Annotated in this window: 48 protein-coding genes, 1 tRNA gene, 1 other RNA gene and 1 pseudogene (1 of these 51 running past the window's edge); 35 read left to right on the top strand and 16 right to left on the bottom strand. The window is 70.9% G+C overall.

Annotation, left to right across the window (positions count from 1 at the left end):
• Nucleotides 1-553 carry the 3' portion of an ABC transporter permease gene (locus AB0I04_RS45070; protein WP_360899387.1) on the top strand. The gene continues 260 nt to the left of window position 1, outside the view, so only the last 553 of its 813 coding nucleotides appear in the window; its start codon lies off the left edge, out of view; its stop codon occupies nt 551-553.
• Nucleotides 554-686: 133 nt separating this feature from the next.
• Entirely contained in the window at nt 687-1,640 is a 954-nt protein-coding gene (locus AB0I04_RS45065) for an Lrp/AsnC family transcriptional regulator (RefSeq protein WP_360899384.1), read from the top strand.
• On the opposite strand, the gene AB0I04_RS45060 is transcribed toward AB0I04_RS45065, so the two are convergent.
• Together AB0I04_RS45060 and AB0I04_RS45055 are read right to left on the bottom strand one after the other, a co-directional pair.
• Nucleotides 1,609-4,842 (bottom strand): BTAD domain-containing putative transcriptional regulator, encoded by a 3,234-nt coding sequence (locus tag AB0I04_RS45060; protein WP_360899381.1) that lies wholly within the window; start codon nt 4,840-4,842, stop codon nt 1,609-1,611. The two genes, AB0I04_RS45065 and AB0I04_RS45060, sit on opposite strands and share 32 nt — an antisense overlap.
• Nucleotides 4,843-4,966: 124 nt before the next feature.
• Nucleotides 4,967-6,301, bottom strand: coding sequence for an NAD(P)/FAD-dependent oxidoreductase (locus AB0I04_RS45055; RefSeq protein WP_360899378.1), 1,335 nt, complete (start codon nt 6,299-6,301; stop codon nt 4,967-4,969).
• A gap of 342 nt (nt 6,302-6,643) precedes the next feature.
• Between AB0I04_RS45055 and AB0I04_RS45050 the strand changes: the two genes are divergently transcribed.
• From AB0I04_RS45050 to AB0I04_RS44995, 12 genes are all read left to right on the top strand, one after another.
• Nucleotides 6,644-7,216: a YbhB/YbcL family Raf kinase inhibitor-like protein gene (locus tag AB0I04_RS45050; protein ID WP_360899374.1), complete on the top strand. Its 573-nt coding sequence runs from the start codon at nt 6,644-6,646 to the stop codon at nt 7,214-7,216.
• 249 nt (nt 7,217-7,465) lie between these two features.
• Nucleotides 7,466-9,457, top strand: coding sequence for a hypothetical protein (locus AB0I04_RS45045; RefSeq protein ID WP_360899371.1), 1,992 nt, complete (start codon nt 7,466-7,468; stop codon nt 9,455-9,457).
• A gap of 468 nt (nt 9,458-9,925) precedes the next feature.
• Nucleotides 9,926-10,441, top strand: a complete 516-nt coding sequence (locus tag AB0I04_RS45040) for a DUF6879 family protein (protein ID WP_360899368.1) — start codon at nt 9,926-9,928, stop codon at nt 10,439-10,441.
• Nucleotides 10,422-11,324: a DUF5753 domain-containing protein gene (locus AB0I04_RS45035; protein WP_360899365.1), complete on the top strand. Its 903-nt coding sequence runs from the start codon at nt 10,422-10,424 to the stop codon at nt 11,322-11,324. Before AB0I04_RS45040 ends, AB0I04_RS45035 begins: the two co-directional genes overlap by 20 nt.
• A 101-nt stretch (nt 11,325-11,425) precedes the next feature.
• Nucleotides 11,426-11,716, top strand: coding sequence for a hypothetical protein (locus AB0I04_RS45030; RefSeq protein ID WP_360899362.1), 291 nt, complete (start codon nt 11,426-11,428; stop codon nt 11,714-11,716).
• Nucleotides 11,717-11,746: 30 nt separating this feature from the next.
• Complete coding sequence (locus AB0I04_RS45025) at nt 11,747-11,923, top strand: hypothetical protein (protein ID WP_360899359.1); 177 nt, start codon at nt 11,747-11,749, stop codon at nt 11,921-11,923.
• Nucleotides 11,924-12,129: 206 nt separating this feature from the next.
• Complete coding sequence (locus AB0I04_RS45020) at nt 12,130-12,789, top strand: lytic polysaccharide monooxygenase (RefSeq protein WP_360899356.1); 660 nt, start codon at nt 12,130-12,132, stop codon at nt 12,787-12,789.
• Nucleotides 12,790-12,914: 125 nt separating this feature from the next.
• Complete coding sequence (locus AB0I04_RS45015; protein ID WP_360899353.1) at nt 12,915-13,763, top strand: metallophosphoesterase; 849 nt, start codon at nt 12,915-12,917, stop codon at nt 13,761-13,763.
• On the top strand, nt 13,760-14,416 hold the full coding sequence (locus AB0I04_RS45010) for a 4'-phosphopantetheinyl transferase superfamily protein (RefSeq protein ID WP_360899350.1): 657 nt from the start codon (nt 13,760-13,762) through the stop codon (nt 14,414-14,416). Before AB0I04_RS45015 ends, AB0I04_RS45010 begins: the two co-directional genes overlap by 4 nt.
• Nucleotides 14,417-14,765: 349 nt before the next feature.
• Nucleotides 14,766-15,521: a hypothetical protein gene (locus AB0I04_RS45005; RefSeq protein ID WP_360899347.1), complete on the top strand. Its 756-nt coding sequence runs from the start codon at nt 14,766-14,768 to the stop codon at nt 15,519-15,521.
• Nucleotides 15,522-15,595: 74 nt separating this feature from the next.
• On the top strand, nt 15,596-16,459 hold the full coding sequence (locus AB0I04_RS45000; protein WP_360899344.1) for a hypothetical protein: 864 nt from the start codon (nt 15,596-15,598) through the stop codon (nt 16,457-16,459).
• Between the two features lie 122 nt (nt 16,460-16,581).
• Entirely contained in the window at nt 16,582-17,592 is a 1,011-nt protein-coding gene (locus AB0I04_RS44995; RefSeq protein WP_360899341.1) for a pentapeptide repeat-containing protein, read from the top strand.
• A gap of 77 nt (nt 17,593-17,669) precedes the next feature.
• Here the strand turns inward: AB0I04_RS44995 and rnpB are convergent.
• From rnpB to AB0I04_RS44975, 4 genes are all read right to left on the bottom strand, one after another.
• Nucleotides 17,670-18,057: RNase P RNA component class A (gene rnpB / locus AB0I04_RS44990), an RNA gene on the bottom strand.
• 16 nt (nt 18,058-18,073) lie between these two features.
• The gene (locus tag AB0I04_RS44985) at nt 18,074-19,204 is read right to left on the bottom strand and encodes a bifunctional RNase H/acid phosphatase (protein ID WP_360899418.1); all 1,131 of its coding nucleotides are present in this window, start codon (nt 19,202-19,204) and stop codon (nt 18,074-18,076) included.
• A complete protein-coding gene (locus tag AB0I04_RS44980; RefSeq protein ID WP_360899338.1) occupies nt 19,192-19,935 on the bottom strand; it encodes a C4-type zinc ribbon domain-containing protein in 744 nt (247 codons plus the stop codon). The genes AB0I04_RS44985 and AB0I04_RS44980 overlap by 13 nt, the downstream gene beginning before the upstream one ends.
• Nucleotides 19,932-20,747, bottom strand: a complete 816-nt coding sequence (locus tag AB0I04_RS44975; RefSeq protein WP_360899335.1) for a Nif3-like dinuclear metal center hexameric protein — start codon at nt 20,745-20,747, stop codon at nt 19,932-19,934. The genes AB0I04_RS44980 and AB0I04_RS44975 overlap by 4 nt, the downstream gene beginning before the upstream one ends.
• 119 nt (nt 20,748-20,866) lie before the next feature.
• Here AB0I04_RS44975 and AB0I04_RS44970 point away from each other — a divergent pair, with 119 nt between their 5' ends.
• Both AB0I04_RS44970 and AB0I04_RS44965 read left to right on the top strand, forming a co-directional pair.
• On the top strand, nt 20,867-21,217 hold the full coding sequence (locus AB0I04_RS44970; RefSeq protein ID WP_360899332.1) for a DUF6191 domain-containing protein: 351 nt from the start codon (nt 20,867-20,869) through the stop codon (nt 21,215-21,217).
• A 66-nt stretch (nt 21,218-21,283) separates the two neighbouring features.
• The gene (locus tag AB0I04_RS44965; RefSeq protein ID WP_360899329.1) at nt 21,284-21,652 is read left to right on the top strand and encodes a hypothetical protein; all 369 of its coding nucleotides are present in this window, start codon (nt 21,284-21,286) and stop codon (nt 21,650-21,652) included.
• A 92-nt stretch (nt 21,653-21,744) separates the two neighbouring features.
• On the opposite strand, the gene AB0I04_RS44960 is transcribed toward AB0I04_RS44965, so the two are convergent.
• Nucleotides 21,745-24,594: an AAA family ATPase gene (locus AB0I04_RS44960; protein ID WP_360899326.1), complete on the bottom strand. Its 2,850-nt coding sequence runs from the start codon at nt 24,592-24,594 to the stop codon at nt 21,745-21,747.
• Nucleotides 24,595-24,713: 119 nt separating this feature from the next.
• Between AB0I04_RS44960 and AB0I04_RS44955 the strand changes: the two genes are divergently transcribed.
• The 5 genes from AB0I04_RS44955 to AB0I04_RS44935 all read left to right on the top strand — a co-directional run bounded on the left by AB0I04_RS44955 (nt 24,714) and on the right by AB0I04_RS44935 (nt 30,623).
• Entirely contained in the window at nt 24,714-25,481 is a 768-nt protein-coding gene (locus AB0I04_RS44955) for a class I SAM-dependent methyltransferase (protein ID WP_360899323.1), read from the top strand.
• 70 nt (nt 25,482-25,551) lie between these two features.
• Nucleotides 25,552-27,363, top strand: coding sequence for a serine/threonine-protein kinase (locus AB0I04_RS44950; protein WP_360899320.1), 1,812 nt, complete (start codon nt 25,552-25,554; stop codon nt 27,361-27,363).
• A gap of 142 nt (nt 27,364-27,505) precedes the next feature.
• Nucleotides 27,506-29,083, top strand: a complete 1,578-nt coding sequence (locus AB0I04_RS44945) for an alkaline phosphatase D family protein (RefSeq protein WP_360899317.1) — start codon at nt 27,506-27,508, stop codon at nt 29,081-29,083.
• A gap of 194 nt (nt 29,084-29,277) precedes the next feature.
• A complete protein-coding gene (locus AB0I04_RS44940) occupies nt 29,278-29,886 on the top strand; it encodes an RNA polymerase sigma factor (protein WP_360899314.1) in 609 nt (202 codons plus the stop codon).
• Entirely contained in the window at nt 29,883-30,623 is a 741-nt protein-coding gene (locus AB0I04_RS44935) for a hypothetical protein (protein WP_360899311.1), read from the top strand. Before AB0I04_RS44940 ends, AB0I04_RS44935 begins: the two co-directional genes overlap by 4 nt.
• A gap of 100 nt (nt 30,624-30,723) precedes the next feature.
• Here AB0I04_RS44935 and AB0I04_RS44930 read toward each other — a convergent pair whose 3' ends face one another.
• The 3 genes from AB0I04_RS44930 to AB0I04_RS44920 all read right to left on the bottom strand — a co-directional run bounded on the left by AB0I04_RS44930 (nt 30,724) and on the right by AB0I04_RS44920 (nt 34,564).
• Nucleotides 30,724-32,106, bottom strand: coding sequence for an FG-GAP and VCBS repeat-containing protein (locus AB0I04_RS44930; protein ID WP_360899308.1), 1,383 nt, complete (start codon nt 32,104-32,106; stop codon nt 30,724-30,726).
• A 278-nt stretch (nt 32,107-32,384) separates the two neighbouring features.
• Nucleotides 32,385-33,590 carry an Ig-like domain-containing protein gene (locus AB0I04_RS44925; protein ID WP_360899305.1) on the bottom strand — a complete coding sequence of 402 codons (1,206 nt, stop codon included), beginning with the start codon at nt 33,588-33,590 and terminating at the stop codon, nt 32,385-32,387.
• A gap of 188 nt (nt 33,591-33,778) precedes the next feature.
• Complete coding sequence (locus AB0I04_RS44920) at nt 33,779-34,564, bottom strand: iron-containing redox enzyme family protein (RefSeq protein WP_360899302.1); 786 nt, start codon at nt 34,562-34,564, stop codon at nt 33,779-33,781.
• A 124-nt stretch (nt 34,565-34,688) separates the two neighbouring features.
• On the opposite strand from AB0I04_RS44920, the gene AB0I04_RS44915 reads away from it, so the two are divergent.
• Nucleotides 34,689-36,089 carry a hypothetical protein gene (locus AB0I04_RS44915; protein ID WP_360899299.1) on the top strand — a complete coding sequence of 467 codons (1,401 nt, stop codon included), beginning with the start codon at nt 34,689-34,691 and terminating at the stop codon, nt 36,087-36,089.
• A gap of 39 nt (nt 36,090-36,128) precedes the next feature.
• Here the strand turns inward: AB0I04_RS44915 and AB0I04_RS44910 are convergent, their stop codons facing one another.
• Nucleotides 36,129-38,744 carry a hypothetical protein gene (locus tag AB0I04_RS44910; RefSeq protein WP_360899296.1) on the bottom strand — a complete coding sequence of 872 codons (2,616 nt, stop codon included), beginning with the start codon at nt 38,742-38,744 and terminating at the stop codon, nt 36,129-36,131.
• Nucleotides 38,745-39,710: 966 nt separating this feature from the next.
• On the opposite strand from AB0I04_RS44910, the gene AB0I04_RS44905 reads away from it, so the two are divergent.
• Nucleotides 39,711-40,313: an RNA polymerase sigma factor gene (locus AB0I04_RS44905; protein ID WP_360899293.1), complete on the top strand. Its 603-nt coding sequence runs from the start codon at nt 39,711-39,713 to the stop codon at nt 40,311-40,313.
• Between the two features lies 1 nt (nt 40,314).
• Entirely contained in the window at nt 40,315-41,331 is a 1,017-nt protein-coding gene (locus tag AB0I04_RS44900; RefSeq protein WP_360899290.1) for a CU044_5270 family protein, read from the top strand.
• Between the two features lie 288 nt (nt 41,332-41,619).
• On the opposite strand, the gene aceE is transcribed toward AB0I04_RS44900, so the two are convergent.
• Entirely contained in the window at nt 41,620-44,406 is a 2,787-nt protein-coding gene (gene aceE, locus AB0I04_RS44895; RefSeq protein ID WP_360899287.1) for a pyruvate dehydrogenase (acetyl-transferring), homodimeric type, read from the bottom strand.
• A gap of 200 nt (nt 44,407-44,606) precedes the next feature.
• Between aceE and AB0I04_RS44890 the strand changes: the two genes are divergently transcribed.
• The 7 genes from AB0I04_RS44890 (at nt 44,607) to AB0I04_RS44860 (ending at nt 49,148) form a co-directional block, all read left to right on the top strand.
• The gene (locus AB0I04_RS44890; RefSeq protein WP_360899284.1) at nt 44,607-44,792 is read left to right on the top strand and encodes a DUF1918 domain-containing protein; all 186 of its coding nucleotides are present in this window, start codon (nt 44,607-44,609) and stop codon (nt 44,790-44,792) included.
• 10 nt (nt 44,793-44,802) lie between these two features.
• Nucleotides 44,803-45,216: a secondary thiamine-phosphate synthase enzyme YjbQ gene (locus tag AB0I04_RS44885; protein ID WP_360899281.1), complete on the top strand. Its 414-nt coding sequence runs from the start codon at nt 44,803-44,805 to the stop codon at nt 45,214-45,216.
• A gap of 158 nt (nt 45,217-45,374) precedes the next feature.
• A complete protein-coding gene (locus tag AB0I04_RS44880; RefSeq protein ID WP_360899278.1) occupies nt 45,375-45,797 on the top strand; it encodes a DUF3052 domain-containing protein in 423 nt (140 codons plus the stop codon).
• A gap of 145 nt (nt 45,798-45,942) precedes the next feature.
• The gene (locus AB0I04_RS44875; RefSeq protein WP_360899275.1) at nt 45,943-46,404 is read left to right on the top strand and encodes a peroxiredoxin; all 462 of its coding nucleotides are present in this window, start codon (nt 45,943-45,945) and stop codon (nt 46,402-46,404) included.
• A 53-nt stretch (nt 46,405-46,457) separates the two neighbouring features.
• Nucleotides 46,458-46,796 carry a hypothetical protein gene (locus AB0I04_RS44870; protein WP_360899272.1) on the top strand — a complete coding sequence of 113 codons (339 nt, stop codon included), beginning with the start codon at nt 46,458-46,460 and terminating at the stop codon, nt 46,794-46,796.
• Nucleotides 46,797-46,883: 87 nt separating this feature from the next.
• A complete protein-coding gene (locus tag AB0I04_RS44865) occupies nt 46,884-49,010 on the top strand; it encodes a PIG-L family deacetylase (RefSeq protein WP_360899269.1) in 2,127 nt (708 codons plus the stop codon).
• Nucleotides 49,011-49,075: 65 nt separating this feature from the next.
• Nucleotides 49,076-49,148, top strand: a tRNA-Val gene (locus AB0I04_RS44860).
• Nucleotides 49,149-49,298: 150 nt separating this feature from the next.
• On the opposite strand, the pseudogene AB0I04_RS44855 reads toward AB0I04_RS44860, so the two are convergent.
• A pseudogene (locus tag AB0I04_RS44855) lies at nt 49,299-49,661 on the bottom strand (integrase); the annotation flags it as partial.
• A gap of 254 nt (nt 49,662-49,915) precedes the next feature.
• On the opposite strand from AB0I04_RS44855, the gene AB0I04_RS44850 reads away from it, so the two are divergent.
• The 3 genes from AB0I04_RS44850 to AB0I04_RS44840 all read left to right on the top strand — a co-directional run bounded on the left by AB0I04_RS44850 (nt 49,916) and on the right by AB0I04_RS44840 (nt 52,724).
• The gene (locus tag AB0I04_RS44850) at nt 49,916-50,389 is read left to right on the top strand and encodes a hypothetical protein (RefSeq protein WP_360899266.1); all 474 of its coding nucleotides are present in this window, start codon (nt 49,916-49,918) and stop codon (nt 50,387-50,389) included.
• A 235-nt stretch (nt 50,390-50,624) separates the two neighbouring features.
• Nucleotides 50,625-51,521: a tetratricopeptide repeat-containing protein gene (locus tag AB0I04_RS44845; protein ID WP_360899264.1), complete on the top strand. Its 897-nt coding sequence runs from the start codon at nt 50,625-50,627 to the stop codon at nt 51,519-51,521.
• 1,065 nt (nt 51,522-52,586) lie between these two features.
• Nucleotides 52,587-52,724, top strand: coding sequence for a hypothetical protein (locus AB0I04_RS44840; protein ID WP_360899261.1), 138 nt, complete (start codon nt 52,587-52,589; stop codon nt 52,722-52,724).
• A gap of 299 nt (nt 52,725-53,023) precedes the next feature.
• Here AB0I04_RS44840 and ltrA read toward each other — a convergent pair whose 3' ends face one another.
• From ltrA to AB0I04_RS44825, 3 genes are all read right to left on the bottom strand, one after another.
• Nucleotides 53,024-54,286 (bottom strand): group II intron reverse transcriptase/maturase, encoded by a 1,263-nt coding sequence (ltrA, locus tag AB0I04_RS44835; protein ID WP_360899258.1) that lies wholly within the window; start codon nt 54,284-54,286, stop codon nt 53,024-53,026.
• A 626-nt stretch (nt 54,287-54,912) separates the two neighbouring features.
• Complete coding sequence (locus tag AB0I04_RS44830; protein ID WP_360899255.1) at nt 54,913-55,548, bottom strand: recombinase family protein; 636 nt, start codon at nt 55,546-55,548, stop codon at nt 54,913-54,915.
• 262 nt (nt 55,549-55,810) lie between these two features.
• Nucleotides 55,811-57,217 carry a PQQ-binding-like beta-propeller repeat protein gene (locus AB0I04_RS44825; protein WP_360899252.1) on the bottom strand — a complete coding sequence of 469 codons (1,407 nt, stop codon included), beginning with the start codon at nt 57,215-57,217 and terminating at the stop codon, nt 55,811-55,813.
• Between the two features lie 110 nt (nt 57,218-57,327).
• Here AB0I04_RS44825 and AB0I04_RS44820 point away from each other — a divergent pair.
• Nucleotides 57,328-57,671: AAA family ATPase (locus AB0I04_RS44820; RefSeq protein ID WP_360899249.1), on the top strand; the 344-nt coding region annotated here is incomplete at its 3' end.

Raw genomic sequence — 57,671 nt, 5'->3', positions numbered from 1 at the left:
GTTCGCCACCATGAACACCGGCTTCCTGCTGAACACCGACATCACGAAGGGCGTCTTCGACCGGCTGCGAAGCCTGCCGATCGGGCGGATGGCGCCGCTGGCCGGCCGGATCGTCGCCGACACGGTCAAGCAAGCGTGGTCCATGGCGATCCTGCTCGCCGTGGGCATGCTCATCGGCTTCCGCGTCAAGACGAACGTCGGCGGCCTGCTCTTGGCGTTCCTGCTGGTGCTGGCGTTCGCCCTGGCCTTCTCCTGGATCGCGGTGCTGATCGGCGTCCTGGTCAGCGAGCCCGACAAGGTGATGATCTTCGGCTTCACGACGGTGTTCCCGCTCAGCTTCACGAGCACCGCGTTCGCGCGGGTCGACACGATGCCGGGCTGGCTGCAGGCCTGGGTCAAGATCAATCCGGTCACCCATCTCGCCGACGCGACCCGCGGTCTCATCAGCGGCGGCGCCGTCGCCTCCCCCGTGCTGAAGGCCGTGGTGTGGGGCGTGGGGATCGCCGTGGTGTTCGCGCCCTTGGCGGTGCGTGCCCTGCGCCGCCGTGTCTGAGACGGAACCCGAGCGCGGGCCTCGCACCGGCGGAGGCCCGCGCCCGTGTCCGCGCGTCCGATCGAAGACTCACCGAGCAGGGGCGGACGCCGCCGCCTCGTGATGGATACCGGCAGGCCGTTAGCGTGGCGCGGTGGATTCCGTCGACCGAGGTCTCATTCACGCACTGCACCTGGATGGCCGGGCGCCGTTCCGGACCATCGCCGAGGTGCTCGGCGTGTCGGAGAACACCGTGGCGCGCCGCTACCGGCGGATGCGCGGCGACGGCCTGCTGCGGGTGGTGGGCATGGTCAACGGCACCCGCCTCGGATACGTCCCCTGGACGATCAGGCTGCGCTGCACGCCGGACGCGGCCGGCAGGGTCGCCGAGGCGCTGGCCGCGCGGGAGGACACCTCGTGGGTGTACCTCCTGTCGGGCGGCACGGAGGTCTCCTGCAACGTGCAGGCGCGCAGCGCCGACGAGCAGGACGCTCTGCTGCTGCACAAGCTGCCGCGTACGAGCCGGGTCCTCGCCGTGTCGGCCCATCTGCTGCTGCGCGGGTTCGCGCTGCCGACCGGCTGGGCAGGCGTGGCCTGCCTCTCGCCGGAGCAGGTCGAGCGGCTCCGGCCACCGCCCGAGGATGTCGCCGACGGGCCGATCACGCTCGACGACGGCGACCGGGCACTGCTGGCCGCGCTGGCCCGTGACGGCAGGGCGTCGTACGCGGAGCTGACCTCGGTGACCGGCTGGTCGGAGACCACGGTGAAGCGGCGGATGACCGCACTGCGCCGCGCCGGGGTCCTCCTCTATCAGCTCGACGTCCCGCCCGCGGTGGTCGGCTTCCCCGCCGAGGCGCGGCTGTGGATGAGCGTCCGGCCGGCCAAGGCCGTCGAGACCGCCGAGGCGCTGGCGCTGCATCCGGAGGTCTCGTTCGCCGCGCTCACGACCGGCCCGACCAACCTCCTGGCGGCGGTCAACTGCCGCGACGCCGGGGATCTGGCGCGTTACCTCACCGAGCGGGTCGCCGCCCTCGACGAGATCCAATCGATGGAGACCGCGCCGATCATCCGCACCGTCAAGCGGGCGGGGGCGCTGCTCCTCGGGTGAGTCCGCCGGTGGTGATCGGCTCGATCGCCAGGTAGGCGGCGGCGTCCTCGAGCCCCATCGCGCGGCCGCGCGCGTACGCCGTGTCGAAGCGTTCGTCACCGAGGGCCTCTCGCGCCGCCTCCGCGATCCGGGGCGGGTCGGCCAGGGACCGGTCCTCCACGCCGCGTACGCCGATGGCGGCGCCGAGGAGCGTCGCAGCCCGCTCGTGGTCGCCGCCGCGGCCGGCGTGGTCGGCCAGGCCGACGATGGCCTGTCCGGCGACCGGCGCGTCGCCGGCGAACCACGCGGTCCGGAACGCCTCGACGTGTCGCTCGAGCGCCGTGTCGAGGTCGCCCTCCAGCCCGTGGATGAGGCCCAGCTGGGTGTTGATCATCGAGACGAACTGCGGCGGACCGCCGCTCCACGCGAGCATGGAGGCGTCCTCCAGCAGAGCCCGCGCTCCGGCCAGGTCGCCGCGGCGCCGGGCCGCCTCGGCAGTCGTGTACCGGACCATCGCGATGTCCCGATGGTCCCCGCGGCGTTCGGCTCCGCGCCGGGCGGCCTCCAGTTCCGCCTGGGCGGCGGTCTCGTCGCCGAGCGCCCGGTACGCGTCGGCCAGGCGCAGGCGCAGGTGGCTGGAGTCGTCGGGGCTGCCGAGCTCCAGCGAGCAGCGGAGGGCCTCTTCGATGTGGGCCTTGGCCGACATCGGGTCGCCCCGCCACAGCGCGATCTCGGCGAGCCCCGTCAGGGTCAGGGATGCCCCCCAGCGCTCCCCGAGCGCCCGGAACGCGTCGATCGCGCCGGTGAAGTGCTGGTCGATCCCCTCCACCCGGCCGAGGTTGATCAGTATGTGCCCGCGGAACATGTCGAAGGCCGCCCGGAGCCACGGGTCACGTACGTCACCGAGGCGGTCCAGGCCCGCGAGCGCCTCGTCGGTCCGCCCGTCGACCATCAGGAGACCCAGCGGAGCGATGCGGACGATGGGATGCATGTCCTCGGGGGGAAGGCCCGCGCAGCCCGCCAGGGCGGCCGAGATCCGCCGCCCGAGGTCCTCCTTTTCCCGCAGCAGGGGATCGTCGTCGACCGACCCGATCACCCAGAAGAGGGTGGCCAGGGCGAAGGCGTGGGCGGAAGCCTTCCCGGGCAGCGCGAGCGCGTCCCGGGCCAGCTGATGGCCCTCGACGCGCTGTCCGCGCAGGAACCAGAACCAGCCGAGGGCGGCGACGTAGCGGACGGCGAGTGCGGTGTCCTGGACCTCGATGGCCCAGCGCAGGGCGGAATGCAGGTTGTCGTACTCGGCGGTGAGGTGTTCGAGCCATCGCAACTGCTCCCGGGTGCGCAGCAACGGCTCGGCGGTCTCGGCCAACTGGAGGAAGTGGCGGGCGTGCGCGCGCCGCACTCTCGTGGCCTCGCCGGACTCGCCGAGCCGCTCGGCGCCGTACGCCCGGATCGTCTCGAGGACGCGGTACCGGCCCGTCCGGTCGACGCTGACGAGCGACTTCTCGACCAGCCCGGTGAGCGCGTCGAGCACGTCGAGCACGCCGCCGCCGCACACCTCCTCGACGCTGTCGAGGGTCGCGCCGCCCGCGAAGACCGAGATGCGCCGCAGCAGCGTCCGCTCGCCGTCGTCGAGCAGATCCCAGCTCCAGTCGACGACGGCCCGCAGGGTCTGGTGGCGCGGCAGCGCCGTACGGCTGCCGCCCGTGAGCAGGCGGAACCGGTCGTCGAGACGGTCCGCGACCTGGGTGGCGGTCATCGTACGGAGCCGGGCGGCGGCCAACTCGATGGCGAGCGGCATGCCGTCGAGACGGCGGCAGATGGCGAGCACCGCGGGCAGGTCCGTCTCGGCCGTGAAGCCGGGACGGACCGCCGTGCCCCGCTCGACGAACAGGCGGACGGCGGGATAGTCGAACGCCTCCCCGAGCGAGGTGACGCACCCGGGCCCGTAGGCGTCGGACGGGTCCTCCGGGGGGAAGGCGAGCGGCGGCACCGGCCAGAGGCTCTCGCCGGTGATGCCGAGGGCCTCACGGCTGGTCGCCAGGACGCGAACGCCGGGGCAGTCGGCGAGCACCCGGTCCACGAGGCGGGCGCAGGAGTCGATCAGGTGCTCGCAGTTGTCCAGCACGATCAGCAGTCGCTCGTCGGCGAGCGCGGCGACGAGCCGCTCGACGGGTTCGACGCTGGTGGGCGGCGCGCCGCGTACGCCGACGGTCAGCGCGGCCTCACGCAGGCCCAGCGTGCTCAGCAGCGCCTGCGGCACCTCGCCCGGGTCACCGACGGGGGCGAGCTCGATCAGCCGGACGCCGCCGGGCATGCGGTCGGTCAGGCGCGCGGCCGCCTCGATCGACAGCCGAGTCTTCCCGGCGCCGCCGGGGCCGGTGAGGGTGACGAGGCGGTTCTCCGCCAGCAGCTTCCCGACGCGTTCGATCTCCTCCTCACGGCCGATGAAGCTCGTGAGCCGGGCCGGCAGGTTGCTGCGGCCCCGCGACCGGGCGGGGGTCTGCTCGCCCCGGAGGATGGCGAGGTGGACCGCCTGCAGCTCGGGTGACGGATCCACGCCGAGCTCCTCGGCGAGCGTGCGGCGGGCGTCCTCGAACGTGGCCAGCGCGTCGGCCTGGCGGCCGGCGGCGGACAGCGCTCGCATGTACTGCGCGCGCAGGCGTTCGCGGAGAGGGTGCGCGGCGACCAGCACCTCCAGCTCGGCGGTGTCGGCGCGGCCGAGGAGCAGCAGCGTCTCGGAGTGGTCCTCGATGGCGCCGAGACGCTGCTCGGTGAGGCGGGACACCTGTCCTTGGGCGAAGTCGGCGTCGGCGACGTCGGCCAGCGCCGTCCCGCGCCACAGGCCGAGGGCCTCGGCGAGGGAGTCCGCCGCGCGCGCCGGGTCGTCGGCGAGGAGACGACGTCCGTGGGCGACGAGCCGGTCGAAGCGCCGCAGGTCGACCGCCTCGTCGTCGAGGACGAGCCGGTAGCCGGAGGGGTGGGACTCGATCACGGCGTCGGGCAGCGCGCGGCGCAGCCGGGAGATCAGGGACTGCAGCGCGTTCGGGGCGCCGGCCGGGGGATCGCCGCCCCACACGCCGCCGACCAGACGATCGGTCGTCACGACGCGGGGGGCGTCGAGCGCGAGCAGGATCAGCAGCGTGCGCAGGCGGGCACCACCGACCTCCACCGGCCGGTCGGCGTCATCGGTCACCTCGAGAGGGCCGAGCAACGAGATCCGCACGGGTCGATTCTCCCTTGTCCGTCCGGGGAGGCATCTACGTGAAGCGCGATATATCTCGATGAGTCTCCCACAAAAACGGCGGGCCGGCCTCTCGGCCGGCCCGCCGTCGACGGTGGAGCGAAGGTCAGGCGGCGCGATCCTGCCCGCTGGCCAGCCGGAACTCCGCGCGCGGCTGCTCGATGCCGCCGAGGGAGACGGTCTCGCGCCGGAAGAACAGCGCGAGCGTCCAGTCGGCCACCACCCGTACCTTGCGGTTGACGGTCGGCACCCGCGACAGGTGGTACGTCCGGTGCATGAACCAGGCGGCGAACCCGCGCAGCCGCACACCGTACACGTGGGCGACGCCCCGGTAGAGCCCCAGGCTGGCCACCGACCCGGCGTAGGAGTGCCGGTACGGCTTGCGCTCCTTGCCCCGGAGCGTGGCCACGATGTTGTCCGCGAGCCGCCTGGCCTGGCGTACGGCGTGCTGGGCGTTGGGCGCGCAGAACTCCCCGGGCCGGGTGAGGTCCGGGACGGCGCCGCAGTCGCCGGCCACGAAGGCGTCGTCGGCGCCCTCGACGGTGAGGTACTCGGTCGCGACGACGCGGCCCTGCCGGTCCAGGGGCAGGTCGGTGGAGCGGTTGAGCGGGTTGGGCTTGACCCCCGCGGTCCACACGAGCGTGCCCGCGTCGAACTCGGCGCCGTCGTCGAGCACGACGCGGCGGTCGACGGCGGAGGTCAGCCGCGTGTTCAGCCGTACGTCGATCCCCCGCCGACGCAGTTCGTCGACGGTGTAGCGGCCCATCCTGTCCCCGACCTCGGGCAGGATCCGGCCGCTGGCCTCGACGAGGACCCAGCGCATGTCCTCGGGGCCGAGGTCCGGGTAGTACGTCAGGGCGCCGCGCGCCATGTCCTCGAGCTCGGCCAGCGCCTCCACGCCGGCGAAGCCGCCGCCGACGAAGACGAAGGTGAGCGCGCTGCGGCGGACCTCCTCATCGGAGGTGGAGGCGGCGATGTCCAACTGCGCGAGCACGTGGTTGCGCAGGTGGATGGCCTCGGCGACGTTCTTGAACCCGATGCCGTGCTCGGCGAGCCCGGGGATCGGCAGCGTACGGGACACCGAGCCCGGCGCCATCACGATGAGGTCGTAGGAGATCTCGGTGGCCGGCCCGGAGATCGGGCGCACGGTGGCGACGTGCCGGGCGTGGTCGACGGAGACGACCCGCCCGTTCAGGATGCGCGCCTTGGGCAGCACGCGGCGCAGCGGCACCACGACGTGGCGCGCGGCCAGGTGGCCGGCGGCCACCTCGGGGAGGAACGGCTGGTAGGTCATGAACGACTGCGGGTCGACGATCGTGATCGTCGCCTCGTTCGACCGCAGGCGGCGCTGCAGGCGCAGCGCGGTGTACATGCCGACGTAACCGCCGCCGACGATGAGGATGTGGGGAGTGGTCCGGCTCGGATTCGGGCTCGTGGCCACGGAGGTTCTCTCCTCGGTTGATTTGTGAAGACTTTCACAAGCTATCGCATCGAACCGGACATACCGGCCGACCGCCTTGTGAAGATCAGCGAAACTTGACGGGGCGCCAAACTAACCGGGCTGTTCTGGTGTGAATCAGCTCATGTCTTCCGTACGCGGCCGACCGCCATCCACCGACCCTCCCCTTCGGGGCTCCGAACACGTCTAGGGTGAGCCGGACGCCCGGCGCCGATCCGCGGGTGAGGAGCGCCACATCGAGGGGTCCGCACGGCCCCCGATGCGGCGAATGCGCGGACGCCGGCCGGGCGCGGCGTACGATCGTCCCCCGGGAGCTGTGTATCGATGATGACCAGGTTGTGGCGGCCGGTGTGTCTGGCCGCCGTCGGAGTGCTGTCGCTGACGGGCTGCGGCCTCTTCGGGCATAACAAGATCATTCGGGGGAGCGTGGCCGAATCGATCACTGTGACCAGCCCGGCCTTCCGCGACGGCGCGCCGATGCCCGTCCGCTTCGCGTGCCCGCAGTACGGCGGCAAGGCCAAGACGCCGCCGCTGCGGTGGTCGGTCGCGCAGAGCGGCGTCGGATCCCTCGCGCTGATCATCGATGACCCCGACTCCCCCAGCGGCGCGTATGTCCACTGGGTGCTGTTCAACATCGACGCCACGGCGAACGAACTCCTGGAGAACACCACGCCGCCGCACTCCGAGCAGTCGATGAACACGACGCACAAGGGCGGGTACGCCCCGCCGTGCCCGCCGAAGGGCGAGGTGCACCGATACCGCTTTACCCTTTATGCGCTGAAGGAGAAGGTCCCGCTGAAGAACGGCGCGAGCCTGAGCGAGGCCCTCTCGGCGATCGCCGCCCGGACGATCGCGCGCGGCCGGATGTACGCGACATTCCGGGGAGCGGTGATGTGATGTCCTGAGAGACGGGCGTGCCGGACGCGTCAGGTGCGCGTCCCGCACCAGGGGCCACGGAGGCGAACGGACGGCGCTCGCGGGCCTCAGGGCAAGTAGGGTGAAACTAGATGTTCGCGAACCGTATGACAAGGGTCATAGCGGTCGGCAACAATCGGTCTAGCTCCTTGGGGGCCCCGGTGCCGGTGATCATGGGAAAAGGTCTCCGCGTCGGCGTCGACCGCTAGACCACGGCGTTGGGTGGTAGCTATGTGGGGTCTGATCGTTGTCCTCGGCCTGGTCGCGGTCGTCATACTCGTCGGGGTGCTGGTCGCCCTGGGGATGAGGGCGAGCCGATCCGGCGACGAGGACGACTGGATGTCCGACGAAGAGCAGCCCCGGGGCCGTCGCGCCGGCAGATCCCGCGGCCGCCGCGGTCAGGGTGACGAGTCGGAGGAGGATGCCTACGGCGGCAGCGACATGCGCGTGGCCGGCGCCCCCATCGCCCCCATCGCTCCCATGCCTCCGCAGCACCAGCTGCCCGCCGCGCCCATCGCCGGCCCCGGTGCCGGCCCGGCCCAGCTGCCGCCGCCGTCCCCGACCCCGGTCCCCGAGGCGCCTCCGCGGTCGAGCGATGAGATGGACGACGACGAGTACTGGTCGACCATCACCTTCGACAAGCCGAAGTTCCCGTGGCGGCAGGACGCCGGGCAGCCCTCCGAGGCGCGCGGTCAGGATCCCCTCGCCGGGCAGGTGCCGCAGCCGCAGCCGCTCGTGAGCGGGCCGCCCCAGGGCATGCCGCTGGCGGGCCCGCCGCCGCAGGACCCGCCGATCGACTCGCCGGCGCCGGAGACCCGGCCGCAGCCGGTCGTCCCGGCCCTCGACGACGCGCCCACGATGCTCGACACGCCGGCGACGCCGCTCAGCCCGCTCGACGTCCCGTCGGCGCTCGACGTTCCCTCGCGGGCGGGACAGACCGATCCCGGCGGCGCCATCCCGGCGTACGGCTCCGCCGACCAGAGCGGCGGCTTCGGCACGCCTGCGTACTCCAGCGAGCCGTCGCCCTACTCCAGCGAGCCGTCGCCCTACTCCAACGAGCCGTCCCCCTACTCGAGCGAGCCCTCGTACTCGAGTGAGCCCTCGTACTCCAGCGAGGCGTCCTTCCCGAGCGAGCCGTCCTACTCCACCGAGCACGCCTACGGCGGTGACCGCTCGTACGGCACGGACCCGGGGAGCGGATACGGCGACGACCCGCTGAACACCGGCGAGCGGTCGACCTTCGGCTCCTCGTCCCCTGCGGCGCCCACTCCGCCTCCCGCGCCGCCGGCGTCCTCTCCCCTGACCTCCCCGTCGCCGATGGCTTCCGCCGCCGGCGCGAGCGGGAGCGACGACGGCCCGGCCGTCCCGTCCGTCGACGATCTGCTCGCCAAGATTCAGCGCGAGCGCTCCGGAGGCACCGGCGCGGCATCGACGGGCTCGACCCCCGCGCCGTCCGCCGGCTTCGACCCGCTCACCGACCCGCTGGACACCGGGGAGCGCTCGTACGGCTCCTCCTCCACGAGCGGGGGCTGGTCGACGGGCTCCTACAGCACGAGCGGTTCGTCGTCGGAGTCCTACAGCGGGTCCTCCGGAGACTCCTACAGCTCCTCCTCGACGGGCTCCTACGGGTCGGACCCCCTGTCGGGCGGCTACAACGCGACCGGCGGCTACAGCACCGGGTCCTACGACAGCGGCTACGGCTCCACCGGCTCCTCCGAGGGCGGCTACGGCTCGACCGGCTCCACCGGTTCGTCCGACGGCGGCTACGGTTCGACCGGCTCGACCGGCTCGACCGACAGTGGCTACGGCTCCACCGGATCCCCGTCGTACGGCGGCGACTCCTCCTCGTACGGCTCGGGCGCCGGGCGCCAGGACGACCCGCTCGGCGGCGGGTACACCGGTTCGTCGTCGTCGGAGTCGTACGGCTCCTACGGGGCCGGCCGGGACAGCACCTCCTCCGGCGGCTACTCGAGCACGGGCGGCTACCAGACGCCCGGCTCGTCCTACGGCGACGGCTCGGGCTACTACGGGTCCGGATCCTCCACGCCGGGGCAGGGCTACGACCCGGCGTCCTCGACCCCCGGGGCCGGGCAGCCGTCCGACGACCCGAACGCGACGCAGGCCTACCCGAGAAGCCCGTACGGCACCTCGTACGGCGACCGGAAGAACGACGAGCAGCACCCCGACGGCTGGGGATCCTACGGCGGCAACAACAAGGGCTGACGCCGCACAGCGAAGAGGCCGTGGGCCCCGTGGTTCGTGAGAACCACGGGGCCCACGGCCTTTCGCATGCGGGGGGTCGCCATCGCCTCCCGGCGGCCGGTGCCGGGAGACAGGTCTTCCCCGGGATATAAGGATCCCGCCGGGGATCGGTTGGACTCCAATCCGATTGCGTGGCAATCTCTTGACCGGTTCATCACTCTGCGTGGACCTCCCATGTACGCTCCGTACACAGCATCGGACTCAGGAGGACAGCCATGTCCCTAAGATTCGTCGGGATCGATCCATTCACTAACGGGGATAACTGCCCCACCGTCTGGGTCGACGAAGCGACCAGCGAGATCGTCATCCAAGGCTGGACCGCCGACCCGGATACTCGGAGGGAATGCCTGGCGACCGGCCCGATACCCGACCACGAGACGGTGCTGCGGCTACCGGCGCGAATGGCACCGATCCTAAAGGAGGCGTGCGATGTCGCCGGAGGTCCCATCGTTCAGTGACCTGCTGGCCGAGTGCGACGAGTCGGCCGTCCACCTGGAGATGCGGGACGGCTACACGCCCTCCGACCCCGTCTTCCTCGACTGGAAGGCGGGAGTGCGGATCGACGGGGCGAAGCGCTACCCAGAGTGGTTCGGCCTGGTCCGCGCGACGGCCGCCCGTGGTGTCCAGATCCGGCGAGTCCGTATCGTGTCGGAACCACTGGCGGACTTCATCCGTTTCGAGTACGACGTAACAGAAGGGCTGAACGTCGCGGCCGGCGAGCAGGTACGGTGGCTGTCTCGTCGGCGGGCGTCGGATCTGGCCCTGCCGGGCAATGACTTCTGGGTCTTCGATGGCCGGATCGTCCGATTCGGTTACTTCGCCGGTGACGGGGAATTCGTCGGCCACGACGTCTGGGAGGATCCTGACGTGGTGAAGCTATGCACCTCCGCCTTCGAGGCGGCCTGGGAGCGGGGGGTCGATCACGATGACTATCGCCCTGTCTGAGCGGCCCCGACCACCGCGGAGAACGGCCCTGCCCACGACCTCACCGTCGTCGTCCGTCCAGGCGGCCCGTCAGGCCATCGCCGACCGGCTGCGAGAGCTCAGGGTCGACGCGGGCCTGACCGCCAAGGCGCTCGCCGCCGCCGCCGAGTGGAACCGCACCAAGGTCTCCAAGATCGAGCACGCCTCCCGGCCGCCGTCCGCCGACGACATCCGCCGCTGGTGCACCGTCTGCAAGGCCGACGACGAGGCCACCGACCTCGTGGCCTCGCTGCGTGCCGTCGAGGGCGCCTACGTCGAGTGGCGCCGCCTCCAGCGCACCGGCCTGCGCCGGCTCCAGGAGTCGCGCGTGCCGCTGTACGAGCGGACCCGCAACTTCCGGGTCTACTGCTCGCAGGTCGTGCCCGGCCTTTTCCAGACCCCCGCCTACGCCGGCGCGCTGCTGTCGGCCATCACGACCTTCCATGGCACGCCCAACGACGTGGAGGAGGCGGTGACCGCCCGGATGGCCCGCTCCCACGTCGTACGCGACGGCGACCATCGGTTCGCCGTGCTCGTCGAGGAGGCGGTGCTCCGCTACCAGGTCGGTGGCCCCGACACGATGGCCGGGCAGCTCCACCACCTGCTGGACACCATGGCGCTGCCGTCGGTGTCGCTCGGCGTGATCCCCTTCGAGCACGGCGGCCGCCGGATCTGGACCCTGGAGGCCTTCAACATCTTCGACTCCGAGCGGGTGTCGGTGGAGCTCCTGTCGGCGGCGGTGACGGTCACCACCCCCGGCGAGGTGGAGCTCTACACCAAGGCGTTCAGCGAGCTGACCGAGATGGCGGTCTTCGGCACGGAGGCTCGGGCACTGATCTCCGCCGCGATCGACGCCCTCGACTGAAGTCCGCGTGCCACACTTGGGCACACTCCTCGCGCACAGCGGCCCGGCGATTTTACCGTCACGGCAGGCGGCCAAGATCCCCCCGCGATGAGGAGACGGACATGGGCGAGGAGACCGTCACCGCGTTAATCTTCCGGCACCTCCGTGAGCTCCGCGGCGCTCTCGACCAAGCCGGTTTCGAGACCACTCTCGACCATCCCAACGGCGCGTCCCCCTATCTCCGGGCCACCAACCGGCACGCGCCCGTCATGTCGGAGACGATCCGCTGCGAGCACCACATCGTCGACGGCGACGCGTACTGGTTCTTCTACTCCTGGGGTCAGCCGATCTGTCCGGCGGTGGACAAGGCATTAGCGGCCCGGGAGATCAGTCGTGTCATCGGGAACCGCTGAAGACCGCTCACTCCCCTACCGGACGGACACATGAGCTACGACCAGGAACTGACAGAGTTCCGGCGAATCCTCGACGAGATGACCGTCGTCGGACACCTCCGCCGCGACGCCGAACTCGCCGAGTTGCACCGGCTGATCCAGCGCTACCCGGACGAGGCACGCGAGATCTGCGCGAAGTCCGGCGGTGCGTATGACAAACCCGCGTGAACGATCCGACGGATCGGGCCCACGCGCACGGACCGGGCCGCGGTGGCGGTGACCATGCCCCGCCTCCGCGGCTCAACCATGTGCGACGCCCTCCGGCATCGTGAAAGTTTCAGGCGTAAAGTTCGGCAACTCCACTTGTCAGGTTAACATCGGTGATCAGGTGCGCTCCCACCGTTCGATCTGTCCCCCCGAGACGGAGAACGCGCATGCACCACCGAGGTACCCGCCGGGCGCTCCGCGTCCTGACGCTGCTGTCCGCAGCCGTACTCTTCCTGGCCCCCTGGGCCGACGCGGCCTTCGCCCACGGCTCGGTCGTCGACCCGGCCTCCCGCAACTACGGCTGCTGGCTCCGCTGGGGAAGCGACTTCCAGGACCCCAAGATGCAGCAGGAAGACCCCATGTGCTGGCAGGCGTGGCAGGACAACCCGAACGCCATGTGGAACTGGAACGGCCTCTACAAGAACGGCCTGGCCGGTAACTTCCAGGCCGGGCTCCCGGACGGGCAGCTCTGCAGCGGCGGCCTGACCGAGAGCGGCCGGTACCGTTCCCTGGACGTCCCCGGCGCGTGGAAGACGACCGACGTCCACAGCACCTTCTCGATCCACCTGCTGGACCAGGCCCACCACGGCGCGGACTACATCCTCGTCTACGTCACCCGCCAGGGGTACAACGCCCTCACCCAGCCCCTGCGCTGGAGCGACCTCGAGCTGGTGCGCAAGACGGCCAAGTACGCGCCGGGCGGCGACTACATCGTCGACAACCTCAGCGCCCCGGGCCGTACGGGCCGCCACGTCGTCTTCACGATCTGGCAGGCCTCGCACATGGACCAGGCGTTCTTCTTCTGCAGCGACGTCAACTTCACCTGATCCCCCATCGCGGCACGCCCGGTCCCCGCGCCGACGGGGACCGGCGTACTCCCGGCAGGCGCGGCCCGTGACCCGTATCGGTCAACGCAAGATTCCCTTGAGAGGCCGCACGTAGCATCACCAATGTGATCACCACGCCGGAGAACGGTCCGCGTCTTCTCGCCATCAGCGACCTCCACGTCGCGTACCCGGAGAACCGGAAACTGGTGGAGGAGCTACACCCGTACTCCGGTGACGACTGGCTGCTCGTCGCCGGCGACGTCGGTGAGAACCTCGACGACATCGAATGGGCGCTCGACACGCTGCGCCGGCGCTTCGCGACCGTCGTGTGGACGCCCGGCAACCACGAGCTGTGGACCCCGCGCGGCGACACGACCGGGCTGCGCGGCGAGGACCGCTACCGGCGGCTGGTCGAGCTCTGCCGCGGCATGGACGTCCTCACGCCGGAGGATCCGTACCCGGTCTGGGAGGGCCCCGGCGGCCCGGCCGTGATCGCACCGCTCTTCCTGCTGTACGACTACACGTTCCGCCCCGAGGGCGCCGCCACCCAGGAGGCCGCGCTCGCGCAGGCGTACGCGGAGGGCATCGTCTGTACCGACGAGATCTTCCTGCATCCGGACCCGTACCCGAACCGCGAGTCCTGGTGCCGGGCCCGGCTGACGGCGACCGAACGACGGCTCGCGGAACTCGACCCGGAACTGCCGACCGTGCTGGTGAACCACTATCCGCTGGTACGGGAGCCCACCCGCGTCCTGCGGTTCCCGGTGTTCGCCCAGTGGTGCGGCACCGTGCACACCGCCGACTGGCACGTACGCTTCCGCGCCGCCGTGGCCGTCTACGGTCACCTGCACATCCCGCGGACCACCCACTACGACGGCGTACGGTTCGAAGAGGTCTCGGTCGGCTACCCGCGCGAGTGGCAGAAGCGCCCGGTGAAGCCGGCGCTACGGCAGATCCTTCCGGCGACCTCGTGATCGAGGAGTTGCTGCCGCCGGAAGCGGCGGCCGAGGAGACGTACGGCGACGCGCCCGCGACGACCCTGTTCCCCGAAGAAGAGGCACTGCTCGCCCGCGCCGTCGACAAGCGCCGCAGGGAGTTCACGACCGTACGGGCCTGCGCGCGGGCGGCCCTCGCGCGACTCGACGTCGCCCCGGCACCCATCCTCCCGGGGGAAAGCCGCGCCCCGATCTGGCCGGCCGGAATCGTGGGCAGCATGACCCACTGCGACGGTTACCGGGCGTCCGCCGTCGCCCGTGCCCGGGACCTCCTGACGATCGGCATCGACGCCGAACCCAACGGCCCGCTGCCGGACGGCGTACTGGAAGCCGTCTCCCGCCCCGAAGAGCGCGCCTGGCTGGCCGACCTGCTCGCCGCGGAACCCGACGTACGGTGGGACCGCCTGCTGTTCAGCGCGAAAGAGTCGGTCTACAAGGCGTGGTTCCCGCTGACCCGCCGCTGGCTGGGCTTCGAGGGCGCGAGCGTCACGGTGGACCCCGAGGCCGGCACGTTCGCCGCCGCGCTGACCGTCACACCGCCGGAGGTCGACGGCCGCCCGCTGACCGGTTTCACCGGCCGCTGGCTCGCCCACGACGGCCTCATCGTCACCGCCATCGCCGTCACCCGCTAATTCGACCGGTCCGGGTTCAGCCACCGCGATGCGCGTCCCTGTTGGTCGCCGGATGCCCGGACCGTTTCGAGGAGGCGGGCCTTCAGCGGCGCGGGAATGGCGGCGATGTCCCGCGCGTCCCGCAGAACCGTATCCAGGGCATCCGTTTCTGACATGAATCAGGACTACGATCTCTCAGAACCCACTGGTCAGCCACGCCGTCAACAAGATGGCCTTCTACCTGGAGTGTATTATGCACCACCCCTTGCATCGGTCACTCCGATTGCCGACCACATTTGTAGCGCTCGCCGCGTTTCTCATGGACGGATTGGACCCCGAAGACCCGGATGTGTGGAGCTACGCTTCGTGGATGGACAGGGGCGGAGACCTTTTCTGCGGGGACATCAGTTCGAGCCTTCTCGGCGAGCCACCCGGTAGCGACGATCCACGGATCCTGTGCGGGGAACTGTGTTACAGCTTTCAACCGCTTGAAATCCTTCCGTTCTGCTGGAACGGTGGCGACGGGTTGCATTACGGGTGGGCGGTGCTCGCTCCAGAACTGGATGCCGAGGACCACGTGTGCGTATCGTTCGCCCCGGGCGATGACCAGGCATTCTGGCTCGGCGATAACACGAGAGAGGCGTTGGAGAACCTTCTCGTCGGGGCAATGGCGAATTGGACGACGTGGGGGCGCGAGCAGGGACTGGCCTCGCCCGCCGAGGACGCCCGCTGGGCAGCGGTATGCCACGCCCTCGACCTGCGCCCGGATATCGGCTCAGCGCGGATCTCGCCGGGGGCCCGCTCAAAGCAGGCGATCCGTCCGCAGGTTCCCCCAGGATGGCGGTATGAATCGACCGATGACGGCATCGGCGTACTCGCACAGGCTTCGGCATTCGCGCCCGGCACCGTGCGGGTCGACCGCCCGTGGGACGTCGATGAGTACCTGCCGCGGGCCCGGCGATTTCTCACCGACGGGTATCCCGCCTCGGCGCTATGCGTGCTCAAATCTCTGATGTCGTACGACCGCGCGACCGTACAATTGATGCGCGAAGCATACGAACAACTCGGACGCGAACTCCATGCCGAACGCGCCGAACTCTGGCTCCGACTACACCCATCGGATTGATCACCCTGCTGAACCTCACCCGGATCCGTCGTCCTCGGGAGCGGACAAGCTCGGACCGTACGTAGGCTCAGGGGGTGATCTGGAGTCTTCTCGGGGCGATCTCCGCGGCCGTGTGTTTCGGCACGGCGAGTGTGTTGCAGGCGTTGGCGGCGCGCACCGCGCCGGCGAGCACGGGCGTCGACCCCCGCCTACTGGTCCGCCTGGTACGTCGGCTTCCGTTCGTCCTCGGTATGGGCCTGGACCTCTTGGGCTTCGCCGCCGAACTGGCCGCGTTGCGGTCGTTGCCGCTGTTCGTGGTGCAGGCGATGGTCGCCGGGAACCTGGCGGTGACCGCGGTGGTCGCGGCCCGGGTCCTGCACTTCCGGCTGGCGGTGCGAGAGTGGGCCGCCGTGGCGGTGGTGTGCGCCGGCCTGGCTCTGCTGGGGCTGGCCGCCGGGCACGAGAACCCGACGGCGGTGAGCCTGACGTTCCGGATGGCACTGCTCGGATGTGTCGCCGTGATCGCCTTGGTCGGGGTCGCGGCGGGGCGGCTGCGCGGGGCGGTCAGGTCCGCGGTGCTCGGCCTGATCGCCGGACTGGGCTTCGGCCTGGTGGCCATCGGCGCACGCGTGCTGGTGAGCCTGTCTCCGCTCGATCTCCTGCGCGACCCGGCGACGTACGTCGTGGCGGGCGGCGGGCTGGTGGCGTTCCTGTTCTTCGCCACCGCGCTGCAACACGGCTCGGTGACCACGACCACCGCCGCGATGGTCGTCGCCGAGACCGTCGTGCCCGCGCTGGTCGGGGTCCTCCTTCTCGGCGACGGCACCCGTCATGGGTACGCCTGGAGCGCCGTGCTGGGATTCGTCATCGCCGTCGGCGGCACACTCGCCCTCGCCCGCTTCGGCGAACCCGCCACCGAGCCCGACGAGGCGAGACCTTCCTCAGTGCGCCTTCAGTGAGCCCGCATCAGGCCGGGCACGGTTCACTGCGCCCCAGGTGGTTCGTTGGTGATGGACTTCCGCGAGCGGTGTCTCACCGAAGACGGGAAGATACCGGACAGCAGCGCGGAGAGGATGACCGGGTGCGGGTGTTCAACAAACGGTTCGCCACGGCGACAAGGCGGCTCGGACACGCCGAGACCGCGGTGCGGCTGGCCGGGGTGTACGCGCTGGCCGGTCTGGCCGACGATTGGCAGGACGGCCGACAGACCTGCATCGACGAGCTGTGCGCCTACCTGCGGATGCCCTACGAACCTCACCCGGAGGTCGGCCCCCCGGCCGCCGAACAGCTGGCGTTCGGCGGCAGCCAGGAGGTACACCACACCGTCATCTCGATCATCACCGCGCACCTGCGCGACAACGCTCGGGTCTCCTGGCGAGGCCATGACTTCAACTTCACCGGTGTCCGCTTCGACGGAGGCGACTTCAGCGGCGCGGAGTTCTCCGGCGGCACCGTCGACTTCCGCGACGCCGTGTTCTCCGGCGGCACCGTCGACTTCGCCGGCGCCGTGTTCTCGGGCGCCACCGTCGACTTCACCGGCGCCAGGTTCTCCGGCGCCTCCATCGACTTCACCGGCGCGACGTTCTCCGGCGGCCCCGTCCACTTCGTCGCAGCGGTGTTCTCCGGCGGCACCGTCCATTTCGGCGACGCGGTGTTCTCCGGCGCCACCCACTACTTCATCACCGCGGTGTTCTCCGGCGCCTCCATCGACTTCACCGGCGCGACATGCTCCGGCGGCGCCCTCGACTTCACCGGCGCGGAGTTCTCCAGCGGCACCGTCCACTTCACCGGCGCGGCGCTCTCCGGCGGCATCATCGACTTCATCGGCGCGGAGTTCTCCGGCACCACCGCCCACTTCAACGACGCGACGTTCTCCGGCGGCACTCTCGACTTCACCGACGCGACATTGTCCGGCGGCACCCTCCAGTTCGCCGACGCGGAGTTCTCCGGCACCACCGTCGTCTTCACCGGCGCGAAGTTCTCCGGCGGCACCGTCGACTTCACCGACGCGACGTTCTCCGGCCGCCGGGGCGGCCTCGGTAAGGACATCGCCACGGATCCGCCCGTGGGGCTACTGCTGCCTCCCGCATAGCCCTCGCGAGATCACGTGCCGATGTGCCCTGAGCAGGGCGCCTGACGTGCTGCGCCCCTGGTCAGGGGCGTGGATGACGGACGAGTCGGCCTGTAGGCCGGGTTCTGTGCCTCCGCTTTCGCGGAGCGACGGTCATCCATCTAGGGCCGCCGTTGCCGGCGGCCTCGAGCGGTCTACCCGCAGGCCTCGGGCGGGCCGCCCTCGAACGCCTGCGCGGGCCCGCCGGGGCGGGCCCTTCTTGACCTTGCTCCGGGTGGGGTTTGCCGAGCCGCCCCAGTCACCTGGGGCGCTGGTGGTCTCTTACACCACCGTTTCACCCTTACCTCCGGCATGCCGGAGGCGGTCTGCTTTCTGTGGCACTTTCCCGCGGGTCGCCCCGGGTCGGCGTTACCGACCACCCTGCCCGGTGGAGCCCGGACCTTCCTCGTCGGAGCAGAGCTCCGACGCGACCGTCCGGCCGACTCGTCCGTCTCGGATCATTTTACCAAAGGGCCTGGTTTTCGGCCGCCTCGTGCAGGTGGTGGGTGTCATTGAGGGACCGTACGACGGCGGGGCCGTCGGCGTACCAGTCGACGACCGACAGGGATCCGACGTCCAGGTGCATCCGGTACAGCGCGGAGGGCGGGGCGTCGAGGGCCAGGCGGAGGAGCGTCTTGATCGGTGTCACGTGCGACACGACCAGGACGGTCTGCTTCCGGTGGCGGACCAGCAGCTTGTCGCGGGCGGTGCGGACGCGCTTGGACGTGGCCTCGAAGCTCTCGCCGAACGGGGGTGCGACGGACGGGTCGGCGAGCCAGGCGTCGAGTTCGGCGGGCCAGCGTTCGCGGACCTCGGCGAAGGTGTAGCCCTCCCAGTCGCCGAAGTCGGTCTCGCGCAGGTCGTCCTCGGTGCGGACCGGGACGTCGATGACCTGGGCGATCTCCTGGGCGGTCTGCAGGGTCCGCTTGAGGGGCGAGCTCACGATCACGTCGATGCCCCGCCCGGTGAGGGCGTCGGCGGCGGCGCGGGCCTGGGCGAGGCCCGTGTCGGTCAGCGGGATGTCGCCGGTGCCGGCGAACCGGCGTTCGCCGGAGAAGGGCGTCTCGCCGTGGCGGAGCAGCAGCGTCGTCGTCGGCTCGGTCGTCGGCGGCGCCCATCCGGCGGGGGGCGGGTCCGGCTCGTCGGCCTCGGTGGTCGACGGCGCCCACGTACGGCCTTCGGCGGCGGCGTCCATGGCCTCGTTGGCGAGCCGGTCGGCGTGCTTGTTGCGCTCCCGGGGGATCCAGGTGTAGCGCACCGAGGAGAACCCGGCGGCGAGCCGCTGTGCCTGGAGGGCGAGCGGCTTCATGTCCGGATGCTTGATCTTCCAGCGGCCGGACATCTGCTCGACGACGAGCTTGGAGTCCATCCGGGCCTCGACGTCGGCGCCGGAGGCGAGCTGTGCCGCGGCCTCCAGGCCGGCGATGAGGCCGCGGTACTCGGCGACGTTGTTGGTGGCCACCCCGAGGGACTCGGCCCGCTCGGCGAGGACCTGCCCGGTCAGGGCGTCGCGGACCACCGCGCCGTACCCGGCCGGGCCGGGGTTGCCGCGCGATCCGCCGTCGGCTTCGACGATGAGTTTCACAGGCCGGATTCCGGTGTGCGGACGAGGATCCGGCGGCACTCCTCGCAGCGGAGGACCTCGTCCTTGGCCGCGGTGCGGATGGCGTTCAGCTCGACGGTGTTGAGCTGCAGGTGGCAGCCTTGGCACTGGCCGCGCAGCAGGGCCGCGGCGGCGACGCCCCGGTGCTGTTCGCGCAGCTTCTCGTAGAGCTTCAGCAGGTCGTCGGGGATGTCGCCGCCGACGCCGGCCCGGGCGGTGCGGGTCAGCTCGGCCTGGCCGTCGATCTCCTGGGAGGCGGCGTCGCGGCGCTCGGCGAGCTCGGCCAGCTCCTTGTCGGCGGCCTCCTTGTCCGTTTCGACGGCGCGCAGGCGGTTCTCCGCCTCCTCGCAGCGTTCCATCACCTCGAGCACGATCTCCTCGAGGTCGGACTGCCGCTTGTGCAGGGACACGATCTCGGACTGGAGGTTCTCCAGGTCGCGGGCCGAGGAGACCTGCCCGGAGTCGAGCCGCTTCTGGTCGCGCTCGGCGCGGGCGCGAACCTGGTCGACGTCCTGCTCGGCCTTCTTCTGCTCCCGGTCGATGTCGCTGATCTCGGTCTGGGCGGCGACGAGCGCGTCGGCGACGCCGCCGAGGCGCTCCTCGACCTTCGCGATCTCCGCGAACTCCGGGATGGTGCGCCTCCGGTGGGCGAGCCGGTCCAGTGTGGTGTCCAGCTCCTGCAGGTCGAGGAGGCGCAACTGGGCTTCAGGTGCTGCTTTCACGAACTTCCTTCATGGGATCGAAAGGTCCACGCGTCGGTCACGACGGTAGAGATCCGGGTTTCCACGCCAGTCTGGCGCACCAGGCTCGCCGCGTCGCCGAGCCACGGCCATTCCGTGGCCCAGTGTGCGGCGTCGACGAGCGCCGTACCCCCATCTTCGCGGAACTCCGACGCCGGGTGATGGCGGAGGTCGGCCGTGAGGTAGACGTCGGCGCCAGCCGCCTGGGCCGTGCCGAGCAGCGAGTCGCCCGCTCCTCCGCAGACCGCGACCGTACGGACCGGCGCCTCCGGGTCGCCGGCGACGCGGAGGCCGGCGGCCGTGGCGGGCAGGCCCTTGGCCGTGGCCTCGGTGAACTCCCGGAGCGTGACGGGGACGGGCAGCTCGCCGACACGTCCGAGCCCACGGCTCGGATCGTCGGCGGACGGGCTGAGAGGGCGCAGCGGGCCGGTGAGCCCGACGGCGCGGGCGAGCGCGTCGGACACGCCTGGATCGGCGACGTCGGCGTTGGTGTGCGCGGTGTACAGGGCGATGCCGGCGGTGATGAGCCGGTGCACGGCGCGACCCTTCGGCGTGGTGGCCGGAACGCCGTGCACGGGCCGTAGCAACAGCGGATGGTGCGTGACGATCAGGTCGGCCCGCCAGTCGACGGCCTCGTCCACCACGGCGGTCACCGGGTCGACGGCGAACAGGACCCGGTTGACGGCGGCGTACGGATCGCCGCAGACCAGGCCGACGGCGTCCCAGGACTCCGCCCAGGCGGGGTCGTAGCGACCTTCCAGGAGTGTGATGATGTCGGCCAGTGTGGTGGGCACCCTCCGCAGCGTACCGTCCGAGATCGCGCGAAGCGCATACCAAGATCACTCCAATGGCGCATACCATCGGCGGGGCCCCGGTGCGGAATCCTGGCGCCCGGCCGATCGTTGGAGGTTGCGTGAAATCACCGTTTCGACGGCGCCGCAGGCGTCCGCGTAAGCGTCCCGCTGTTGCCACCGAGCCGGAGGTGATCGACTGGCCGAATGACGGCAGTGGCAAGGGCAGCGGCCTGATGTCGGCCATTCGGGGCGACTCCTCGTCCGGCGCGGGGTTCGGGCCGGGCATGTTCGCGGACCTGCAGGCCGCGTTCGGTGGTGCGGGCAAGCAGATCCAGCTTGAGGAGCAGGAGAAGGAGAAGACGCGCCGGCATGAGCTGCACACGCACAGCACGCCGGGCCGCGACGACCTCGACTCCGGCACCATCAGGATCACGAAGCGCCGTGATGAGCCGAAGGACGAGGAGAAGTAGCCGCCCGCGTTATACTTCCCCTACCTTTACTCGAACATTCTTTCGAGTTGAACCTATTCTGACATTGTGACCGCGTACGTGCCGCCCGGCTGGCCTTCGGGAGTGCATCCACCGGGTACCGAGAGATTCGAGGACACGGCGGTGGCTTGGCTCTTCGACCTGGTGCCACCCGAATACCGCCGGTACGGCGTGCTGCGGCGCTATCCGGTCGTGCTCTCGCGCATGGCCCGTCAGCACGTCACCGCCGCGCTGGAGGCCGCACGCGAGGGATTCCGTACGGCCCGCGCCGAGCTGTCGGACCTCGTCCCCGCCCATGGGCTCGAGTCGGTGCTGGAGATCTACCGCCGCGAGGGCACCCGCCTGGCGGCGGTGGCCCGCGCGGTCGAACTGGTGGACACCGGGCTGCGCGGCGGCACGTTCACCCCCAAGCTCTGAACGGTCGGCACGATCCTCCCGCTCCGGGCTTCAGGGAACCCGCGACCCGGCTGCGAAAATCCTGAAGAGGTTCGTCCAGGGCCGTGAAAAGGTCAGCCGGACGCCCGGAACAGGTGGGCGGCCGCCCCGCGGTTGGACACGCCGAGCTTGCGCAGGATGCGCGACACGTGGACGCCGACGGTCCGTTCGCTGATGAACAGCGTCTCGGCGATCTGCCGGTTGGTCCGCCCGCTGCTGAGCAGCGTGAGCACCTCGGCCTCCCGCGCGGTCAGCCCCGGAACGGACTCCTCCGCCGGGACGAGGTCCAGCCGCGCCCGCCGCGCCAGGTCCTCGACGTGCTGACCCACGGCGCCGGCGCCGAGCGCGTCGATGGTCTCCTGCGCCGCGCGCAGCGCCTCGACCGCCTCCTCACGCGTGCCCCGCGCGGCCAGGATCGCCTCCGCCTCCCGGAACCGGCAGTACGCCACGCGGTAGGCCTCACCGAGGCGTTCCCACACCTCGATCGCCGATCGCCACAGCGCCGGATCCGGCGTGCCGAGACGCGTGGACTCCGCCTCGGCCTGCAGGGCGTACGCCTCCGCCTCGGGCGTGGCAGGCATCGCCGCCAGCAGTTCCCGGCACTCCGCCAGCAGCGGCTCGGCCTCGCCCCGTGCGTTCGCCTCGACGAGGATCCCCGCCGCGCACAGCTCCGGGCCGATCCTCGTGAACTCGCTGCCCCGGATGACGTCGAGCCCGGCCCGTACGTGCGTCCGCGCGGCGGGCAGGTCCTTGTCGAGGATCGCCAGCCGGGCCCGGCAGGCGTGGTAGGCGCTGGCCAGGTCGATGCCGTCGGTGCGGCCCACCGTCTCGGCGAGGCTGGCCAGGTGACGCCGCGCGCCCTCCGCGTCGCCCCGGCGCAGCTGCAACTCGGCCAAGGCGAGGGTGACGCCCCAGCGCTGCCAGGGCGGCGCCTCGATGTCCATCACCTCGTCGGCGAGCCGATCGGCGTCGGACCAGCGGCCGAGGCGGATCAGCGCGGCGAGCGTGTTGCCGGCGGCGCACATGCACGTCGTCCGGCCGTATCCGAGCCCCCGGCAGATACTGACGCCCTCCATGCCGACCTCGGCGGCCCTGGCCCAGTCACCCGCCCACAGCAGCGCGTCGGTGTAGTTGACGTAGGATCGGCCGATCTCCCACGCGTCATCGCGCTCCTTGGCGCCGCGCAGGGCCTCGGCGAGCTCTGTCAGGCCGGTGGTCACCTCGCCGAGCATGCCGAGGCTGACGCCCATGGTGTTGCGGGCGTGCCCCTCGATGTCACGAGCACCGACGGCGGCGGCCGCCTCGATCGCCTCCCGGCAGGAGGCCACGGACTCGCGGTACCGGGCCTGGATCATCAGGGCATGGCCCTGCAGCCCGCGGACCCGGGCGCGCTCGCGGGCCGACTCCCCGGCCGGCAGCAGCGCGATGGCCTCGTCGTAGGCGGCGGACGCGCCCGCCATGTCGCCGGCCACCCAGCGGATCCGGCCCATGAGCGTCCACAGGCTCGCCGCGCAGGCTGGCGCCGTCGCCGGGTCGACCTCGGCCATCGCCTCCGCGGCGAGCCGATCGGCCCGGTCGACCTCTCCGGCCGCCGTCGCGACCTCGGCGGCGCGCCGCAGCAGCTCGGGGTGCGGCATCCCGGCGCGGGACTCGGCGTCGGGCACCTCCGGCCACAGGCGGATCGCCCGTTCGTAGTGGGCGAGCGCGACGGCCCAGGCGTACGTGGCCTGCGCCGCCCCGGCGGCGCCGACGAAGCCGCTCAACGCCCGCGCCGCGTCGCCGGCGGCGTGCCAGTGGCGGGCCAGCTCGGCGGACGGGCCCCGCTTCTCCAGCGCCGTCGCGACGGCGACGTGCAGCCGGGCGCGCTCCCCCGGCAGCAGTTCGGCGTGCAGCGCCTCGCGCAGCAGCGCGTGCCGTACGTCGTATCCGTCGCCGGTGACGACGAGGAGCCGGTGGGCGACCGCCTCGTGCAACGCGTCGTCCAGCGCCTCGGGAGACAGCCGGGTCACCGCGGCGATCAGCTCCTCGTCGCTGACCCGGCCGATTGTGGCCACGGCGCGCAGCACGCGACGGGTCTCCGCCGCGAGGCGCTCGACGCGGGTCAGCAGCACCTCGCGGAGGCTGGCCGGCAGCTCCTTCGTGGTCGGCCCGGCGGCCACGAGCTCCTCGACGAAGAACGGGTTCCCCTCCGACCGGTCGAACAGCGAACCGACCTGCCGCGTCGCGGGCCGGGTGCCGACGATCCCGGTCACCTGGGCGGCCACCTCGTCCCGGGACAGGCCGGTGAGCTCGATCTGTTCCGCGTGTCCCGAGCGTTCCAGCTCCAGGACGGCGCCGTGCAGCGGGTGGTCGCGCCCGACCTCGTCGCTGCGGTACGTCCCGACGATCAGCAGGCCGGCGCGGCGCAGGTTGGCACCCAGCATCGACAGCAGGTCGGCGGAGGCCGGGTCGATCCAGTGCAGGTCCTCCAGGACGAGCACGGCCGGGCGCAGCGCGGCCATCCGCTGGAACAGCCCCAGGGCCAGTTCGTACAGCCGGCCGCGTTCGGCGCCGTCCCGGCGGGCCGGCGGACGTCCGCACAGCTCGGGCAGGAGGGCGCCGAGCTCGCGCGGCGCCTCGCCGAGGACGTGGGCCAGCTCGTCGGCCGTCAGCTGGTCGGCCAGCGGCCGGAGCGCAGCGACGAACGGCGCGTACGGCGCGGCCCCCTCGGCCAGGTCGAGGCAGCCTCCGGTGAAGACCAGTGCGTCACGCCGTCCGGCGCGCTCGGTGAACGTCGCGACCAGGCGCGACTTGCCGATTCCGGCGTCCCCCGCGACGAAGAGCAGGACGGACGAACCGCCCTGCGCCTGGGTCAGGGCGGCGTCGAGTCGGTCGAGCTCGGCTGCACGGCCGACGATCGTGGGACACGAAACACGCCTTGTCACATGGCGAGTATGAGGCACATACGTCGTACACGTAGTTGAAAAGTAAGCAATTATGCTGATGCACTCGATCGAGGGCCTCGTGATCATTAGGCCATCAGCAGTCGACACGGAGGACGACGATGGGGACCGTTCAGGTCCAACCGCACGACCGCACCGCACGTACGCGTGTACGCGAGGAGCAGGTCCGCCCCCTGTACGCCGCGACCCTCGCGGCGCTGGGAGCGGAGCCCGGCACCCGCGTGCTGCACGTCGGATGCGGAACCGGCACGGCACTGAGCCTGGTGGCGTTCACCGGCGCCGACCTCGCCGGGACCGACCCCTCGGCGGACCTGCTGTCGATGGCGCGCGACCGGCTGCCCGACGTCGACCTGCGCGCGGCCGAGACCACCGAGCTGCCCTACGACCGCGGCTGCTTCGACCAGGTCATGGCGTTCGACGCCATCCAGTACGCCGCGTCCCCGGCGGTGGCCGTGACGGAGCTGGCCCGCGTCACCCGCCCGGGAGGCATCGTCGCGATCGGCCTGTGGCACAACTGGTCCGGCCGCGAGGCGAGCGCCTTCCTGAGCGCCGTACGGGGCCGGGTGCCCACGCCGCCCACTGAGGGACCGCCGGTCCACGACCTCTTCCGGCTCCGGGAGGTCATGGTGGAGGCGGGGCTGGACGTCTTCGCCAGCGCGGAGGTCACCCACCGGCACGACTTCGCCTCCCTGGACGACGCCTGGAACTCCATGACGGCCTCGCCGAACGTCGCGCGCGCGATCCAGATCATGGGCATCGAGGCCGCGCACGAGATCTTCATGGCGAACTTCGCGACCATGCAGCGCACCGACGGCTCGATCCAGCAGGAGCACCTCTTCCAGTACGCCCTCGGCCGCGCCACGAGCTGAACACCGCCCCCCGGCGCCGTCCTGGATCGGCGTGTCGGGCGGTGGAAGCGGCGCTATCGTTACCTCTCGCATGACCGACGGTAAAGAGCGGGAGGACGACCAGATGCCCGAGGGCCATCCGCTGCGACCGGGCGACCCGTCGCGGCTCGGGGCCTACCGGCTCGTGGGACGTCTCGGGGAGGGCACCCAGGGGGTCGTCTTCCTCGGCCAGGACGCCTCCGGCGCGGACGTGGCGATCAAACTGCTGCACGCCCGCATGGCGGCCCACCCCGACGCGCGCAACCGGTTCGTCCGCGAGCTGGCCGCCGCCAAGAAGGTCGCCCGCTTCTGCACCGCCCAGGTCCTGGACGCCGACCTCGCCGGCGACCAGCCGTACATCGTCAGCGAGTACGTCGAGGGCCGGTCGCTGCGCGCGGAGATCCTCACCGAGGGAGCGCGCTCCGGCGGGGCACTGGAGCGGCTGGCGATCAGCACGCTGACCGCCCTCGCCGCGATCCACCAGGCCGGGGTCGTCCACCGGGATTTCAACCCGCAGAACGTTCTGCTCGGAGCGGACGGGCCCCGGGTCATCGACTTCGGCATCGCCCGCGCCCTCGGCGCCGCCCGGAAGAACGAGAGCAACAGCCTCGGCACGCCCGCGTACATGGCGCCGGAGCAGGTCACGGGCGGCGAGATCGGCCCCCCGGTCGACATGTTCGCCTGGGGCGCCACGATCCTGTTCGCCGCGATCGGCCGCCCGCCGTTCGGCAACGAGTCGGTGCCCGCCGTGATGGACCGCATCGTGCGCGCCGACCCGGACGTCACCCCCCTGCCCGAACCCCTCCGGTCGGTCGTCGCCGCGTGCCTGGCCAAGGACCCGGCCCGCCGACCCACCGCCCAGCAGGCCCAGGCGGCCCTGCTGGGACAGGAGCCCGTCGGCGAGCTGACCCCTCCCCCGGCGTTCGGCACCGCCGGCGGCGGGGCGTTCGCCGCTCCCGGCGGCATCACCGCCGACGGAGGCCCCGCGGCGGCCGAAGGCATCAGCGGTGCGCCCGCCGCCGGAGGCTCTGCGGGCAGGGCGGCCGTAGGCATCGGAGGGGTACTCAACGGCCCCGGCGGCATGACCGCCGAGGGCACGCCGACGGCCCCCGGAGGCGCGCCCACCGGTCTGGGCGGCGGCGTGGCGGATACCGCGAGCCCGGGCGGGCCGCCGGATGCTCCCGGCGGAGGCCGCGCGCCGGGTCCCAGCGGCGCCGACGGGCCGTCCCACGCCGAGACGTCCCTCGTGTCACGGCTCTCCACGAGGCGCTGGGTGGTCGGCGCCGGAGCCGTGAGCGCCCTGGCGGCCGTCGCTCTCGCCGTCGCCCTCTGGCCCGGCGGCAGCGCCGCGGTTCCCCCCAAGACGGTTGCCGCCGCCGCGACGCCGTCGCCGCAGTCGTCCTCCTCGGCACCGAACACGCCTCCGAACGACACCCTGTCGCAGAACCGCTCGCCTCACCCGTCCGCGACGCCGACTCCCAGCCCCAAGGGACCGGGCTGCAAGGACTACACCCGCGCGTACGGCCTGCCCGGCACGGGGACGGTGCTGCTCAAGGGCACCGTCTGCCGGACGGCCTACTCCGGCACCCTCGTCCTGGTCGACACGGCGCCGAAGGACCAGTGGCAGGCCTGCGCGCAGCTCAGGGGCCACCTCACCGGCTCTCCGGGCGGCTTCATCAGCACCGCGCTCATCGCGTCGAAGAGCGGCGCCGTCCAGTCCTTCGACAACGGGCCGACCGTCCGGTTCGGCGCGAAGACGAAACGCACCGAGGACTGGGTCCAGCTGAACGCCGGCCGCTGCCGGCGCTCCGGCGGAAAGCTCGTCTCGTCCTGGCAGACCCACGAACGGCTCTCCACCGACTGAGCCCGGCCGGCCCCGTTCCCTCGATTCGGAACGGCCCCGGGCTTCGTCGCCGAGGGGTCTGTCACGAGTCGTCCACTGGAAGTTGTCCGGTCTGTCAGCGGCGCGTCTCGTTACCCTCAGCAGCGGGATTTGAACTGTAGGCGTGGATCTGACACGCCGCACCTTCCTGATCGGCACGGCCGGAATGTCGCTGGCTGCTCCCCGGCGGAGGGGCGACCCGTTCGCCCTGGGGGTTGCCTCGGGCGACCCCACTGCCGACGGCATCGTTCTGTGGACCCGGCTGGCGCCCGACCCGCTCGCGGACGGCGGCCATGGTGGCATGCCCGACCGGAACGTCGACGTCGAATGGCAGCTCGCCGAGGACGAGAAGTTCACCCGCGTCGTACGGTCCGGCACCGTCACCGCGCAGCCGTCCTGGGCACACAGCGTGCACGTCGAGCCGTCCGGGCTTCAGCCAGGCCGGGAGTACTTCTACCGGTTCCGCACCGGGGGGCATCTCTCGCCGACCGGCCGGACGCGGACCGCGCCCGCCCCGGGCACCGCTCCGGCGCTGGCGTTCGGCGTCGTGTCGTGCTCCAACTACGAGCAGGGCTACTTCACCGCCTACCGGCGGCTCGGTGAGCAGCATCCCGACCTCGTGCTGCACCTCGGGGACTACATCTACGAGTACGCGCCGGGCGGCTACAAGAACTCCGACGGGAAGATCGTTCGTTCGCACACCGAGCACCGGTGTCAGACGCTGACCGAGTTCCGGCTCCGGCACGCCCAGTACAAGACCGACCCGGACCTGCAGGCGATGCACGCCCTCGCCCCCTGGATCGCCGTCAACGACGACCACGAGGTGGAGAACAACTGGGCGGGCGTCCACCCCGGCACGTCGGGCAGGCCGAACTTCACTCAGCGCAAGGTGGCGGGCTATCGGTCCTACTACGAGCACATGCCGCTGCGCCGTACGTCCCTGCCGCACGGTTCCCGCATGCAGCTGTACCGGCGGCTGGCCTGGGGCGACCTGGCGACCTTCCACGTCCTGGACACCCGGCAGTTCCGCGACGACCAGCCGTGCGACGACGGCGTGCGGGCCAATTGCTCCGATCGCCTGCTCACCGGCCGGGTGCTGGTCGGGGCCGAGCAACGGCAGTGGCTCGCCTCGGGGCTCCAGGCCTCACGGGCGCGCTGGAATCTCCTGGCGCAGCAGATCTTCATGGCCCAGCACGACTACCACCTCGGCCCCGGAAAGGAGGTCGTGCTCGACACCTGGGACGGATACACCGCCGAACGGGATCGCGTGCTCGGCGACCTGGTCGCCTCGGGCGCCCGGAACCCGGTCGTGCTCACCGGTGACATCCACTGCCACTACGCCAGTGACCTGCTGGTCGACTTCGACGACCCCGACTCGCGGCGGGTGGGCGTCGAGCTGGTGACGACCTCGGTCACGAGCGACGGGGACGGGTACGACGCCCCGGCCGGGCGCGCGATCGAGCTGGAGGAGAACCCGCACATCGCCTACGCCGACCAGCGGCGCGGCTTCATCGCCGCCCGGCTGACGCCCACGGAGCTGCGGGCGGACTTCCACACGCTCCCGTACGTGACCCGCCGGAACGCGCCGAGCACCGTGACGGCGAGCTTCACCGTCTCCGACGGCGCCCACCGCCTCTCCCGGTCGAACGCGACGGCCACCCGCGCCCCGCAGGCGGCAGCGGCCGCCGCGCCGCGCTGGTGATGGGCAAGGGATCCGGGTCTGGTTCAGCCGCTCTCCCGGCCGTACGGGCCGTGCGCGTCGAGGCGCCGCCGGTGAGGTAGGACGGTCGTCCGCACGCAGCCCGGAAACGGCCCCGGCCGGTGACGTACTCCCCGGCCGGGGACGTTCGGCGCTTTATCGTGAACCGGATCAAGCGAAACTTCCCAATAACGGGTGTGACGACAGAACAACGCGCCCGGCCGAGCGTTGACGCCGAGCCGACCGACGCGGAGCTCATCGATCGGTCGCGGCGGAATCCTGAGGATTTCGCCGCGGTGTTCGACCGATACGCGGACCGGGTGCATCACTACCTGGCACGCCGGGCAGGCGTGACGGAAGCCGACGACCTGCTGTCGGAGACCTTCGCGACGGCGTTCGATCAGCGGGACCGGTTCGTTCCCGAGCGCAGCCCCAACGGGGCGCTGCCGTGGCTGCTGGGCATCGCGACGAACATCCTTCGCAGCCACGCGCGGTCCCAAAGACGGCGCTGGCAGCTCTTGGCCCGCTCCACCGCGGACCCGGACGAGCCGTCACCGGCCGACCGGGTCGCGGCTCGCATCGACGCGAACGCGCTGGCCAAGCCGCTGATCGACGTCATCGCCGAGCTTCCGGACGGCGACCGGGACGCCCTGCTGCTGTTCGCCTGGGCGGATCTGAAGTACGAGGAGATCGCCTCGGCCCTCGACATCCCCGTCGGCACCGTACGGTCGCGGATCCATCGGGTCCGCACCCGGCTACGCGGACTGCTCGGCACCACCACCACTCAAGATCAGGAGTCAGCATGATGGATGAGATCGACCTGCTCGCCCGGATCGGCGCCGACGTGGCGCCGCTGAGCGATGAGGCCCGGGCGCGCACGCGCGCTCAGATCCTCACGCGAGCGCACCGGGAACGGACCGGCATGCCGAACAGCGGCGACATCATCGAGCGCCCCGCGGCGGCTCCGCGCCGACGTCGGCGGATGGCGTTTCGAGTCGGGCTCGCGACGGTCGCGGCCGCAGCGGCGGCCGTCGCCGTCGGGCTGCCGCTCACTGGACCCACGCCGGCGTACGCGGTGACCAAGAATTCTGACGGCACCGTGGACGTGGTGATCCGGCAGTTCCTCCAGCCGAAGAAGCTGCAGGCCACCCTGCGCGACGCCGGTCTGCGCGCCGTCGTGGACTACGTGCCCGTCGGGCAGCGGTGCCTGCAACCGCGCGGTCTGCCGGTCCCGCAGGACATCGAGAAGGTTCACCGCCTTCCCAAGCCGGGTGGGGGGCGGAAGGGCGCACTGACGTTGCGGTTCTCCACGACCGGTCTGAAGCCGGACGAGACCCTCCTCCTTGAGGCGTCGTTCGCCAGGGCGCACCCGGAAAGATCCTCAGCCGTCACGATCGGCGTCATCCGTGGCCCCGTGGCCGCGTGCCGACCGGTCTCCACCTCGGAGCCTGCGCCGATCATGGACGGCCCTGACGGGCCGTTCACCGCGCCGCCCAAGACGCCCGGCACCGTCCGCCCGTCTTCAGTCCCGTCGCGTCGCTGACCGTCGTCGGGCTGTCGCCTGTCCATCCCGCTCCCGTCCGCGAACCCGCGGAACGGGTTCGCGGACGGGAGCCGTGTTGGACAAGGCACCAGGTCGTGGCTCAGGAGATCGCATAGCCGAGCAGTTCGCCCCCCGAGCCGGCCTGCACGTTCGTCGCACGCGAGCCGTGCACCAGGAGGATCGAGCCGCCGAATCCGCCGGTTCCCGGAGCGCCGATGAGCAGCTCACGTCCCCGGGCCGCCAGGGACCAGCCGAACTCGGCCGTGCCGCCCGCCGGAGAGGTGATGAGGGCGCCCCGCGTCAGGCCGCGCCGGCGGCGGCCGTCGAGGACCTGCACGACGCCGGCCCCGGCGCCGGGAGCGCCGGCGGCGAGGTCGTCGATTCCGTCGCCGTTGAGGTCCGCAGCCGCCAGGGCGGACCCGAGCCGGTCCGCCGGGCCCGTCTTGGGGAGGTTCCACACGTCGTCCTCGCCGCCGGACCCGTACAGCACGTGCACGGCGCCCTGGGCGAAGTTGTCCGGCATCTTGGTCTCGTCCTCGCCCGGCACTCCGACGGCGAGGTCGTCGATGCCATCGTGGTCGAAGTCGCCGGCGGCGAGGGCCGCGCCGAACTCGTCGTAGCGCTCGGGGACGCCTCGTACGCCCCGGCTGTCCTCGGTGATGCGCCGCGATCGGTGCGCGGCCGGGTCGATGACGGTCACCGCGCCCGACGCCTCGGTGCCGTCACCGGGCGCGCCGACGGCGATCTGGGGATGCCGGCCGCGGCCGAATGCACCGAAGTCGCCGATCGCCAGGGCCTCGCCGAAGCCGTCGGTCTGGCTGGAGCGCTGCCCCACCCAGGAGGTGTGCTGGGTGATCAGCCGGGCGGTGCGGAGACCGCGGGTGAACACCCCGATTCCGCCGCCTCCCGCGAGGCCGGGCATGCCGACCACGAGGTCGTCCCGGCCGTCATGGTCGAGGTCCCCGGCGGCGAGGGCCGCGCCGAACCGGTCGCTCCCCGGCGAGCGTCCGAGGGTCCGCACGCTGAGGGTGACCTGCGGCCGCAGCCCGCCGGGCGAGCCGAAGTAGACCGTGACGGTGCCCGTACCGTCGGCGCCTGGGCGCGTACGGTCCTGGTCGGAGGCCGCGACCGCCAGGTCGGCACAGTGGTCGCCGTTGAAGTCGCCCGTGGCGAGCGTGCCGCCGAACCCCGCGCCGGCCTGGGCCTGCTGAGGCGAGAGCCAGGTCGGCCGGTCACCGTACCGGACGGCGACCGCGCCGGCTCTGTGGCGGCCGCCGCTCGTGGCGTACGGGGTGCCGATGACCAGGTCGCGTACGCCGTCTCCGTCGAAGTCCGGGGCGGCGCCCGCGCGGCAGCGCCGGGCGGGCTCGAACGCCGCTCCGACGACCGGAATGCCACGGTGCACCGGCTGCGCCGGAATCGCGGCCGAGGCGCAGGTCAGCAGGAGGACGGCGGCGATCACGCTGAGGCGGGTGAGGCTCACCCCCGCAACGTGCCCGCGCGGTGGAACCGCCGCCTTCCGGGAAAATGACCAATCGCTGACTTCTGTCGGTCGATGCGGCGTCAAGGGCCAGTGGGTCGGCGCGTCAGCGGCCCGTACAGGGTCCCGGACCGAGGGCGCTCCCTGGACGGTCGGTCGGAGCGTCAGCAGTCCGCACGGCCTCCCGAACCGAGCGCGCTCCCCGGACGGTCGGTCGGAACGTCAGCAGTCCGCACGGCCTCCCGAACCGACGGCGCTTCCCAAAACGGTGGGTCGGTGCGTCAGTGGTGCAGGGCGCTGCCCTTGAGCCACTTCTTCCAGGGCATCTGGTAGAACGACCAGCCGTTGTCCGGTTCGACCTGCCGGTCCGTTCCGGTGGCGATCACGGGGTCGCCCGCCTGGGAGTGCTTGTAGTACCAGATCGCGTCGCTCGCCGGCTGGCGGATGCAGCCGTGGCTGCAGTTCCGGACACCGAGGCAGTCCTCGTCGCCCGGCGTCTGGTGGAGGTACTCACCGGCGTTGGAGACGCGGACCGCGTAGTGGATCAGCTCCTGGTAGTAGCCGGCGTCGCCGGGGCTGCGGCCGGGCGAGGTCATCATGACGTCCTCGTCCTTCTCCATGTTCAGGTGGATGCCGCTGGTCGTGGTGTACTCCTGGGTCTCTCCGTTGCCGGCGCTGATCGGGATGGTGCGCACCGGGCGGCCGTCCCAGTCGACGCGCATGTGGTGCCTCTTGATGTCGAGGTGGGAGATCTGCGCCTTGCCGATCCGGTAGGTACGCGTGAAGTCCTTGGTGCCGTAGTGGCCCTCCTTGCCGAGGGGCACCCCCGTGAGATGGGCGACGAGCCGGATCGTCTGGTGGGCCGGCCAGAACATCTTGGCCCGGTAGACGACCTGCTTGCCGTCGTCGAACCAGTGCCACGCCCCCTCGACCGGTTTGTCGGCGATCACCTCGAGCGACTTCTCGACCGCCGCGCGGTCGGTGATCGACTTGTCGAAGTTGAGGATGATCGGGAGCCCGACGCCGAAGGTGCCATGTCGCCGGTCCTCCAGGACGGCGTCCTGGGAGACCGTGACGGTGCTGGGCGTCCCCGTGGTGCGGAAGTGACTCACGGCCGTGGCCCTGCGGCCGTCGGCGTTCCTGGCCACCGCGCGGACGGTGACGTCCGCCCCCGGGTCGAGCGCCCATCGGGCTCGCCACTCCGTACGGTCCCGGTTGAGGTCGCCCTCGATCATTCTGCGGCCGCTCTCGAGCACGACGCCCTCGAGGCGACCGCCCGCGGCGCGGACGACGACGGGCTCGTCCGGCCGTACGGTGGCAGTGCCGCCGGCCGGTGTGATCACCACGCGGGCGGGCGCCGCCTCGACGTTGACCTTGTGGGCGCTCTCCTCCGCCGCCGTCTCCCCGCCGCCGCAGCCCGCGGCCAGCAGCGCGGTGCCCGTGACGGCGGTGAGCGCCAGTCGCCCCCGAATGGCATTGACGTGCATCTGCTGCCCTTCTCGCGGCCCATCCGACAGGAAAAGATGATCGACTACGAGATACCCATCGGGGATGGTTAGAATGCAGCCGACTTCGCCCGTCACCTGCCGTCCGATAAGAGAAAATGCACGTCACTGCCGTTTCCGGGCAGCGAACAACGCCGGGGACTTGTGGGGTTTTTACCCTCTGAGGCCGATCATTGCCGTGTATCAACCGTGATTGCCCGATTTTCGTAACTTGCCGCGAATCCGCGGCTGAACAGTTCCAGCGACCGGCGGACGGCCGATTCGACCTTCGCCCGCTCGCCCTCGTCGCGGACGGTCAGCTTGATCAGCTCGAACGCCTCCCGAGGATGGGCGTCGTCGTACTCCGCGTGCTCGGTGAGCCAGCGCAGCGCCCGTTCGTCGTCGCCGTACCGCTCCCGGAAGGCGGGCAGGACGATACGCGTCCACTCCCCGGTCGTGCCCTCGATCGCGTAGTTGACCGCGCCGAACGCCTCGGCCAGAGTGCCCCGATAGCAGACGGACCACAGGTAGTCGTACAGCGCGCCGACCTCCGGGCAGGGCCGGTGCGAGACGAGCTCCTCGAACCCGATGCCGTGTGCGGCGGCCCAGTCGGCGTACCACTGGGCGTGCAGCGCCTCGGTCCGGATGTTGCCGATCAGCCAGTCGCGGGCGAGGTGGTCGCCCGGGATCTGGCCGAACGTGGTCTTGGCCAGATAGACGCCCATGTACTTCGGGAATGCCTCGACGATGCAGAAGAAATCAAGGAGGATCCTCCGCCACGCCTCATCGGGGAACGGTCCATGAGCGGTCTCGGTAAAGATCCCCTCCTCGAGCACCGCCGACCAGTCGGGCCGAACCGAATCGACCATGGCCTGCGCCCAGGCCGGATGCGGCGTCTCGGTGAGTTCGTCCTTCACCATGCGGTGATGACGGGTCCGGGATGGCGCCCGCGAAAGATGGCCGGTAGTGGTCGTCATGATCCGACTCCTCGCTCGGTTATCCGAGTATCGGCACGCCCTTCACATACGGTCAATACGCACGTTTCATAGTGTCCGTACCTTTCTCCCTCTCCTTGGTCCCCCGCGTCACCGGAGGCCGTACGTGAAACGCGAACACGCCGTCGTCCTGGGCGGAAGCATGGCCGGTCTGCTCGCCGCTCGCGTCCTGAGCGCCCACTTCGACCGCGTCACGCTGATCGAGCGCGACCGTTTCCCGGCCGAGCCGGTGTTCCGCGCCGGAGTGCCGCAGGCCCGGCACGTCCACGTGCTGTGGACCCGTGGCCGCGAGGTCGTCGAGGTGCTGTTCCCCGGGCTGGAGGACACGTTACGAGCGGCGGGCGCCGTCGAAGTCGGCGTGCCCGCAGACGTCCTCTGGCTGACCTCGGCCGGGTGGCGGCGACGGTTCGACGTGACGGGACTGCTCTCGTGCAGCCGTCCGCTCCTCGACTGGGCGGTACGACGGCGGCTCTGTGGGTCGCCGGACAACGGGCGGGCCCCGGTGGACGTCCTCGAGGGCCACCACGTGACCGGCCTCCTCCCCCGGGGTCGCGACGTCGCCGGGGTCGTGCTCGGCTCCGACGGCGAACTGCGCGCCGACCTCGTCGTCGACGCCACCGGCCGCGGGTCGCAGGCCCCGTCGTGGCTGGCGGCGCTCGGGTACCCGGCGCCGCCGGAGACCCGGGTCGACCCGCTCCTCGGCTACGCCAGCCGCTATTACGCGATACCGTCCGGCTTCGACCCCGGCTGGAAGGCGCTCTACATCCAGGCGGACCCGCCCGCGACCCGGCGCACCGGCGGCCTGTTCCCCCAGGAGGGCGGCCGCTGGCTGTGCAGCCTGTCCGGCGCGGGACGGGACTACGGCCCGACCGGCGAGGATGCCTTCCTGGAGTTCGCCAGAGGACTGCGCAGTCCCGTCCTGTACGAGGCCATCCGCGACGCCGAACCGCTCACGCCGATCACCGCCTTCCGCCGTACGGCCAACCACCGGCGGCACTACGAACGCCTGCGCGCGTGGCCTCGAGGGTTCGTCGTCACCGGCGACGCGGCGTGCGCGTTCAACCCGATCTACGGTCAGGGGATGAGCGTGGCGGCCGTCGCGGCCCTGGCGCTCGACCGCTGCCTCCGCGAGCCCGGCACCGGCTTCGAACGACGCTTCCAGCGCGGCGTCGCCCGCAGCGCCGCCGGAGCGTGGCTCGTCGCCACCGGCGAGGACCTGCGGTACCGGGAGACCGAGGCCGCACACGTCCGGCTGCGCACCCGCGTCATCAACGCGTACGTCGACGAGGTCGTGGCCACCGCCAACGTCGACCGGCACGTGTGCGAGCGCCTGGTCCACGTGCTGGCACTCATGGCCGCACCGACCTCGCTGTTCGCCCCGGCGGTCCTGGCGCGCGTCGCCGCCAACCGCGTACGGCGCCCCGCCCCCGTCCCCATGCCGGTACCGTCCCGGCCGTCCCACGACCGGAACGCGGAGGCGGGCGATCGCGCCGGCCGAGACCGGTGACGGGCACGGGCTCACGGCGCCGCACGCCCGCCCCGCAGGTCAGTCGTCGGACGGTGGTGGGGGGAAGCGGCGGCGGAACCGGTCGAATCGGCCGGTCGCTTCGCCGGCATCCTGCCCGGGGGGAGGCGGGAACCGCGGGTTCGCGGGGCCGTCCGCCGCCCCGGCGCCGGTCGCGTCCGGGCCGCCTGGGGCAGCCGATGCGCCGGGACCGCCGGGTGCCCCCGGTCGACCGGGTCCGCCCACGTCCCCTGGCGACGGCGGCATCCCTCCCGCGTCCGGTGGAACGGGCGGGGCCCCTGCCGGGCCTCGTGGCGGGAACGTCGCGCCACCGAACGCCGAGGGCGCGGTCCCTCCCGGGACGGGCGAGGACGGTCCGGATCCCGGGAACGGCGGCGGAGGCGGTGGCACCGGGCCCTGGCCGAACGGCGACGGGGCCGGTCCGCGCGGATCGGCCGGAGGTCCGGACTGGATGCGGGGGTCGACGGGGGGCTGAGCGGGCCCTCCCTGGTCGGCCGGAGGCTGAGGTGACCCGCCGGGGTCGGCCGACCGCTGAGCAGACCCCCTCGGATCGGCCGGGGGCTGTGCAGGGCCCCTCGGATCGGCCGGGGGCTGTGCAGGGCCCCTCGGATCGGCCGGCGGGCGGCCGAACCCACCAGGATCAGCGAAGGGCTGGGCGGATGCGCCCGAGTCACCGAAAGGCTGCGCGGAACCGCCGGGGTCGGCCGACGGCTGTGCGGGGCCCCTCGGATCGGCCGGCGGGCGACCGAACCCACCAGGGCCCCCAAAAGGTTGCGCGGAGCCGCCAGGGTCGGCCGACGGCTCACCGAACGGCTGCGCGGGTCCCCGCGGGTCCGTTGACGGCCGACCGAACCCACCGGGCTCACCGAACGGCTGAGCGGGGCCCTGCGGGTCCGTCGATGGCGATCCGCCGGGCCCGCCCAACGGCTGTTCGGACCCTCCGGGGTCGGCCGACGGCTGACCGAGCATCTGCGGGGCGCCCGGCGGACGGCCATGACCGAGCGGTTCGGCCGCGCCTTGCGGCTGCCCGACCGGCCGATCGTGGGCGCGTGCTTCGGCGGACCGCCGCGCGTGCCGGGCCGACGACGTGGGCCGCAGGTGTCCCGTCGTGAGCTGCTCCAGCCGAGCCTTGGCCTCCTCCGCCTCAGCGGTGGCCTCGTCGGCCCGGGCGTGAGCCTGGCCGGCCCGGGCGTTGGCCGAGTCGACCTCGGCCTTCACCTTTTCCGCCTGAGTCTTGGCCTCCGCCGTCTCGGCCTTCGCCTTGTCGATCTGAGCCCTGGCCTCCGCCGCCTCGGCCTCTGCCTTCCCTAGCTGAGCCTTGGCCTCCTCCGCCTCGGCCTTCGCCTTCCCCGCCTGAGCCGTGGCCTCCTCCGCCTGGGCGTTCGCCTTCCCCAGCTGGGCCTTGGCCTGCTCCGCCTCGGCCTTGGCGCTGCCGATCTCAGTCTTGGCCTCGTCGGCTTCGGCCTGTACGGCGTCGCGCTCAGCGATCATCGTGGCCAGTGCGGCGCGAAGCTGGTCGAGCATTCCGGAACGTTCCCTGGCCTGGAGCTGGTACTGCCCGAGACGGGTCTGCGCGTCCTCCAGCTCGCGGCGGACCGACTCGATGTCCGCGGTGAGCCGCTCGCCCTCGTCCAGGCGAGGCCGCGTCGTCTGCAGCTCCTCGCGCGCGGCCCGGGACTCTTCGCGGGAGGACTCCAGGTCGGCCCGTACGGTCTCCAGCTCACCGCGTACCGTCTCCAACTCGGCGCGGGCCTCGTCTCGCTCGGCAGACGTACGTTCCAGCTCGCCGCGGCTTTCCTCCAACGCGGCCACTGCCGCGTCCCGCTCGGCGCTCACCTCGTCGGCATGCGCGCGGGCCTCCAGGGCCTGCCGATCCGCTGCCGCACGTGCCTGCTCCGCAGCGGCCCGGGCGTTCTGCGCGAGCTCGGCCGTGGTCCGCATCTTGTCCAGTTCGGACTCGGCGGCGCGGAGCCGGGAGCGCATCTCCTCGATCGCGATGGACCGCTTCTGAAACTCCTTGGCCTCGGCGAGTTCCCCCCGGTACCGCGCGATCTCGTCGCGGGCCAGGTCCAGCGCGGTGGTCAGCTCCTCCAGCCGCCCGGTGAGACGGTCACGCTCCTCGCGTACGGCCGTGATCGCCTCGGTCGCCGCCTCCGCCGTCCGTGTCGCCTGCGTGCCGAGGTCTCGTGCGGCTTCCCGTTCGGTGTGGGCGGTCTCCAACTGTGCGGTGAGCTCGGCGGCGCGGGACTCGGCCCGCTCCACGCGGTGCCGTACGTCGCCGAGCTGGGCGAGCACGTGTTCGGCCTCCAGCCGGGCCGCCTCCCGGTCACGCTGCGCCGCGGCGATGCCTGCGGCCGCCTCCGCTCTGGCCTCCGCGATTCGCCGCTCGACCCCCGCGACGCTCAGATCCGCCGTCAGGGACATCGCCAGGAGCTCGGCGACGTCCTCGAGCCGTTCGACCATGTCCCAGGTCCGCGCGACCTGTCCGGAGAGGCCCGGAGAGTCCTGGTCGCGGCGGCGCCGGTCGGCCGCCGCACGGGCGCAGGCGCCATCGTTGTCGAGGCAGTAGCGCACGACGGGCCCGTCCTCACCCGGCTGGGGGATCGGGCGTCCGCAGTAGGCGCAGGGCCGCGTCACCTCATCGTCCCCGACGAGCGGCGCGGACGGCCCCTCCCCCGGCCGTGGACCGTCCTCCCCCGGCTGTGGGCCGTTCTCCGCCGCCTGTGGACCGGCCTCCGCCGCGTGTGGGCCGTTCTCCGCGGATCCCGGCGACGCCCCCGGCTCCGCAGACCCCCGTGACGCCCCCAGCTCCGTAGGCCCCGGCGACGCTCCCGGCTCCGCGGATCCCCACGGCGCTCCCGGCTCCGCGGGACCCGCCTCGGGCGTCTCCTCCTGCGAGGCCTGCGGAGGAGGCTCAGGGGCGTTTCCGTCCGGGCCGCCCTCCGCTTGGGAATCGGCCGAGGCTGGGACGGTGTCCGCGTCGGCCTCGGAAGGTGGGGCCGTGTCCGAGGGCCGGGCCGGCTCGGAAGTCGACTCCGTACCCGAAGGCGGAGCCGACTCGGAAGACCGGGTCGCGCCGGGCGAAGCAGCGGGGTCGGATGCGTCGTCACCGGACGGCAATGCGGCATTCGACTCGGGCACGTTGTCGTCCGTCGGGCCGGACACGCTCATCCCCCCTGCGATCCGTAATCGGGATGATCTCTACTGTCAGCTCGAAGACCGTATCCCGCTTCGTCCCTTCTGTGGAACGCAACGGCGAGGTTCGGTGCCCGGACATTGCGAAGGGCCCGGCAGCGGCGGCGTACCGGGCCCTTCTCTTTCCCACTTGGCGGCCTGGAGGCGCGGATTCGGGCGATGAAGAGGCGGGATCACGATGGATCCTTGACGGGTCATCCGTATCTCCAGGTACTCGCGACGGTAACCCCGCAGGTCCACGCCGAGGAAGCCATGGACCGTTTACACAAATTCACAACCTCTGTTCCCACCTGGCCGCAACTCCCCGACGGCGGGCACGACCGGCCCGTGAAGAGGATTCCGGCGTGCGACTGAGTACCGGTGACCGCCGAACGCCTCGGAAAGGCCGGATATGACAAGGCGCCATCGATGACCGCTCCCCCCGGCGTCGTTCACTCGAACGGCGACGACGCCGCGGTGATCGAGCGATCGTGGCATGAACCCGATCGGTTCAGAGTGATCTACGACAGGTACTTCCCGGAGATCTACCGGTACGTGGCCGGACGGCTCGGCCGTGACGTCGCCGACGACGTCGCGGCGGAGACGTTCCTCGCCGCGTTCCGCAAGCGCGACCGCTTCGATCCGGCGCGCGGTGCCGTACGCCCCTGGCTGTTCGGCATCGCGACCAACCTGGTCGGACAGTACCGACGCGATGAGAGCCGTCGCTACGCGGCGCTCGCCCGTATGGGCGGTGACCTCCTCCCGAGCGGGGGCCACGAAGATCGCGTCGCCGCCCAGGTCACGGCCGAGGGCATGCGACCGCAGCTCGCCATGGCTCTCGCGGCGCTGCCGGAAGGCGACCGCGACGCGCTGCTCCTCGTCGCGCTGGGCGGCCTCGGCTACGAGGAGGTCGCGCAGGCGTTGGAGATCCCCTCGGGAACGGTCGGATCGCGACTGAGCAGGGTTCGAAAGAAGTTGCGGGAGGCACTGGGCGGGACCGATCCCACATCTACAGAGGAATCCCATGGATGACATGCGAAGGGTCACCGAGCTGCTCGACGAGGGCGGCCCGTCGCCGACGGTGGCGGCGACGGGCCGGCAGAGGCTGGACGAGCTGATCGCCCAGGCGCCGGCCGCCGGTCGACCCCGTACCGGCGAGTCGATCGGCCAGGAGCCGGCCGGGAACAGGCCGCGGGAGGTCCCGAGTACCCCGGCGCGGGTGCCGAGCACACCGTCGCCGCGCCGACGGCGGATCCGCTGGGCGCTGCCGGGGCTCGGACTGGTGGCCGTCGGGGCGGCCACCGCGATCGCTCTGACGGTCACGGCGACTCCTCCGGCCCGTCCACCGCACCCTGTCCCGTCGGAGACGGCCCAACGGCTGTCCGGCCGGGAGGTGCTGCTGACCGCCGCATCGAGTGCGGAGTCCGCGCCGCCGGCGACCGGAGAGTACTGGCATATCCGATGGATTCACGCCATCACCGTCAACAACGCGCGTCCAGTGGGGAATGTGTTCGAGACCTGGGCCGCCAAGGACGGCCGGTGGTACATGGGCACCGCCACCCTGGACGGCCGCGGGCTGGGGTTGAACAAGGAGAAGCACAAGAACGGCGCGTCCTTCGAGCTGGAAGACCACATGCTGTCCTTCGATCAGCTCCGGCGGCTGCCGGCCGACCCGCAACGGCTTACGGCCTGGACGCGGACGTTCTCCCGTGGGCTCAATGCGAGCTGGCGGAAAAAGGACGTGGAGGACTCGGTGACCGGCACGCTGAGCGCGCTGCTGTACGCGGTCCCCGTCTCTCCCAAGGTGCGGGCGGCCGCCTTCCGAGCGCTCGCGCAGCGGCCCGGGGTGACGACCGGCGGCCGGGCCAAGGACGTCCGGGGACGCGTGGGACAGGCGGTCTCGATCGGCTCCTTCCACCTGATCATCGATCCGAAGACCGCGTTCGTCCTGCAGGAGACCACGGGGACGGTGGACACCAAGACGTCGTCGACTCTCTACTACGAGGTCGGCTGGACGAACGAGGAACCGCACGTGCCGAGCGCCTCTTGATCGGCTGCGGAGGCTCGGCCGACGGGCCGGGCCTCCGCCCTGTCCCCTGTCACTTCCCGCGGTGCCGTCGGCCGGCCGTCGGCACGCTGGAAGGCGGATGCCCGTGCTCCAGTCGATCTTCGACCATCTCGCCATGGTCCTCGGGCCCGATCCGGACCCGCACGCCGGAGACGATTCGCGCGGCATCGCCCCCGGAGATGACGGCGATGAGTTCTGGTGGGAGACCACCCGAACGCCGACGGCCGGGGCGCCCCCAGGGGCACCCCGGCCGTCTTCACGTCCGGTGTCTCAGCCGACGCTCATCGTGTCGGTCGAGCTCTCCGGCGGGGTGCTGTCGGCGCCGACGACGACCTCGGCGCCCTCGCCGAGCTGGTAGCGCTCGATGGCCTTCTGCAGGACCTCCTGCTTGATCTCACCGCGCCGGGCCAGCCGGGTCAGCACCGCGAGGGTGATGGACGCGGCGTCGACGTGGAAGAAGCGGCGGGCGGCGGCCCGGGTGTCGGAGAACCCGAACCCGTCGGTGCCGAGCGAGGACCAGTCGCCCGCGACCCACGGCGCGATCTGGTCGGGAACGCCCCGCATGAAGTCGCTGACGGCGACGACCGGGCCGGGCTGCCCGTCCAGGGTGCGGGTGACGTACGGGACGCGCTGCTCGCCGTCGGGGTGGAGGAGGTTCCACTCGTCACAGGCGATGGCCTCACGGCGCAGCTCCGTCCAGGACGTGGCGGACCAGACGTCGGCGGCCACGCCCCACTCGTCGGCGAGCATCCGCTGGGCTTCGAGGGCCCACCGGACCCCGACGCCGGAGGCGAGGATCTGCGCGCCCGGCGCCTCGCCCTCGACCTGCGGGGCCTCGGCGTAGCGGTAGAGGCCCTTGAGCAGGCCGCCGACGTCGAGGTCGGCCGGCTCGGCGGGCTGCTGGTACGGCTCGTTGTAGACGGTGAGGTAGTAGAAGACATCCTCACCGTTCGGGTGCTCCTCGCTGGAGCCGTACATGCGCCGCAGCGCGTCCTTGATGATGTGCGTCAGCTCGAACGCCCAGGCCGGGTCGTAGTAGACGCACGCCGGGTTGGTGGCGGCGAGCAGCGGCGAGTGACCGTCGTTGTGCTGCAGGCCCTCGCCGGTGAGGGTCGTACGGCCCGCGGTCGCGCCGAGCAGGAAGCCGCGGGTCATCTGGTCGGCCATCGCCCAGATGCTGTCGCCGGTCCGCTGGAACCCGAACATCGAGTAGAAGATGTAGACGGGGATCATGTGCTCGCCGTGCGTGGCGTACGCCGTGCCCGCGGCGATCGCCGAGCCGACGGCACCCGACTCGCTGATGCCCTCGTGCAGCATCTGGCCCTGCTCGGACTCCTTGTAGGAGAGCAGCAGCTTGCGGTCGACCGCCTCGTACGTCTGCCCGTGCGGGGAGTAGATCTTCGCGGAGGGGAAGAGCGAGTCCATGCCGAACGTGCGGTACTCGTCCGGGGCGATCGGCACGAACCGGGCGCCGATGTTCTCGTCCTTGATCAGGTCCTTGAGCAGCCGGACGAACGCCATCGTCGTCGCGACGTTCTGCTTGCCGGAGCCCTTCTTCAGCTCGGCGTACACCGGGTCGCCGGGCAGCTTGAGGGGCTTGGCCCGTACGACGCGCTTGGGCAGGTAGCCACCGAGGGCCATGCGCCGCTCGCGCATGTACTGGATCTCCTCGGAGTCCTCGCCCGGGTGGTAGTACGGCGGCAGGTCCGCCTCAAGCGCCGAGTCGGGGATGTCGAGGTAGAGCCGGTCGCGGAACTCCTTGAGCTCGGCCTTGGTGAGCTTCTTCATCTGGTGGGTGGCGTTGCGGGCCTCGAAGTCCGGCCCGAGCGTCCAGCCCTTGATGGTGTGGGTGAGGATGACCGTCGGCTGCCCGACGTGCTCACGCGCGGACTTGAACGCGGCGTACACCTTGCGGTAGTCGTGACCGCCGCGCGACAGCTTGCGGATGTCGTCGTCGGACATGTGCTCGACCATCTTGCGCAGCCGAGGGTCGTCGCCGAAGAAGTGCTCGCGGATGTACTCGCCGGTCTCAACGGTGTAGGTCTGGAACTGCCCGTCCGGTGTGGTGTTCATCTGGTTGACGAGCACGCCGTCGACGTCCTGGGCGAGCAGCGGGTCCCAGTCGCGGCCCCAGATGACCTTGATGACGTTCCATCCGGCGCCGCGGAAGAACGACTCCAGCTCCTGGATGATCTTGCCGTTGCCGCGGACCGGCCCGTCGAGCTGCTGCAGGTTGCAGTTGATGACGAAGGTGAGGTTGTCGAGCTCCTCGCGGGCGGCCAGGCCGATGGCGCCGAGCGACTCCGGCTCGCCCATCTCGCCGTCGCCCAGGAACGCCCACACGTGCGACCGCGAGGTGTCCTTGATCTTCCGGTTGTAGAGGTAGCGGTTGAACCGGGCCTGGTAGATCGAGTTGATCGCGGTGAGGCCCATGGACACCGTGGGGAACTCCCAGAAGTCCGGCATCAGCCGCGGGTGCGGGTACGAGGAGAGGCCGCCGCCCGGGTGGGAGATCTCCTGGCGGAAGCCGTCGAGCTTGTCCTCGGGCAGCCGGCCCTCGAGGAACGCGCGGGCGTAGATGCCCGGCGCCGCGTGGCCCTGGATGAAGACCTGGTCGCCGGACTCGCCGTGGTCCTTGCCGCGGAAGAAGTGGTTGAACCCGACCTCGTACAGGGACGCCGCGGAGGCGTACGTGGCGATGTGGCCGCCGACCGACAGCTCCGGGCGGTTCGCCCGCGACACCATGATCGCGGCGTTCCAGCGGATGTAGGCGCGGATGCGCCGCTCGACGTACTCGTCGCCGGGGAACCAGGGCTCGCGCTCCGGCGGGATCGTGTTGATGTAGTCCGTGCTGCGCAGGCCGGGCACGCCGACCTGCTGCTCTCGAGCCCGCTCCAGCAACCTCAGCATGAGGTAACGGGCGCGCGAGCGGCCCTCGGTCTTGATCACCGTGTCGAGCGACTCCAGCCACTCCCGGGTCTCATCGGGGTCGATGTCCGGAAGCTGGCTGGGGAGGCCGTCGCTGATGATGGAAAAGCGCTGGCGTCCGGAAGCCACGGGGTCCCCTTCGCTTCGTGCCCACCCAGGTCAGGTGATGGATCGTTGCTGTCCTGACCATCGTCGTACGTCAGGACCGTTAACGCATCTCTACCGTTGGGTAACCGTCCCGATATGGCTTCCCATCAGCCTCGAGCCGTACGAGGCTGTGTGGAGAGCCACCGCACAGGGGATACCCGCCGTCGGGAGGTGAAACGACGATGCACGCGGCCGTAGGCGACCGGTTGCACGTCCACGGCAACACCGTCGGACAGGCGGACCGGACCGGAAAGATCATTGAGGTGCGCGGCGCCGCCGGCGAGCCGCCCTATCTCGTTCGTTTCGACGATGGGCACACCGGTTTGGTGTACCCCGGGCCGGATGCCGTGATCGAGCCGGACGAGTAGACATGTGCGTATGAACACTGAAGTGATAAGCGTGGCCACCGGGAGCAAGGAGGCCGTGCACGACATCACCGGCGAATGCCTGAGATTCCTGCGCGACATCGGGGCGTCCGACGGATTGCTGAGCCTCTTCGTTCCGCACGCGACCGCCGGCATCGCGCTGATAGAGCTGGGGTCGGGCAGCGACGAAGATCTCCTGTCCGCGCTCCGCGAATTGCTGCCCGCGGACGATCGGTGGGTCCACGCGCACGGATCTCGCGGGCATGGCCGTTCTCACGTGATGCCGGCGTTCGTCTCGCCCTACGCCACGATCCCGGTGATCGGCGGGAAACCGGCGCTGGGCACCTGGCAATCGGTGGCTGTGGTCGACCTCAACGTGGACAATGTCGTGCGCAAGGTGCGACTCAGCTTCATCAGCGGTAGTTGAGAGAAGTGGCCGTGTTCGCTCACTTGCGGGCCAGACACTTGCGCACGGGGTGGTCCGCCGTGTGAACTGTCCGGCAATGCCGCACCCGGAAGGTCGGGCGGTAAAGAACAACATGGGCATGTATGACAATCGCGGCCCACAACACAGGGAGGACGTTCGTGAGCGCGACCGCGGGTCAGGCGCAGAGCAGCCTGGCCGAACGGCTCGGCATCAAGCCGAACCAGGTGGTGCAGGAGATCGGCTACGACGACGACGTCGACGAGGAGCTGCGCAGCTCCATCGAGTCGGTCTCGACCAACGAGTTGGTCGACGAGGATTACGGTGACGTCGTCGACGTCGTGCTGCTGTGGTGGCGCGAGGACGACGGCGATCTGTTCGACGCCTTGTCCGACGCACTCACCACACTGGCGGACGGCGGCCACATCTGGCTGCTCACGCCGAAGGCGGGGCGCGAAGGCCACGTCGAGCCGAGCGACATCCTCGAGGCCGCGCAGACGGCCGGACTGTCGCAGACCAAGAGCATCAGCGCGGCCCAGGAATGGTCGGGCACGCGTCTGGTGTCACCCAAGGCGCGGCGTTGACCTTTACCGCCGAGGAGCGGACCGTGCGGGGAGAGGGCTGACCGACGTGTGATGCGTTTCATACGTCGGGTGTCCCGTGATCCGCCGTGGCGTGCAGTGGCAGACTGGCGTCCGGCCACAGACTCGGCGAGGAAGGGTTCACGACATGGCGGTTGAGGTCGGCGACACCGCACCGGACTTCGAGCTGACCGACCAGCACGGCACTCCGGTCAAGCTGTCGGACTTCCAGGGGAAGAAGACCGTGGTTCTCGTCTTCTACCCGCTGGCGTTCAGCGGCGTGTGCACGGGCGAGCTGTGCGCCATCCGCGATCAACTGCCCACCCTGGGCGGCGACGACGCGCAGGTTCTCGCCGTGTCGGTCGACTCGGTGTTCGCGCACCGGGCCTGGGCCGACCAGGAGGACTACCAGTTCCCGCTGCTGTCGGACTTCTGGCCGCACGGCGAGGTGGCGAAGACCTACGGGATCTTCGACGAGAACAGGGGCGTCGCGACGCGCGGCACCTACATCATCGACAAGACCGGTGTCGTGCGGTGGAAGGTGGAGAACGCCATCCCCGACGCCCGTGACCTCGACGAGTACCGAAAGGCGCTCGCCGACATCTCCTGACCTCCTGTGACCGGGCCCGCACGGGCCCGGTCCCGGATCCCACCGGAGGCGCCATGCCCTGCTACCGCTGCGGGGCCCGGCAGACGGACCCGGACCACGGCCCGAGCCCCTGGCGACGCGGGGTGCGCGAGGACCGGCAGGTTCTGGTCTGCCCCGACTGCCAGAACGGCCGGGACTGGGCCGGTGAGCTCGATCACTGTACGGCGTGCGGGTCGACGACCCTGGTGTGCCGCCTCGGCGAGGTCGAGTGCCGCACGTGTGGGCAGATTCGCGCCGCCGAGCGCACGCCCGAGACACGCGTGTCCGCCGGCGCTCCGGGGCTGTCCGAGGAGGTCGCCGCGGCGCTCAGCCGCGTCCTGCGCCGGGGTCCGAACCCTGACCGACCGGGATAAACCGACAATTAACCAAATTTCAACTTAACGTATGGCATGATCCTCTCGCTCTGCGGCGGATGACCGCAGGACTGAGGGGGAGCGAGCATGGCGGGTAGCCCTGCGCGTGCGATCGCGGGTCTGGCCGCGGCGGCGACATGTGTCGGTCTTCTCGGGATCGCGAGTCCGGTACGGGCCGCGCAGGGGCAGACACTCGCGGCGCGGACCGGGTTCGTCCAGGTAGTCGCCCACCCGGATGACGACCTTCTGTTCATGTCCCCGGACCTCGCGCAGGACATCCGGCGCGGCGAAGGCGTCACGACGGTCGTGCTGACCGCGGGCGAGGGACACGCCGGGATCAAGGACCACCACGACCCCCACGCGTACGTCGCGCAGCGCCGCCAGGGACTGCACGCGTCGTACGCCGCCATGGCCGGGGTCCGGGACGGTTGGCGGGTGGAGACCGTACGCTCCGGCCGGGTCAAGGTCGAGGTGCACACGCTCACCGCGCGCCCCGACATCCATCTGGCGTTCCTCAGCCTGCCCGACGGCCGCGACCCCCGCCCCCGCATCGGCAGACGGGCGACCGCCCAGCTCCTGGCGGACCACCGCTCGGTCAAATGCGCGGCGACCGTGACGCCGAAGCACTCGCCGTACGCCCACTGCTACACCCACGCCGACGTCGTCCACGCCCTGGTCACCCTGTTCCAGCGGTACCGCCCCACGGTCGTACGGACGCAGGACCCGGCCCCCGACCGGCGGTACACCGCCGACCACACCGACCACGTGGCGGCGGCCGGGTTCGCCACCGAGGCGGTGCACTCCTCCGGACAGCCCCTCGTCCAGGTCGACTACCGCGACTACAACCTCACCGACACCCCGGTGAACCTCGGCAAAGCCGACCGTACGGCCAAAGAGCGCTACTTCGCCGACTACCGGGCCCACGACTACCGGATCAACCCCGAGGCCCAGAACTTCGCCTCGTGGCAGGAGCGCATGCGCTACCGCTGGCCGCGCGGAGCCTCCTGGACGACCCTCGCGGGCAACGGACGACTCCAGGCCTTCGCCGTCCTGTCCGGCCGCCTCTACACGTGGTGGCAGACCCCCACCGGGTGGGCCGGTCCCGCGTCGCTCGGCGGCAGCGACCTCGACCCGTCGCTCACCACCGCCGACGGCCAGGTCTTCGCCCGCAAGGGCGGCGCGCTCGTCGCCGTCCGGCCCCGGTACGCCGGCGGACGATGGACGGCGACCTGGACCTCCCTGGGTGCCGCGACCGGCACCCCCGTCGCCGTGTCCGGCAAGAACGGCGGCAACGCCGTGTTCGTCCGCAACGCCAAAGGCGGCGTCAGCGTGAAGTGCCAGGCGGCGAACGGCTCTTGGACGCCGTCCTGGCAGGAACTGCGCGGCCCGGCCGCCAAGGCCGTCCAGAGGCGCGCCGTGGCGCCCTCCTCCCCCACGCCCCGCACAACGGCCCCGGCCACCCCGCCGAGCAGCGCCTCCCCGTCGTCCTCCACGACCCCGAGCGCCTCACCGTCCCGGCGTCCCCGGCACATCCTGCCCTCGCTGCCACTGCCCGGCACGGGCACCACCCCGGCGACCGGCGGCACGCCGTCGCCGACCCCGCCCCGGCCGGCACCGGGAAAGAGCACTCCGGCCTCACCGGCGCCCACGACCACCGCCCCTTCCGGCGGCCCGACGACCACGCCTCCGACCGCCGCGCGTAAGCGCACCCGGACGATCCCGCCTGGCCGGGACATCCAGGACGGCATGGACGCCGTGGGCGGCAACGCCGGAATCGAGCTCTTCGCCCCGACCCGTACGCAGTTGCTCCAGTGGCGACAGAGCCGCGGATGCACCTTCGTGTACGCCGGTGCGGTCCCCGGCGTACGGCCGGGCGGCCCCGTCACCGCGACCCGCGACGCCGGCGGTAACCCGACCCTCGTGTACGAAGTAGGCGGTTCGACGGCGATCCGCCAGGTCAAGGAGACCGGCCACAGGTGGAGCGACCCCGCGACCCCACTGCGCGCGGTCTTCCACAAGGTCGGCGAGGCCCCGGTCCCCACCGGCAGCCGCGTCCCCCCGCCCGCCCTCCCATTCCCCGCGATCGGCGTCCCCATGGTCGCCACCGACGGCACCGGCCAGGTCTTCGCCCTCGCCCTGGCCGAGGACGGCCGCCTCTACGTCTCCTCGCGCGGCGCCGGCGGCATCTTCGGCGCCTGGCGGCCGGTGGCCTGATTTCGTTTCGCAGGTAGGGGGAAGATCCCGGTAGGCTGTGGCCGGTCGCCGGTTCCCCCGGCAGCGGGCGCATAGCTCAGTGGTTAGAGCACTGGTCTTACAAACCAGGAGTCGCTGGTTCGAATCCAGCTGTGCCCACCCCGTGATCAACAGTGAAAACGGCGTTCGACCTGCGATTTCGAGGTCGGACGCCGTTCGCTTGATGTCCGGCTGTCCCTGGCCACTACCGGCTGGCAGCGGTCGGCTGTGCCGAATACGTGCCGAAGATCAGCCGACGTTCCTCAGCGCCTACGCGATGCGCCGTTTGGCGATCTCGTCCTGTCCTTCGAGGCACGAGGCGTAGATCCGTAGCAGCACATCGACGCCGTGGCCGGCCCATTTGGCCACCTGTGCGGCGGGGACTCCTCCGTTGAGCCAGGTGGAGACGCAGGCGTGCCGTAGGTCGTACGGTCGCCGAGCGAGCGGCGAGGCGTACTGCTGCGCGCTGAGAACCTCTCTGCGGGCTTCCCGCCAAGCACGCCGGTACGTGATGGCCGGCAAATCTCCACCACGCACACCGACGAAGAGACGGGCGTCAGGGGCCTCACCAACGTGGTCCTGAAGATGTGTCCGGAGAATGACCGTCAGCTCGGGAGGGCAGGGCACACGCCGCTCCTGGCCCTCCGCGCGGTGCTTGAGTTGCCGACGTTGTTCGCGGTGACTGCCGTCATCGGTCCACTCTCGGCCGGCGGCCCTGCAGAAGCCATGGCCGAAAGGGGCGGGCTACCGGCCAACGTGTGGGCGGGCGGCTGGGACAAGCTCTGGGTTACGGAGTGGTTTCTGCAAAGCTGCTCCCGCTGGGGAGACCCTGCTCACGACGACCTGATGCGGCGAGCGATCAGCGTTCATCTCGCGGAGGCAGTCGAATGTCTGACCTGATACAGGTACACCCGACACAGCGCCTCATCACCCCTGGCGGCGTCGAGGTCGATATCGACGCCGAGATGGTTCCGCTCGTCCAAAGACTGTGGGAACTGGGCCTGACGACGAAGGGGTGTTGCCAGGACTTCGGCGATTCGATCCTGAACAACGGGCACCGGTCGACCTCACCAGACGATGCCCGGCAACGGTTCGCCGACTTCTACAGCGGCCAAGCGTGGCTCAAGATGCCGACCAACGACGCCAAGCTGCTTATTTCGACGCTCGGATCCCATCCGACGTTCGGCCCGCGCATGCGGCGCTGGACGCACCCCGAGGCGTGGATGAACATCCTCTACGTCTTCCCCGGCGACAAGAGCGGTGCCGATCTGGCCGACGCGGCACAGCTCCACTTCCCACGCGAACAGCTGCCGGAACTAGTCGAAGCGCTCACGTGGAACTGGTCACCACCAGCCGAGTGAGCGCATGACGGCCCAGAGCCCCGAACCCGATCATCACGGGGTTCGGGGCTCTCGCGTCACGCGACCCGCTTGCCGGGAGTTCGCCGAGTCGAAAACAGGTGCCCACACCGGTGCCGATTCGCCGATTTGCCCGGACGAAAGCGATCAAGTCGCCTTGATCGCCGGTTTTCGCCGGACGAGCGCCCTACGCTGTCGGACACGGCCTGACAATCGCGGACAGAGGGAATGGCGCGTCATGGACGAGCAGGCGGCGGGTGACCTGAGGCGGGCGATCTCGCTGTACGAGGCGACCCTGGCTGACTACGTGCGGGTACTGGGCGAAGACCACCCCACCACACTGACCTCCCGAAACAAACTCGCCAGCGCGTATGCGTCGGCGGGTGACCCAGGGCAGGCGATGGCACTTTTCAAAGCGAACCTGGCCGCCCGGACACGAGTGCTGGGCGAGGACCACCCCGACACACTGACCTCCCGAAACAACCTCGCGTACGCGTACAAGTCGGTGGGTTACCTGGGGCAGGCGATCTCGCTGTACGAAGCGAACCTGGCCGCCCGGACACGAGTGCTGGGCGAGGACCACCCCGACACGCTGAACTCGCGGAACAACCTCGCCGGCGCGTATGCGTCGGCGGGTGACCTGGAGCGGGCGATCCCGCTGCACGAAGCGAACCTGGCAGCCCAGACACGAGTGCTGGGCGAGGACCACCCCGACACGCTGAACTCGCGGAACAACCTCGCCAGCGCGTATGCGTCGGCGGGTGCCCCGGAGCGGGCGATCCCGCTGCACGAAGCGAACCTGGCAGCCCAGACACGAGTGCTGGGCGAGGACCACCCCAACACGCTGACCTCCCGAAACAACCTCGCGTACGCGTACAAGTCGGCGAGTGACCTGAGACGGGCGATCCCGCTGTACGAAGCGAACCTGGCCGCCCGGACACGAGTGCTGGGCGAGGACCATCCCGACACGCTGGTTTCGCAGTACAACCTCGCCAGCGCGTATGAGTCGGCGAGTGACCTGAGGCAGGCGATCCCGCTGTACGAAGCGAACCTGGCGGCCTACGTGCGGGTGCTGGGCGAGGACCATCCGCTCACTAGAAGCGTCCGCAGCCACCTGGAGTCGGTGGCCGGGTGATAGACCAGGTCGTCTCGTCTCGGGCTGCGGCAATGCGCTGCCCGGCGACCGCATCCTGACCTTCGAGGTACACGGCGTAGATCCGCAGAGGTACGTCTACGCAGTGTCCCGCCCACGCCGCTACCAACCCCGCCCCGACTCCGGCCGACGCCGACCTGGTCTTCGCGTGCCTAATACATGCCGAAAGCTGAGCGCGACGGGTGGGTCCGGTCGCGTTTTAGCAGCTCAGCACCGATTCCATCGCTTGATGAACGTTGGTCTTACAAACCAGGAGTCGCTGGTTCGAATCCAGCTGTGCCCACGAGGCAGGTTCGGCCTGCTCGTCGAGCTCTGCTCGACTTCGCCACGGCCCGCGACTCCGCCCGGGGGGCCGAGCCCCCCAGACCCCCGCGATCGGTGGTTGCTGTCGCTGTTACGGCGTGCTGCGGTGCCGGGCGGCGCGGAATGATCTTGCCGCTTCCCGGTGCTCGGCTCGGGAGCGGTTCTTGACGCGGGCGGCGGCCGGCGCGCCGCGCGGCCACGTGCAGGTCCCCCCGCTCGCTGCTCTACTTCCCCGACCACAACGCCCTGGCCGTGTGGGCCTGGGCGACGTACGAGACGCTCATGCCGCAGCGGCAAGCCGAGGGCCTTCGATGCCACCGTCGGCCGTCTGGGAGCCGTCTTGACGGCCTCGGCGGCCACCGGACGCCGCCGCCTGGCCGAGCTGGAGGCCACCGGGCTCGTGGAGGCGACGGAGCAGCCGGGCGGCTGGCTCTCGATCCACGTCATCCTCGACGCCGACGATGCCGCCGAGACGCCCGCGAGGGCCGGCAGCGTGTCCAGCCGCGCCGGGATCCCTCGCATATCGCGGCACTCACCCCCGGCAAGAACCGGCAGTCACCCCTTGCAGGTTCCGGCACTCCACAGGAGTCACCCACCAGGGAGACACCAGTTGAGGAGGCACCGAGGGTTCCCGCCGTAGGCGAACAGACCCGCCGTTACGCGCGAGCGCGCGCGGCGGCCGAAGCCGGGAAGCCGAAGACTCCGCGGAAGGGACGGCCGACGCCGAAGCGGCCACGGCGGCGGGTGCCGTGCGCGGCCGCAGAGCTGTACCGCACGCTGCCCGCGGAGCTGACCCAGCGCATCCCCGAGCACGGCTCCCGGCGCGTGCTGTCAGCGATCGCCGCCGAACTGGAGCAACACGCCGACGCCCGCAGCGCGTGACGAGCCCGATCAACGAAGCGAAGAACCTGCGATGACCACCCCCAAACGACCCGCCAGCTACGAGCCGGTCCAGAGGAGTGACGACCTTGGGTATCCGCCGGTGGCAGTTCGAACGAGCCGTCAAGCTTGGGTTGATCTTCACCGCGCTGGCTGCGCTGGACGGGCCGGTGCTGGCCGTAGCGGCTTTCATGGTCGTCTTCATCGGATGCCACCGGTCGGGTGGCCCCGGGCGTCTCAGCCCGGGGCTCCCACAGAACCGTGCGTAACAATCTCTCGTTACACGGCTCTTGTCGTTCTGGTCACCAGACGGTTGGGGCCGTGTTCACCCAGATCCAGTGGGCGAAGAGCCTCGGGCGTGCCTTCACGACCGTCTCCCACTGGGCCTGGGCTTTCTTGCGGCCCCGGAGCCGTTTGTACTTGTTGCGCGACCACCGCATCAGGTAGGCGTTGATGCGGGCCAGGAGGGGATACAGCGCAGAGCGGTAGAACGCCCCGTAGTACTGCATCCAGCCACGCACGACCGGATTGATCCGTCGTGCGAGGTCGTGTTCGGAGGATCCGGTGCGATGGTGAAGCCGCCAGGCTCGCACCGTCGCGCTCATCTGTTTCAATGCCTCCTTGCTGACCGCCGGGTTGAAGCCACAGCGCATCTTCCCGGTCTTCGTCCGCACCCCTCGCGGCTGGAAGGTGAACCCCAAGAACGTGAACGATGTGTGCTCATGCGAGCCGCGCCGTCTGTCGTCCTTGCAATACACCACCCGGGTCTTGTCCGGGTGCAGTCGCAGCCCGACCTCGGCCATCCGTCCCTTGATCGCCGCAATGACCCGTTCGGCCTGCTCCAGGCTGGAGCAATGCACGACGGCGTCGTCGGCATAGCGCTCGAACACCATGTCCGGGAATTCCCGGGCCATCCAGGCGTCGAACGCATAATGCAGGAACAGGTTCGCCAGGACGGGTGAGATCGCCGACCCTTGTGGGGTCCCGCGATCCCGATCGCGCAAGGTCCCGTCGGGCAGTGCCAGCGGTGCGGCGAGCCACCGTTTCACATACAGCACCACCCACGGCAGGTCGGTGTGCGCCTGGACCGCCTTGACGATCAGGTCCCACGGCACGGAGTCGAAGAACTTCTGGATGTCGAGCTCGACCACCCAGTCGTACTCCCAGCACCGTTGCCGACAGGCCCCGACCGCATCCAGCGCCGAGCGGCCCGGCCGGTAACCGTAGGAGTCCGGGTGGAAGACCGGTTCGACCTCCCTCTCCAGCACCCCGGCCACCACCGTCTGCGCGATCCGATCGGCCACGGTCGGCACGCCCAGCATCCTCGTGCCCCCGCCGTATGCCTTCGGGATCTCCACACCCTGGACCGGCGGCGGAAAGTACGTTCCCGAGGACATCCGATTCCAGATCTTGTACAGGTTGTTCTTCAGATCTTTCTCGAATTCCTCGATGGACACCCCGTCCACCCCGGCCGCACCCTTATTGGCCTTGACCTTCTCCCACGCCTCCACAACAGCCAGCTTCGAGATACCGAACGGCTTGCCTGGCGCTTTCAACTCGTTCACGCGACTCCTCCCGGACCCCGTCCGGTTGATCGAACAAACGGGTCACGAACAACCCGGCCCCTTCGCTCCGGCCCCATTACAGGACCTTCATCACTACTACGGGCCGGTCCGCCGGCACGCATGGCGACGGGTACTCTGACGCCGACTCCAGGTTTCCCGGAAAGCGCGGCTCTCCCCTGGCGCCCACCCTCGTGAGCAGTGTCCATACGCGCCTTCTCCTGTTCCGCTCGAACGCCGCAGACCGAGCTCGCGCCGCCTCCATGCCGGACACCGCCTGGCCAGTAAGCGGATTCCCGCCAGGCTTCATCCCGGAGTCGTATTCACTCTCCGGTTTCGATGTCATCTGTTCTGGTTTCGACACGTCATCAGCGGTTCACTTGCGTTCGCCTTCTCGGTCCCCACCTGACGCCTTTATCGACGCCTTTTCCTCATCGCTCACCACGACGGTCTTCAGCCAACGCAGCATGAGGCGGTTTGGAGCCTCCCTCCGCAGGGCGACTCCGAAGGGCCAAACCTTCATCGTCCGAGCAGCATCGCTCCAGATCATTCGCCTACATCGAATTCTCCTTCACGTTCAGGACACACGAATACGGCAGAAACGGGCCGCTGTCTGAGGTAGCTGCTGGTCAGCGTTCTGCGAGTGCCGCGTAGGCGGTGGAGCGGGCGATCTTCAGCGTGCGGGCGGCCTCGGTGACGCTCACGCCTGCCTCGTCGACCAGGCGCCGCAGCATGGCCAACTCGGCCGGGCCGACCGCGCGGGGGCGCCCGGTGTGTTTCTTGCCGGGCAGCATCCGCCCTTCGGCCTCGCGGCGGTTGGCCGCGGCGATCCCTTCGGCCTGGCGCTCGGCGCGCAGCTCGTGCTCATACTCGGCCGCCGCGGCGAGCACGGCGAACATGAACCGGCCTTCCTTCGTCTCCAGGTCAAAGTTCTCCGTCAGCGACACGATCCGCACGCCGCGCTCGCGCAGTTCCTTGACGACGCTCAGCACGTGCGCGGCCGACCGGCCCAACCGGTCGGACTTCCAGAACACCAGCGTGTCGCCGGCCGTCAGCTCCTCCAGGCAGGCCCGCCACCGCGGCCGGTCCGTCCGGCGGCCGGACGCCTGCTCCTCGAACAGCGTGTCGTACCCGTGCTCGCGCAACGCGTCGAGCTGGAGCTGGGGGTTTTGGTCCCGGGCCGAGATCCGGCAGTACGCGATCGTGCGCCCGCTCAACGGCGCGGCCGGACGGGACGGACGTGCGGGGTCTCGGCCGCAGGCCACGCGCACTCCAGCGCGAAGATCGGGTCCGGCTCCAGGTCGTACCCATCGCCCAAGCCGATCGAGCCGCTACCGGGCCCCCTCCTAACACCAGGCACGCTGGTTTCCAGGTGTCCTCGTCTGTGTAGGAGACCGGGGAGAAACCGTGTGACGATCAGGCCACGAGGCTGAGGGGTTGGTCTGAGCTGGCCAGTCCGGCGTACCAGCGGGTGAAGTCGCCTTCGAGATCGCCACTGAGGACGCGGGTGAGGTCCGCACCACAGCTTCAGCGCGGGATGGTGATGGTGTGCAGGTCGGGTCGGTCGGCGAGGAGGGTGGTCGAGCCGTTGTTGTTCAGAAGGCTGATCACGCCGTCTGTGGGTCCTTCGATTCCGCCGCCCATGAATCCGTAGTCGGACAGGGGGATGTGGGCGAGCTCTCGGCCGGTGCCTGCGTCCAGGACGGTCAGTTGCTGGACTTCTCTTTCCTTTCCGGTGCCCATGCAGGCCATCGCTACGTATACGCGGCGGCCGTCGACGACGGTGCCCCTGTCCCCCCAGGGCTGGTCGCAGGTGGGGTGGCCGGGCGGGCGTTGGAGGTGGGTGTGCCACAGCGCCTTGCCCGTGGCCGGGGCGTCGCCGCACAGGTCCTGGGCGTGGACGCTCTGGGAGCAGAGGCTGATCTGGATGGCGTCGCTGAAGGCGATGGGCGACCGTCCGTCCGCCCAGTGGCGGCGCCCGGTCACCGTACCGGTCACCGGGTCGAGGAGGGTGATGGCGCCGCCGACCCCGACGGCGAGGCGGCCATCCACCGTCCAGATGCCGTCGAGGTAGTTGTCGTCGTAGTACCCGTTGTCGTTGACCGGCTTGAGGTCGGGGAACAGGTCCGAAGTTTGAAGGTTCCAGCGCAGGGAGCCGGTCCCCGGGTCGAAACCGAGGACCGATTTGTTCGGTGCGTTGAGATCGTTGCAGGTGACGGCGATGGTACCGGCAGCGACGGCGACGTGGAGGGAGTGGTCGCCGCCATCGAAGTGACAGCTTGCCGGCCAGACCTTGGTCCAGCGGACCCGGCCGTCGGCTCGGTCGATCCCGGCGACACCGTCCTCGCCGATAATCGTCAACGCTCCGGCATCGGCGACAAGGCGGTCGGGCAGACCGTAGCTGAGGTCGGCCTCGGGCGCCTTGACCAACCAGCGGACGCGGCCGGACCGTATGTCGATCAGGGTGAGGCGGGTGCCGAGGAGGAACAGGCCGCCGGTCGCCCGGTCGATGGCCATCAGCGAGGCATCGCGCTGATAGTGCCAGTAGAGTTTGCCGGTAGCGATGTCCACCGCCCGCACGCCCCTGTGGGTGTCGAGCGTGGAGCTGTTGATTATCGCCAGCCCGCCAAAGACGATCGCCGCTCCGCCAACCCGGGCCACCGGCCGTGCCGAATGCAGTGGCGGCTGCGCCGCGACCGCCGACGGGAACTGCCCATAGGGGCCGCGCATACCATCGCCGCCGAAGGGGTTGCCGAATAGCTGGACCAAGCCCCAGGCTGCCAGGACCACACCGGCCACGCCCGCCGCGACCAGGCGTGAACGCCAGAAACGTCCCCGCGGGGCCCCCGGGCCGTCGATCACCACCGGCACGACGACCCGTCGCTGCGGGCGCGAGGAGGTGCCAGCCGGGGGCCTCTCGCCGTCATAGGTCATCAGAAAGTCCAAACAGGTCCATGGAGCGTGACCGTGGGCAGGTTCATGTTCACTCCCAGGTTGCGTGGGACGCTGCTTTTGCATGCGTCCAGGGCTGTCGACTGCCGTAGATGACCGTCCGGGAAAGCCTTGGTGGCGCAACTCCGGCCGCCCGTTTCACCAGCCGCGACATCCTGCGTGCGGAGCGGACCAACCTGGCGGCCGCATGGGACGGCTACGGCCGCGACCTCGCGGTCGTCGACCCGCGCGTCGCCGACCTCGCCATCAGCGCGTTCTACGCCGCACGCGGCTTCACCCCATCCGAAGAACAGGCCGAAGTGCTGGAGCGGCTGGTCAGCGCCGGGCACGGCGTCGACGCCGTCGTCGGGGTCGCCGGCGCGGGCAAGACCACGCTCATGGCGGCCGCCCGTACGGCCTGGCAGGCGGCCGGGTACACCGTCGCCGGCGCGGCCAC

The organism is Actinoallomurus sp. NPDC050550, from assembly GCF_040655075.1.
Classification (GTDB): Bacteria; Actinomycetota; Actinomycetes; order Streptosporangiales; family Streptosporangiaceae; genus Actinoallomurus.
Note: the sequence above shows the minus strand (reverse complement) of the source record. Positions and strands in the feature narration are given on the sequence as shown.

Bases quoted from the DNA above. Each gene is read 5' to 3' on its own strand.
- AB0I04_RS45050 (WP_360899374.1), top strand. From the start codon at position 6,644: ATGATGACCAGGTTGTGGCGGCCGGTGTGTCTGGCCGCCGTCGGAGTG.
- AB0I04_RS45045 (WP_360899371.1), top strand. From the start codon at position 7,466: ATGTGGGGTCTGATCGTTGTCCTCGGCCTGGTCGCGGTCGTCATACTC.
- AB0I04_RS45040 (WP_360899368.1), top strand. From the start codon at position 9,926: ATGTCGCCGGAGGTCCCATCGTTCAGTGACCTGCTGGCCGAGTGCGAC.
- AB0I04_RS45035 (WP_360899365.1), top strand. From the start codon at position 10,422: ATGACTATCGCCCTGTCTGAGCGGCCCCGACCACCGCGGAGAACGGCC.
- AB0I04_RS45030 (WP_360899362.1), top strand. From the start codon at position 11,426: ATGGGCGAGGAGACCGTCACCGCGTTAATCTTCCGGCACCTCCGTGAG.
- AB0I04_RS45025 (WP_360899359.1), top strand. From the start codon at position 11,747: ATGAGCTACGACCAGGAACTGACAGAGTTCCGGCGAATCCTCGACGAG.
- AB0I04_RS45020 (WP_360899356.1), top strand. From the start codon at position 12,130: ATGCACCACCGAGGTACCCGCCGGGCGCTCCGCGTCCTGACGCTGCTG.
- AB0I04_RS45005 (WP_360899347.1), top strand. From the start codon at position 14,766: ATGGACAGGGGCGGAGACCTTTTCTGCGGGGACATCAGTTCGAGCCTT.
- AB0I04_RS44955 (WP_360899323.1), top strand. From the start codon at position 24,714: ATGGGGACCGTTCAGGTCCAACCGCACGACCGCACCGCACGTACGCGT.
- AB0I04_RS44950 (WP_360899320.1), top strand. From the start codon at position 25,552: ATGACCGACGGTAAAGAGCGGGAGGACGACCAGATGCCCGAGGGCCAT.
- AB0I04_RS44935 (WP_360899311.1), top strand. From the start codon at position 29,883: ATGATGGATGAGATCGACCTGCTCGCCCGGATCGGCGCCGACGTGGCG.
- AB0I04_RS44925 (WP_360899305.1), bottom strand. From the start codon at position 33,590: ATGCACGTCAATGCCATTCGGGGGCGACTGGCGCTCACCGCCGTCACG.
- AB0I04_RS44920 (WP_360899302.1), bottom strand. From the start codon at position 34,564: ATGACGACCACTACCGGCCATCTTTCGCGGGCGCCATCCCGGACCCGT.
- AB0I04_RS44905 (WP_360899293.1), top strand. From the start codon at position 39,711: ATGACCGCTCCCCCCGGCGTCGTTCACTCGAACGGCGACGACGCCGCG.
- AB0I04_RS44900 (WP_360899290.1), top strand. From the start codon at position 40,315: ATGCGAAGGGTCACCGAGCTGCTCGACGAGGGCGGCCCGTCGCCGACG.
- AB0I04_RS44890 (WP_360899284.1), top strand. From the start codon at position 44,607: ATGCACGCGGCCGTAGGCGACCGGTTGCACGTCCACGGCAACACCGTC.
- AB0I04_RS44885 (WP_360899281.1), top strand. From the start codon at position 44,803: ATGAACACTGAAGTGATAAGCGTGGCCACCGGGAGCAAGGAGGCCGTG.
- AB0I04_RS44875 (WP_360899275.1), top strand. From the start codon at position 45,943: ATGGCGGTTGAGGTCGGCGACACCGCACCGGACTTCGAGCTGACCGAC.
- AB0I04_RS44870 (WP_360899272.1), top strand. From the start codon at position 46,458: ATGCCCTGCTACCGCTGCGGGGCCCGGCAGACGGACCCGGACCACGGC.
- AB0I04_RS44865 (WP_360899269.1), top strand. From the start codon at position 46,884: ATGGCGGGTAGCCCTGCGCGTGCGATCGCGGGTCTGGCCGCGGCGGCG.
- AB0I04_RS44850 (WP_360899266.1), top strand. From the start codon at position 49,916: ATGTCTGACCTGATACAGGTACACCCGACACAGCGCCTCATCACCCCT.
- AB0I04_RS44845 (WP_360899264.1), top strand. From the start codon at position 50,625: ATGGACGAGCAGGCGGCGGGTGACCTGAGGCGGGCGATCTCGCTGTAC.
- AB0I04_RS44825 (WP_360899252.1), bottom strand. From the start codon at position 57,217: ATGACCTATGACGGCGAGAGGCCCCCGGCTGGCACCTCCTCGCGCCCG.